Raw genomic sequence first — 55036 nt, 5'->3', positions numbered from 1 at the left:
CACCAAGACCCACAGATTGATCTCGGCCACTCAGAACGGAAGTACCACCATGTTTCAGATGATGAACGAACAGTTGGCGCGTGAGCAGATGGTCACGCGCCTGGGAGAGGCGCAGCAGCTGCGCGTGGCCACTCGTGTGGTCCGCGCCCGGCGCTTGAGCCGCAAGGCCGAGCGCGCAGCGCAGCAGGCCCGTCTCGCCCTCGCTCGCGCTCTGTGATCAACCTGTGAGGTTCCGCCAGGACCTCACGAGACACCTCCCCGGAGGACCACCTGATCGCGGGTGAAAAGGGAAGGGGCCGGAACTGACCGCCAAACAGGCAAGGTCGGGTCCGGCCCCTTCTGCGTTCCCGGGCCTACGCTGGGGAAATGACCGTCACGTGCGACTTCTGCGGCCGGCGGGCCGAGGGTGAGGACGCGCCCGTGACCTGGACGACCGCGGTCGAGCGCGGTCGGGTCCGTCGCTACTGCGACGAGTGCTCGCGGGAGTACCTCCGCTCGATGGAGGCCAAGCTCGACAGTGAGTGGTGGTAGGGGAGCGGTGCTTCACGGGAACTGCGTGATCGTGTCCCACGCGCAGCCGCAGTCCAGATGGCGTCCCCAGCGCACCCGCTCCGGCGCGGCGACCGGGCCGATGTCGACCGTCGCCGACCACGTGCTCGGCTCGTCGCCCTCGAGGTAGCGCAGCAGGTCCCGGACGGCCCAGGCGAGGGCGATCTGGTCGAGCAGCGGATCCACCGGCGGTGGCTGGTCAGCGGCCGCCCGCGCCGCCTGGGACAGCAGCAGGGGTCGCCGGGCGTCGTGGAGTGCCTCGTGTGCGTCCACGCACCGCAGGCAGGCGGTCAGGCCGGGGTGGACGAACGGGCCGACCCGGCGACCGGTGGCCGCACCCGTGACGAGCAGGTGCGGGACCGAGCTGCGGATCAGCGGGTCCAGCAGGGAGCGGTCGAGGGGCCCGGTCGTGACGATCAGGTGCGCTGCGGTGCTGAGGTCACCCGGATCGCCGGCGTGGTGACCGACCGGGCGGGTGACATGGTGCAGGCCCGCCCGGTCCAGGAGCGGTGTCAGATGCGCTGCCGTCGCCGGGTCCGCGCGGACGGCGATCATGGCAGCGTCGCGGCCCGCCTGGCGTCGTACGGCATCGGGACCGAACTGGGCCCGCAGGGTGACCAGCGCGGGGTCGGGGCGGACCTCGGCGTCCGGGACCTCGACCAGGAGCCTGGCTCGTTCGAGGCGGTGCAGGAGGGCGGTGGCGGCGTCTGGCAGCTCCTCGCCCGCCGGAACGCCACCGGGGCGGGCGAGTGCGGCCAGCACACGGCGTACGTCGGGCTCGTCGTCCACGCGTACGGCTGGCTCGTCCAGGCCGACCTGCAGGACACCGGGGGACCGCGCCATCACGGGGGTTCCGGGGCGCAGGGTCAGGTGGTGGATCCGTGGCGTGAGCGTGCCGGGCTCGGGCATGGCAGCAGGGTGCCACCGAACCGGATCGGCCGGCGGCGCTCCTCCACAGGCGGCCGGTGGGGGTGGGGCTGAGGCGCAAAACGAGCCGCGGGCGGCTCCACCGAGGTGGAGTCGCCCGCGACGTTCGGTCTGTTGGACTGAGAGAAACTCAGGCCTTGCCGAGGATGCGGTTGAGGTTCGTGCCGCACTCGGGGCAGACGGCCTTGGCCATCCGGGTGCCCTTGTCGTTGACCTTGACCTCGCCACTCGCCTCGCGCTTGGCCTTGCACTTCACGCAGTAGAACTCGCCGCTCCAGGTCTCCGCCATGACGGCCTCCTTGCTCAATGTCGTTCGTTCGGTCGTCGCGACGGGGACCTTGGGGGAAGCCCGTCGGAGTTCGGAGACGCGCTCCAAACCTCCTTGACCCTACGGCACGCCGCCTCGCAGGCGCAGTAACGTGCCCCGCATGTCTGAATCGGCTCTGAATTCATCTGACGCCCCCGATCTGGTCCATCTGCGCCTCGAGCGGCCCTCGGAGGGCGTTGCGATGCTCGTCCTGGACCAGCCGGACCTGCGCAACGCGATGAGCGACGAGATGACGGCGTCGTGGGTCGCGGCGGTCGACCACCTCGCCCACGACCCCTCGGTGCGGGTCGTCGTGGTGACCGGCGAGGGTCGCGCGTTCAGCTCGGGAGGCAACCTGGCGTGGCTGGCGTCGGAGCCCGATGCGGGCGTCGACGAGCTGCGCAGCCGGATGCTGCCGTTCTACCGGGCGTGGCTGTCGATCCGGAAGCTCGAGGTGCCGACCATCGCGGCCATCAACGGTCCGGCGATCGGCGCGGGCTTGTGCATGGCACTGGCCTGCGACATCCGGTACGCCGCACGCGGTGCCCGGATGGGCGTGCCGTTCACGAAGCTGGGCATCCACCCGGGCATGGCCGGCACGTACCTGCTGCCGGACGCCGTCGGTCCTGCCGCCGCGCGTGACCTGTTCCTGACCGGCCGCCTCGTCGACGCCGACGAGGCCCTCGGCCTGGGCATGGTGTCGCGGGTGATGGAGCCGGACAGCTTCCGGGAGGACGTGCTGGCCGTGGCGGCCGAAGTCGCCGGCACGGCGCCGATCGCTGCGCGCTTCACCAAGCGCGCGCTGCAGCTGGGCCACGCGAGCATCGAGACCGCGCTCGAGTGGGAGGCGCTGGCGCAGCCCGTCACGCTGGCCACGGCCGACCTGCTGGAGGGGATCGCCGCCGCACAGGAGAAGCGGGCGCCGGTGTTCGAGGGGCGCTGACAGCCCGCCGGAGACGCGCTCGGCCAAAAGTAGTGGCGAGGCCCCCGAATCCGCAGCGGCTCCTCGCTTGCCTTCCCCTTGCGAGCGAGGAACTGCGGGCCCGGGGGCCTCGTCTGGTGAGGACGCTAGGCACCCGGCCGATCGCGGTCAATCCGTGCGGCGCGTTGCCTGTGGACAAGGTTGTGGAGAAACCTGTGGAAGAACACCGCTCGCCGTGGAGGAGCACCCGACAACGGTGAGTCGCCTGTGGAGGGAGCGGTGCGCTGGGTGGAGCGGCGGACGTCGTACCGCGGGGTGACCAGCGACAATGGACCCCACAGGTTCATCCACTGCCTGTGGAGAAAAGAATCCTCGAGGAGAAGTTGCCGTGAGCGAGCAGTACGACGGTACGCCGGTCGCGGCACTGCGCCGGATCGCCTTCCTGCTCGAGCGCGGGCGCGCCGACAGCTACAAGGTCAAGGCCTATCGCGGGGCCGCGGCCGCGATCCTGCCGCTCGGTGCGGACGAGGTCGCGCAGCGCGCAGACGCCGGGACCCTCACCCGGATCGCCGGCGTCGGCTCGAGCACCGCGCGTGTCATCGCCCAGGCCATCGAGGGGCAGGTGCCCGACAAGCTCGCCGAGGCCGAACAGCAGTACGGCGGCCCGCTCACCCGTGACGGAGCCGGGACCGCACTGCGCGCGCAGCTGCGCGGGGACCTGCACTCGCACTCGGACTGGTCCGACGGTGGCTCGCCGATCGAGGAGATGGCGATGACGGCCATCGAGATCGGTCACGACTACCTGGTGCTGACCGATCACTCGCCGCGGCTGAAGGTGGCACGGGGGCTCTCCGCCGAGCGGCTGACCCGCCAGCTCGACGTGATCGCCGCGGTCAACGACCACCTGTCGGCCGCAGGGTTCCGGCTGCTGCGCGGGATCGAGGTCGACATCCTCGACGACGGCCGCCTCGACCAGACCGACCGGATGCTGGCTCGGCTCGACGTACGGGTGGCGAGCGTGCACTCGAAGCTCCAGATGGACGCCGAGCAGATGACGCGACGGATGGTGGCCGCCGTCCGCAACCCGTTCACGAACGTCCTCGGGCACTGCACCGGGCGCCTGGTGACCGGCAACCGGGGGACCCGCGGGCAGTCGCGGTTCGACGCGCGGTCCGTCTTCGAGGCCTGCGCCGAGGAGGGTGTGGCCGTCGAGATCAACTCACGCCCCGAGCGCCGCGACCCGCCGACGAAGCTGCTCGAGCTCGCGCGCGACATCGGGTGCGTGTTCTCGATCGACAGCGACGCCCACGCCCCGGGGCAGCTCGACTACCCGCTGCTGGGCTGTGAGCGGGCCGAGGCCGCCGGGATCGACGCCGACCGGATCGTCAACACGTGGCCTGTCGAGCGACTTCTCGAGTGGGCGGAGCCGTAGGGTCGGGCCATGGGTGCGCGGAGCAAGCCCCGGGTGGAGGTACGACGGTCGGAGCGCCGGCGTCGGACGGTCTCTGCCTATCGGGACGGCGACAAGATCGTCGTGCTCGTGCCCAACAACCTCTCGGGTGCCGAGGAACGCGCCTGGGTGACCCGGATGGTCGCGCGGATCGAGCGCAAGGAGCTCAAGTCCGCGGTCCCGCGGGGGTGGTCCGACGAGGACCTGATGGAGCGCGCGCGGCTGCTCAGTGACGACTTCCTCGGCGGCCTGGCGGTGCCGGAGTCGGTCCGCTGGGTGGGCAACCAGCGTTCACGATGGGGTTCGTGCACGCCGCGCGATCGCACGATCCGGTTGTCCGAGCGGCTCCAGCGGATGCCGGAGTGGGTGATCGACTACGTCATCGTGCACGAGCTGGCACACCTGATCGAGCCGCAGCACGACGAGAAGTTCTGGGGCTGGGTGTCGAACTACCCGGCGGCGGACAAGGCCAAGGGCTACCTCGCGGGCTGGTCGGACGCGGCCCGGATCTCGCGGCCGCCGTCGGAGGAGATCTTCCCCGGCGAGGACGTGGACTAGCAGAGCAGGTCGCGGGCCCGGGAGATCAGCTCGATCATGCTCGGCTCGAGCGGTGGCAGGCCGTCGACCGGCCACCAGCGCACGGCCAGCGACTCCTCGCTCACGACCTCCTGCGCGCCCGGTCCGGCCAGCGCGGCGTAGCGCACGTCCAGGTGGCTGACCCCGCCCCGTGGGTCGCAGAACGGCACCACGTGCACGTCGAGCTGCAGCGGTTCGGCGTGGAAGTCGAGGTCGGCGATGCCGGACTCCTCACGCGCCTCCCGCAACGCCACCGAGGCCAGCGTCGCGTCGCCCGGCTCGGCATGGCCGCCGAACGCGAACCACCGGCCCGCCTTGCGGTGCAGGTTCAACAGCACCCGGTCGCCGTCAGCGGCCAGCACGATCGTGCCCGCCGTCAGGTGGTCCGGGTACGACGACCGCCACATGCCGTCCGGCGTCGACTCGAGATGCCGCACCAGTCGGCCCCGCAGCTCCTCCTGGGCCGCGCCCGGAGCACTCCACTCCCGCAGGGTTGCGAGAGCGTCGGCGTGCAGCGTCACTCGGCCGGGGAGTCCGGCGTGTCCGTGGGCTCCGCTGCCGGGCCGTCGCCCTCGAGGAGCTTTCGCAGCTCGGCGTCGAAGTCGTCCTCGGAGAGCTCCTCGGGCGCAGTCGCCTCGGCGCGGAACGACAACGGGTCGTCCAGGTCGGCCGCGGTCGGCAGCAGGTCCGGGTGCATCCAGACGCCGTCGCGGGCCTCTTCGCCGGCGCGGGTACGCAGCCCGCCCCAGAGGGTCGACGCGTCGCGGAGCCGCCGGGGCCGCAGCTCCAGCCCGACGAGTGCCGCGAACGTCTGCTCCGCGGGACCACCGGCAGCCCGGCGGCGTCGTACGGCTTCACGAAGCTTGGTGGCCGCGGGCATCCGCTCGTGGGTGGCCTGGCCGACGACCTCGTCGACCCAGCCCTCGACGAGGGCGAGCGCGATCTCCAGGCGGGAGAGGGCCGCGGTCTGGGCGTCGGTCTGCGGCGGGTCGAAGAGACCACCTTCGAGCAGTCCCTGCACCGACTCGAGGTTCGTGGGGTCGATCCCGCTCAGCTGCTCCTGGACGCGGTCCTGGATCTGCTGGGCGTTGATCTCGAGGCCGCGGGCGTAGTCGGTGACCGCACCGAGCAGGTGCTCGCGCAGCCACGGCACGTGGGCGAAGAGGCGCTGGTGGGCGGCCTCGCGCAGGGCGAGGTAGAGGATCACGTCGTCCTCGGACACGTCGAGGCCCTCGGCGAAGGCGCGCACGTTGCTGGTCACCAGCGCGGCCTTGCCCGGGGCGCCGAGCGGCAGGCCGATGTCGGAGGCGGTCAGCACCTCGCCGGCGAGGGCACCGAGGCCCTGGCCGATCTGCATCGCGAGCATGCCGCCGACGGCCTGGCCGATGATGCCGACGAGCGGGCCGGCCGCCGCCTTCATCTCCTCGGGCAGGCCGCTGGAAAGGCTGGTCACCGACTTCGCGGCGACGGGCTCCACGAGGACCTTCCAGACCGGCTGGGTCTCGACGAGCCATTCGGCACGGCTCCACGCGGCCGTCGTACTCACCCCGGAGGGGAACTGGGTGGCCGTGTCGAGCCAGTGGTCGGCGAGCCGGACCGCGTCGGACACCCGGTCGCTGTCGCGCTGGCCGGGGGAGGGGTCCGGGTCCGCCGAGACGGCCTTGCGGGCGATGTCGTTGGCGGCGTTCCAGTTGAGCGGCCCGTCGTGCGGCTGCATCAGGGACTGGATCTGCGCGAGGAAGTCCATGCCGCCGGGACCGCCGCCGGGGAACCCGGCGGGCATCCCGCCGGGGAACGCACCGCCCAGCGCGCCGAAGATCTGCTCGAAGGGTGTGCCCTTGAACGGATTCGGCTGGTCCCCGTCGTCCTTGCCCGGCTGGTCCCCATCGTTGCTCATGGCTCGAATTTACGCCGGTTCGCCAACCGATGGTGTGGGGGAGACCCCTGATTGGACCCCGGACCTTTCGCCCGGCCGTCGCAATAGAGTGCAGCCATGACTCACCCAGCGGTGCGCCTCGTCGCGATCTCGGACCAGCCACTGTCGGTGGTCGAGGTCCTGGACAGCCTGGACGACCCCACCGCCGGTGGCCTGGTGCTCTTCGTCGGCCGGGTGCGCGACCACGACCACGGGCAGGGCGTGACCGGTCTGTCGTACTCCGCCCACCCCACCGCGCTCGACCGGTTGCAGGCGGTCTGCGACCGCGTCGCCGAGGAGTACGACGTCACGGGGGTCGCCGCGGTCCACCGGGTCGGCGACCTGGCGATCGGCGACCTGGCCGTGGTGGTCGCGACGACGTCGGGGCACCGGGGCTCCTCCTTCGAGGCCAGCCGGGCACTGATCGACACCCTCAAGGCCGAGGTCCCGATCTGGAAGCACCAGCTCTTCGCTGACGGCACCGACGAATGGGTCGGATCTCCGTAGGGCCGCGTGTCCTGTCCGATCGCCGTGGACGCCCGACCTACGCTCGTCGGATGGAGATCCTGTTCTGGCTGGTGCCTGCCGCCGTGGTGACCCTCGCCGCGATGGTGGGGGTCGGCTGGTGGGGCCGCGAGAGCAAGGGCGTGGTGAGTGACGCCGGTCGCGAGGCCGCCGCTCGCAAGCTGGGTGAGGCGTTGTCGCGCGAGCAGTCCTCGCGCCCCGGCTACGCCGTACCTCCCCGCACCCCGGACCGGGCCTCGGGCGTGGCCGTGCGGCCCTCGAAGGCGCGACCGGTGATCATCCCGGGCAAGGCCGACGAGGCCGTCGTCGAGCCCGTCATCGAGCCCGCCGTGGCTCCGGTCGTGGAGCCCGCCGCGGAGGCCGACGAGCAGCCGACCAGCGACCGCCGCGCGTCCTGATTGGCGCCGTCTGAGAAGGTAGGCGCCATGACCCAGCGCCTGATTGCCGTGTGCATCGCGGGACCGTTGGTGCTGATCCTGGGCGGCGTCGCCCTCGCGATTCCGCTGCCCTACGCCTCCTACAGTCCGGGACCCACGTTCGACGTGCTCGGCAAGGACGCCGACGAGGCCGAATTGGTGCAGGTCGACGGCCACAAGGCCTACTACGACGACGGCCAGATCCGGTTCACCACGGTGGTCGCGTCGTCGTACGGACAGAAGCTCACGCTGGGCGATGCGCTGTCGCGCTGGCTGGACCGCGACAAGGCCGTCGTGCCGTACGACGTCGTCCACCCGCCGGACCAGTCGGCCGAGGACGAAGAGGCCGAGGGCGCCATCCAGATGACGACGTCGCAGGACGTCGCGAAGGCGATCGCGCTCAAGGAGCTCGGTACCGACGTGCCGACGGCGGTCCAGGTCGCGGCCGTCAGCAAGGGCGGCCCGGCCGAGGGCAAGCTGCTGGTCCACGACATCTTCCAGGAGGTCGACGGCACGCCCGTCACCAAGGGGCAGGACGTCGTCGACGCCGTGCGCAAGCACGAGGACGGCAGCATCGTCGAGTTCAAGATCCTGCGCGACGGCCGTGAGCTGAACGTGCGGGTCAAGCCGAAGCAGGAGGAGGGCACGCCGCGAGTCGGGGTGTCGGTCGGGCTCGGCTACGACTTCCCGTTCAAGATCACGCTGCGGGTCGACCCGTCGGTCGGCGGTCCGAGCGCGGGCCTGATGTTCTCGTTGGCCATCTACGACACGTTGACCCCGGGATCGCTCACCGGTGGCGCCACCATCGCCGGCACCGGCGAGCTGAACCCCGACGGGACCGTCGGACCGATCGGTGGCATCGAGCAGAAGATCGCCGGGGCCCAAGAGGCCGGAGCCCAGCTGTTCTTCGTGCCGAAGGACAACTGCCCCGACGTCAAGGACCTCGATCCCGACCTGCGACTGGTCAAGGCGACGACGATGCACGAAGCCCGCCTGGCCCTCGAGAAGTGGGCTGGCGACCACGACGCCAAGCTCCCGACCTGCTGACCACGACAACGCCGAGAACGAAGCGACGAAGCGAGCCCATGGACTACGAGCTGGATGTCGACCTGGCCCTCGCGGCCGCCGTACTGGAGGTCGAGGGGCACAACGCCCGCGCGGGTTGGGACCAGCCGGCGCGGCTGTACGCACTGGTCGACACGGCCCACATCGTCGAGCACGAGCCGGCGCTGGCGTCCCAGCTCGGACTGGACTCACCGATGGAGCGCGGTTCGCTGACCCCGATCGAGCAGGACGAGCTGCCCGAGGGCCAGGAGCTCGAGGAAGTGCTGCCGGGCATCGTCTGGCCGGACGTGATCGTCGGGTGCGTGGCGGTCGTCGAGCGCCTGGTCCTGCCGCCTGCGGTGGATGGCCAGGTGCCCGAGGACCCCACCGCAGCACAGGAATTCGCGCGGGAGCACCCCGACGCGGAAGACGTACGCATCGTCGCCGGGGTGACCCGGTCGGGTGCCTCCTACTGCGCGCTCCGGTTGCGCAGTGAAGACAACGACAGTGCAGTGATGGGCGGTACCGACCTGGTGCCGGCCCTCCTCGAACTCCTGCGTGGCACGCTGGAAGAAGAACCCATGGGTGGCAACGATGAGTGACCTGTTCGACGAAGACCCCGAGCGCCCGGCTCCCGAGCGTCCCGGCCGCCGCGCCCGCGCGCTGGTGATCACGGGCGTCATCCTGGTCGTCGGCTTCTTCCTGCTGACCGCCTTCGCGTCGATCTACACCGATCGTCTCTGGTACCGCGAGGTCGGCTACGGCCAGGTGTTCAGCACCATGCTGTGGACCCGGGTCGGCCTGTTCCTCGTCTTCGGCGCGCTGATGGGCGCCGTCGTGGCGCTCAACATGCACCTGGCCTACCGCTTCCGCCCGCTGTTCCGGATGGCCGGTGGCGACGCGAGCGTCGAGCGCTACCGCGACGCCGTGACCCCGATCCGTGGCTGGCTGCTCGCCGGGGTGGCGTTGGTCGTCGGGATCTTCGCCGGTACGTCGGCGCTGGGCCAGTGGCGGACCTTCCTGCTGTGGCGCAACGCGGAGTCGTTCGGGCAGAAGGACACCTATTTCAAGAAGGACATCGGCTTCTACGTCTTCGAGCTGCCGTGGTGGAACTTCGTCATCGACTTCGCGATGGCGATCGCCGTCGTCGCGTTGATCGCGACCGCTGTCGTGCACTACCTGTACGGCGGCATCCGGCTGAACCAGCAGCACGACCGCCTCTCCGGTGCTGCCCAGGTGCAGTTCTCCGTGCTGCTCGGGGCCTTCGTGCTGGCCAAGTCGGTCGACTACTTCTTCGACCGCTACGACCTGGTGACCGACGACCACCGGCTCTTCACCGGCATGAACTACACCGCAGAGAACGCGGTGCTGCCCTCGCGCAACATCCTGGTCGCGGTGGCGCTGATCTGCGCCGTGCTGTTCTTCCTCAACATCTGGCGCCGCACGTGGCAGCTGCCGTCCGTCGGCCTCGCGCTGCTGGCGCTGTCGGCCGTGCTGCTCGGCATGATCTGGCCAGCCATCGTCCAGAACTTCCAGGTGAAGCCGTCGGAGGCCGACAAGGAGAACAGCTACATCCAGGCCAACATCGATGCCACGCGTGATGCGTACGGGCTCAGCGACATCACCACCGAGACGTCGTACCAGGGGATCCCGTCGGGAGACACCACGCAGGCCCAGGGCAGCCAGGTGCTCGGCCAGCTGACGACGACGCCCGTCGTCGACCCGCTCCAGGTCCGCGAGACCTTCCAGCAGCGGCAGCGGATCCGGGCCTACTACTCGGTCCCCGCCGTCCTCGACGTCGACCGCTACGTCATCGACGGCCAGGAGGTGCCGCTGGTCCTCGGCGTGCGCGAGCTGGACCAGTCCGGCATCCAGGCCTCCGACCAGAACTGGTCGAACCTGCACACCGAGTACACCCACGGTGAGGGCCTGATCGCTGCGTACGGCAACAAGATCAACATCGCGGACCAGGCCAATGGCCGGATCGTCTGGGCGGAGGGCATCCGGGGCGAGGACATCGTCGGCGGCAGCGACCTGACCGACGCCGAGAAGTTCGAGACCCGCGTCTACTTCGGCGAGCAGAGCCCGACGTACTCCATCGTCGGCAAGGCCGACAAGGACGCCAAGGACGTGGAGCTCGGCCTGCCGAGCACCGACGACGCGACGGACGACGAGCGCACCACGACGACGTACGACGGCAAGGGTGGGGTCAAGGTCGGCAGCGGCTTCAACCAGCTGATGTACGCCATCAAGTTCGGGGAGCCGAACTTCCTGCTCTCGGGCCGCGTCAACAGCAACTCGAAGGTCCTCTACAACCGCACGCCGCTCGAACGGGTCGAGAAGGTCGCGCCGTGGCTGACCGTCGACGGCGACCCCTACCCGGCCGTCATCGACGGACGGATCCAGTGGGTCATCGACGGCTACACGACGACCGACAAGTACCCGAACGCGCAGCGTGAGTCCTTCGACGCGATGATCGACGACTCGCTGCAGCAGGAGACCGGGCTGCAGACGCTGCCGACCGACGAGATCAACTACATGCGCTCGGCGGTCAAGGCGACCGTCGACGCGTACGACGGCACGGTCAAGCTCTACCAGTGGGACGAGACCGACCCGATCCTCAAGACGTGGATGAAGGTCTTCCCGGACTCGGTCACGCTGAAGAGCGAGATCTCCGACGAGCTGATGGCGCACCTGCGCTACCCCGAGGACCTGTTCAAGGTCCAGCGGTACCAGCTCGCGAAGTACCACGTCGAGAACGCCGGCGAGTTCTACTCCGGCAACAACCGGTGGGAGGTCCCCGAGGACCCGAACGCCGCACGTGCGGTGTTCCAGCCGCCGTACCGCCTGTTCTCGACGGGGGTCGACGACACCAAGGACTGGTCGCTGACCTCGGTCTTCAAGCCCCGTGGCGCGCAGAACACCCTGACGTCGTACCTCCAGGTGAACTCGGACGCGACGTCGGAGGGCTTCGGCAAGCTGCGGCTGCTGGAGATGGCGGACGAGAACACGCCCGGGCCCGGCCAGGTCGCGAACGAGATGCAGGGCAACGACGCGGTCGCGCAGAAGCTGCAGCAGTACCGCGTCGCGGGAGCGACGCCGCCGCGGTTCGGCAACCTGCTCACACTGCCGGTGAACGGCGGGCTGATCTACATCCAGCCGGTCTATGCGGCACGCAGTGCGACGTCGGCGTTCCCGATCCTCCAGTACGTCATCGTGAAGTACGGCGCGCGCGTGGGCATCGATCGCGACCTGCCCTCGGCGCTGGCCGACGCGCTCGGCGTGAAGCTCGGCGGCGCGGAGACGCCCGTCGATCCGACGCCGGGTGAGGAGCCGGGTGAGGAGACGCCGGAGGAGCCGGACCTGACCCTCGACCAGCAGATCGCCGCGCAGCTGACGAAGGCCGACGACGCGTTCAAGGCAGCCGAGGAGGCCCAGTCGAAGGGCGAGACGGTCGAGTGGGCCCGCCAGCTTGAGATCGCCCAGACCGCCGTCGAGGAGGCCGTCAAGCTGGCCGACCAGCGCGACGCCGAGTAGTCAGGGGCCGTCATGCTCCTGACCCTCGACCTCGTCGGGATCTTCGTCTTCGCGATCTCGGGCGGGCTGGTCGCGGTGCGCAACCAGCTCGACATCGTCGGTGTCGTGGGGCTGGCGATGGCGACCGGTCTCGGTGGCGGTGTGATCCGCGACGTCGTGATCGGAGCGGTGCCCCCGCCGGCCCTGGCCGACTGGCGGTACCTCCTGGTTCCCGTGGTCGGTGGGCTGGTGACCTTCGCGTGGCATCCGGCGGTGGAGCGGCTCGAGCGCGTCATCAACGTCTTCGACGCGTTCGGGCTCGGACTGTTCTGCGTGGCCGGTGCCCTCAAGGCCCAGGAGTTCGGCCTCGGACCGGCGCCGTCGGCTGCGCTCGGCATGGTCACGGGTGTCGGTGGCGGGGTCATCCGTGACCTGCTGGTCGGGCGCGTGCCCGTCATCTTCCGGTACGGCGAGCTCTACGCCATCCCTGCGCTGGCCGGCGCTGCCGTGGCAGCGACCGGTGCCGAGCTGGGCGTCGAGCCAGCCGTCATGATCGCGCCGGCAGCCGCTGTCACGATCGGCTGGCGGCTGCTCGCGGTGCGGCGGGGCTGGGCTGCTCCGGTGCCACGGACCGGACCGTAGGTCAGGACCCGTACACCTCGACGTCGTACAGGGAGATGCCGTAGCCCGTGCCGCGCTGGTCGCCCACGATCCGGATGTGACGGGCCGTGGTGGCGGCGAACTGCACCGTGTCGTGCCCGCCGTCGCCGTTGACCGTCGTCCACACGGTCCGCCAGGTGCTGCCGTTGTCGGACACCTGGATGCGATAACCCTTGGCGAAGGCGTACTCCCAGTTGAGCTCCAGGCGGCGGACGGTCTTGCGGGTTCCGAGGTCGACCTTGAGCCATTCGCCGTCGCGCCAGTAGTCGCTGGCCCAGCGCGTGTACGGGTTGCGGTCCGTTGCCCGCGACGGTGCGTAGCCGCTCTCCGTCGACGACGCCGTGACCAGGCGGTTGGCCGCGAGGTCGACGCCGTTGAGCTTGTCGTGAACCAGCTGGGCGACGGCGTCCATGCCCGAGCGCAGCGGGTGCCAGGCGATGCCCTCGAAGATGTTGAGGTAGTTGCCCTGGACCCACGCATCGTCGCCGGCACAGGCATCGTGGCCGAGTGATGGGCCGTAGGTGTCGACGAAGGTGACCCCGTTGTCGTTCGCCGCCTGCCGGACCGCCGCGTTCAGCTTGCGCTCCAGGCCGTCGACCCACGGGATGTCGCCGGTGGCCAGCGGGACGTCCTCACACGGCACGCCGTCAGCGGGCACCAGCCGCAAGTAGCCGACGACGAGGACCTTCGCGTGCGGTGAGCGTGCCTTGATGCCCTGGATCACCTTGGCGACGCGCTGCTGGGTGCGGGGCACGATGGCGGCCAGGGTGTCGACTCCGTTGACGGTGAAGGCGTCCTTGCACGGGCTGCCCGTCGGATCCGAGTCCCGGTGGCCCGGGCATTCGCCGATGATGGTGCCGAAGAAGCTCTCGTCGTTGCCGCCGATGCCCAGGGTGACCAGATTGGTGTCGGGGCGGAGCGCGTCGAACTGCGGAGCCGCGGTCGTCCCGATCGGCGTGGTGAACTCGCCCGCCATCGAGGTCGTGTCGGCTCCCGAACAGGACACGTCGGAGAACCGGTCGTCCTCGTAGTAGATGCCCAGCTTCACCGCGAGCGTGCTCGGGTAGTTGTTGTTCGAGCGGACGCACTCGAGCGAGGACATGCCCGGGATCAGTGGACCGGCGGTGAACGAGTCACCGAGGGCGACGTAGTGGCCGACTCCGGGACCGGGGACGTCGACCGCGCCGGCCTCGGTCGGTGCGAGGACGAGGATGCCGGCGGCCAGCGCCAGTGCAGAGGTCAGGGACAGGACGCGCAAGGGGATCTCCTTCGGTGTGACGCCGGTCTCACACCGACCCCCCGACTCTCGCGGTGTGGTTACGGGAAGAGAAACGCCCATTTCCGCACGGACTCACCTGATCTGGTTGTGGATCCCGGTGGGGACCGTTCGGTGGCCGCTCGGCGTGGGTCAGGAGACGTCTGTCAGGCCCGCTGGTCCCGGGCCGCGCCGAAGGGATTCTCGATGCGGTCGAGGATCTCCGTCTCCCGGTCGCGCACCTCCACCGCGCACTCGCGGAAGCGCTCGGTCAGCAGCGACGCATGGCCGTGGCGCCAGACCAGCGCCACCTCGGAACGCGGCGCGTCGACGATGGGTACGTAGCGGATGCCGGGGTGCGGGACGTACCGCACGGCCGCGGCGGCGGTCACGCACACGGCGGTGCCGGTGGAGACCAGCTGGGCTTCCTCGGTGACCGAGCTGGTCACCACGATCTGCGGAGTCGGGCCGTCGGCGCGGAAGCTGTCGAGGACCCAGAACGAGCGGTAGACCGGATCCGGGGTGTGCGAGAGGGTGATGGGCAGCTCGAGCAGCTCGGAGGCGGTCACGCTCTGGCGGTGCGCGAGGGGATGACCGGTGGAGACCGCGACCACGAGCGGTTCGGTGAACAGCGTCTCGGTGTCCATCCCGTCGACGCTCGCGGGAAGTCGCATCAGGGCCAGGTCGGAGGTGCCGTCGACGAGCCCGCACGAGGGGTCGACCATCGGCGACTCGTGCATCTCGACGGTCACGTCGGGGTAGAGCCGTTGGAACTCGGTCACGATGGGGGCCGTCAGCTCGAGCGCAGCGCCGGGGAAGAAGCCGAGGCGCAGGGTGCCGGTGACAGCACGGTTGGTCCGGGTGGCCGTGGCCACGGCCTGGTCCAGGGCATCGAGTGCTGCGCGCGCTCCGATGAGGAAGGCTTCGCCAGCCGCCGTCAGGTCGACCTTGCGCGTGCTCCGGATGAACAGCGGGACGCCGAGCTCGTCCTCCAGCTCCCGGATCTGCCGGCTGAGGGCCTGCTGGGCAAGGAACAGCCTCGCGGCCGCGCGGCTGAAGTGCAGCTCCTCGGCGACGGCGATGAAGTAGCGCAGCTTGCGCGTGTGCAGGTCAGTGATGTCTGGATCGTAGCGGTCCGCGTCGTCGGATCAGAGGAATGCCTTTCCCTCGCCGCGGTAGGTCGGGACGGTCGCGACGACGGCGTCGCCCCGGACCAGGTGGAGCACGTCGACGCGCTCGCACAGCTCGCCCGCCTTGGCGTGCCGGAACCACACACGGTCGCCCACCCGCAGGTTGCCGGCACCCGGCCCACGCAGCGGCGTCTGCGCTTCGCCGGCACCCTCGGTCACGGTCAGCTCGAGTCCAGCCGGCCAGCTCGGTGTCGGCAGCCGGTCGCGGCCTGCGGCTCCCGAGGCGACCCAGCCGCCGCCCAGCACCGTCGCCAGGTCGCTCGCCGGACGTCGTACGACGGACTGGACGTGGAAGGCGGCGGGGTGCGGCTGGAAGGAGCGGTAGCGGTCGAACAGGACCGGCGCGTAGAGCCCCGACCCCGCGGCGACCTCGGTGACGGCCGCTTCGGCGACGGTCTGCTCGATGCTGCCGGTGCCGCCTCCGTTGACGAACTCCAGCGGCGCAACCGCCTGGACGGCGGCCACGGCCTCCGCGCGGCGTACGGCGAGCTCGCTCACGGAGACGCGCTGCATCGCGCGGATCTGCAGCCGGCCCAGCGGCGAGCCCGGAGCGTTGTCGCCGACCCCCGCCGTCTGCCCCTCGTAGGCCATCAGCCCGACCAGGTGGAACCGCGGGCGCCGTACGACCTCGCGCGCGAGCGCTGCCGCCGCCTCGGGACTGTGCACGGGGGACCGGCGTGCCCCGAGGTGCACGCGACCGCCGAGCAGTCGGAGTGACGCGTCGAGGTCGATGCACACCCGGATCCGGTGGCTGCCGCGCCCAACGGCGCCGATCGCGCTCTCGACCAGGTCGAGCTGGTCGGTCGCGTCGATCATGATCGTGACCCGTGCGCTGAGTCGGGCGTCGCCGGCCAGGGTGCGCAATGACGTGGCATCGGCCGTCGGGTAGCCGACCACGACGTCGTCGCATTCCTCGGCGAGCCAGAGTGCCTCCGCGAGGGTGAGCGCGAGGATTCCCGCATAGCCATCGGTTCGCAGGACTGCGTCGCTGATCGCCCGGCAGCGAACGGACTTGGTGGCGAGCCTGATCGGCTTGCCGCCTGCACGGGCGACCATCGCCTGGGCGTTGGCCTGGAGGGCGGCGACGTCGATCACGGCGAACGGCGGCTCGAGGTGAGCGGTCGCCCGCTCCAGGGCGCTGTAGCCGACGCCGCCGGTGGGCCGGCTGTGGTCGAGGGCGAAGGTGTCGACGGTCGTGGTCATCGTGCCTCGAAGACGCGGCGCACGTGGTCGTTGGCGAAGCGGCCGTCAGGGTCGAGCTTCGCCCGGACGTTCTGGAAGCGCTCCCACTCCGGGTAGAGAGGTGCGAGCGCGGCCGCGTCGAGACCGTGCCGCTTGCCCCAGTGGGGACGGCCGTCGTACGCCGCAGCGATGCGTTCGGCCTCGGAGAAGAACCCCTGCCAGGCCATGCCGTCGTACATGTGCAGCGCGATGTAGGCGGTCTCGCGTCCGTAGGCCGGGCTGAGGTACGACGCCTCGTCACCTGCGACGAAGCGGACCTCGATCGGGAAGTTCACCGCGAGGTCCTGTCGCTCGACGAGGGAGCGGATGTCCTCCACCATCGACCGGCAGGCCTCGCGCGGCACGGCCCACTCGGTCTCGGTGAAGCGGATCGAGCGGGTGTTGGCGAAGACCCGGTGGCTCCGGTCGACCCGGCTCGACGACGGCAGCAGCTTCGTGACAGCGCGGTTGAGCTGCGGGATCCGCTGTGGCTGCCGTCGCCCCAGCCGGCAGACCAGGTCGAGCACGTTGTTCTCGACGAGGGTTCCCTTGACGTAGCTCGCGAGCCGGTTCTCCGGCTTCGCGGGCCCGTCGGTGCGGTTGTTGGCGCGGGTCAGTGCGGTGTCCGTGAACGGGAACCAGAAGAACTCGAAGTGGTCGTTGCCGTCGACCAGGTCGTCGAGGTCGGTCAACACCTCGGCCAGGGCGAGAGGGCGATCCTGGGAGTGGAGGTTGAAGGCGGGTACGACGCGCAGCGTGTAGGCCGTGATCACCCCCAGCGACCCGAGGCTGATCCGCGCGGCGGCGAGCAGCTCGGTCTCGGCTGCGGGGATCTCGAGCACGGTGCCGTCGGAGGTCACGAGCTCCAGCGACTCCACGAACGTGGCGAGGTTGCCGAGCGACCGCCCGGTGCCGTGGGTGCCGGTCGAGATCGCACCGGCGACGGTCTGCGCATCGATGTCGCCGAGGTTGGCCAGCGCCAGCCCCTCGAGGTCGAGCAACCGGTTGAGCTCGTGGAGCCGGGTGCCGGCCGCGACCCGGACCAGACCGGCCTCCTCGTCCACGTGCAGCAGGCCGCTGAGCCCGTCGATCGTCATCAGGGATCCGTCGGTGCAGACGATGTCGCCGAAGGAATGACCGGCGCCGACCACCCGCACCGTACGTCCGGCATCACCGGCACGCCGCACGGCGTCGGCGACTTCGTCGACGGTGGTCGGCTGCTCGAGTACGGCAGGGGTGCAGTGCTCGTCGCCCGCCCAGTTCGTCCATCTGTCCATGGGAACGACGCTAGGCGCCGTCGTACGGCGGCGTGAAACACCCGTTTGGCGTGCGATTCACCGGTCCGGCTTGTGGATCCGGGCTTCCGGATTTGGCTGGTCTTGGGGCCATGCCCTAACGTTGTGTTCACCGACGCGGGGTGGAGCAGCTCGGTAGCTCGCTGGGCTCATAACCCAGAGGTCGCAGGTTCAAATCCTGCCCCCGCTACAAAGAGAAACACCAGGTCAGAGGCGGTTTTCGGAGACATCCGGAAGCCGCCTCTGCTGCTTCTTCGCCCGTCTTGTGGGCAACTTGTGGGCAGGGTTCGCCGGGCGATGAGCGTGGACGGCCACGGACGTCGGCGGACAGAATGGGCGTGATGGGGGCTTTCGAGTTGCGGTTCACGCCGTCGTAGGGCGATGACAGACCCGAAGATGAGACGACGGCGCCGCCACGAATCTGCTGGCGTCACCTAGCGTGGAATCGGGTGATTCCTTGCCAACGACGTGCCAGGCACCACTTCACTGCGCTGCTCTGAGAGGGCGAGTCTGCGATCGTCGCCTGTGGGACTGCCCAGTTCCGTCGTGACTGCGTGGCAGAGCGAAGCCGTGCATGCCCGGTTGCAGGATTCAACGGTCAGCGCGCTGGCGATGAGCAGGCTCTCGACCACAGGGCGTGGAGCGAGCACGATCTTGCGCGCGAGAATCTCTGCCGGAGAGATCCAAACGACGTCGCCGTTTGGGTGCGGGTTGGCCAGGGTGGACTCGACGTCGTTGTGCGCGCGGATCGAGAGCGCTCGTGCGGGTCCGGTGAGACCGGGGGTATGGGCCTTCTCGCCGATGACGTAGGCGAGCTCCGAACCGGACTCGAGGGCATGGAGGGTCGCGCGGGTGCCGCGCTCGAGGCCGGGCCGGGTGGCGATGACGTCGAGGCTGGCCATGGTGGTGGAGGCGTGGGTCAACTCGCGGAAGGCGGCACGAACTTCGGCGGCCGTGCGCATCAGGTCGGGGTCAAGACGAGCATCCGGGGCAGTGAGGTCGCCCCAGCGGCTGGCGAGGTTGCTCCAGGCACGGCCAGTCTCGGCGATCGCCGGTGAGAGCCGGTCGGTGGGCTCGAGGTGGCCGGCGTGGTGTGCGGCGTCGACGAGCACCATGGCGGCGCCGGCGATGAGGCCCTGGGTGCGGGTGATGAGGACCATGTTGGTCGGCCATGCGTCGGAGGCGAGGGTGCGGTGGGCCTGGATGTCCCACCCGGCGAGGGCCCGGGAGATCCGGGTGTCGTCCTCGATCGGTCGGCTGGCTTCGCCCCGGAGCGCCTGGGTGAACCGTCCATCGAGGTACCTGCCCGCGGCCGCCTCGGAGACGGCCATGCGGCGGATCCACTCGGTGGTCGGCGGTACTGCATAGGGGGCGTGGCGCTGGCTGAGCTCGATGGGCCGGTTGCTGCCGAGCGCGGCCTGGTACCGGCTGTGGCCGTGCTGGTGCAGGGAGACGCCGACGGCGTGGGCGGTGACGTACAGGGCGTGCATGATCCGAGCCCGCGCGGCCTCGAGATCGCGGTAGCTCTCGGTGCGCTGGAGCGGGATGTCGGCGCCGTAGCGGTGCACCAGGTCGTCGGCGTGACCGAGGGTCCTGGTCATCTGAGTCATGCGTCGATCGGGTCGGCTCGCCGGTGGCCAGCTGGTGTTGCGCAGGCTCCTGCCGATCGCGTCTGCGACCGAGACCAGGCGGGTGATGGGTTCATCGCGGGTGTGCGCGCCTGCCCCGAATCCCTGCCCGGGCAGGCTGCTCCACAGCGACGCCGCGGCTGTGATCAGGTCGGGCCAGCCGTGGAGGAGCCGGCCGGCGTCGTCGCCGGCGACGTCCATCAGCAGGTGGCGCGCGGTGTGGTCGATGTCGTGCAGCAGCTCGCCGACGGTGCGGATGTCCCGAGAGGTGAGTGGGATCTGCGTGGTGTCGAAGAGCGCGTCGTCGACGTCGGCGAAGCCGCGCCGGCGGTCAGCATCCAAGGTCGCGTGCCTCCCGGATCAGGTCGCACAGGTCGACGACCAGCTGGGAGCTGTTGATCAGATCGGGGCGGTGGGCCGGGAGTGGCCGGGTGAGCTCCTCCGCGGCCGTGAGCAGCTGCAGTGCGCTCTGCCCTTCGAGGTCCTCCTGGTCGACGTCGGGCAGCTGGTAGTCCTCGGGGAGAAGCGAGCTGGCCTGCGCCTGTACCAGGTAGACGCCGAGACCGAGGGACTGCAGCGGTGAGTCGGGCTCTGCCCCTTCCCAGACGCGGGTGGCGGCCTGGTGGAGCAAATGGGCGATGGAGCCGAGGCGGTCCCAGGTGTCATCGGCGGTGAGGGTGTGCACGGGGTGGTTCCTTTCGGTCGGAGTGGTCCGGGATCGGGTCTGGTCCATGAACCCATGGCGGGGCCGGTCCCTGCTCTGGCGTGGATTGGGGCTGTGGATAACTCCGTTGGTGTCGGCGGCTGGGCACAAACTGGTCTCGTTCACCTAGGTCGCGCGGAGATCGTCGGACGATCACCCCGCGGCAAAGCCGAGAGATTCGCACTAGTGCTGACCGATGGAGGTGGTCGAGATGAAGGTCCCGATGACGGTGCTGAGGGTCGTGACCCTCGGGCCTGCGCTGCTGGTGAGCTTCGTCCTCGCCGTGGTGGTGTTCGCGCTGCTCCCGCCGGCGCTGGGCCTGGTGCTGTTCCTGGCCTCGGCGGCCGTGCTGGGCGCGTTGGCACTGGGCCAGCTCGAGGTGGTAGCGATCGGGTTGCTGACTCGGTCGCGGCCAGCGACAGAGGCCGAGTTCCGGGTGATGGCGCCGGTCCTGGCTGAGCTGGGTCGCTATGGCATCGACGTCGGTTCCCTGTACGTGCGTCGTGTGCAGCATCCGCAGACGCCGGTGGCGTTGGCGATCGGGCACCGGGCGGTGGTCATCACGCCGGGCCTGGTGGAGGGGACCTACCGTGGCGGCGTGACCGGCGCGGAGGCTGTGGCGGTGCTTGCGCATGCCGTGGGCCGGCGCCGGGTGATCCGGCCGCGGCTGGAGGCTGCGGTGCTGGCGGCCACGACGCCTTGGCGGATGGTGGTGGCCACGTTCCGCGGTGTGGGTCGGGCGTTTGCCTGGCTGCCGTTCATGCGGGTGGCCTGGACGCTGCGCGGCGTCGTGGGCGTGATCTGCGTGGTGCAGTCGGTCGCTGAGGGCCGGACCTGGCCGGGGCTGCTGGGCGGGGCGGTCATCGCGCTGACCTACCTGGTGCCGGCGGCTGGCCGCGTGATCGAGGTCCGCGGGGAGGTTGCTGCGGACCAGCTGGTGGCCGAGCTCGGGCTGGGCGGGGTGCTGGCGGGGCTGCTGCGTCGCTACGGGCATCCGATGACGCTCGAGCGGCTGCAACGCCTCGAGGCGGCAGCGGAGCCGCCTCAGCGGCCGCGGCTGCACCTGGTCCCCGGCTGAGCCGCGCGTGGGCAGTCCACGCGCCTAGTCGTCGTCCTGGAAGCCGGACGTGGAGTGGTGGACGCAGCCGCGGCCGTCCCCTACGTGCGGCTTGTGGTTCATGCACGGCAGCGGGCCGAGCCTGTGCGAGCAGGCGACCCATCGCAGGGTCGATTGGCTGGGGGCGGCCGGGGTGATCGGGGCAGTCATCGCTGACACCTCCTGGCCTATCGGCGCGTGCCGCGGCGGCGGCCGAGCTGGGGGCGCTGGTAGGCGGCGGTGTCGGTGTGGTCGTGCTGCCGGCCCGATCGTTGGACCTGCGCGATCTCGGCGTCGGGGGAGGGGCCGGTGTCGGCGGTCGCGCCCTGCGCGGCGGCTTCCTCGGTGGCCCGGATCTCCTCGGCGCGCTGGCGGGCCTCTTCCTCAAGTGCTGCTTCCTCGCGAGCGGCGTAGTCGCTCATGGTGACTCCCAGTGGATCCCACGGACCGGCACCGGCTGCGCCAGTCCTCCTGGTCTCCTAAGTCCGACCCAGGGGTGGGGGCGATCACCTGGTGGTCGGCAGTTGCGCGACTGTCCGGCTCCCGCCCTACCGAGCTGGGGACCCGGCGGCCGGGGCGGCGGCGCTGGTAGCCGGGTCCCGGCCGTGCTCGGACATCCGGCGGCGGGCGTTGTCGGAGATCTCGGCGGCGATGGCGGCCGACTGCCGGGCGCTGGTCGCAGCGTGGTCGACCACGTCCCCGAGGAAGCGAACGTCCTCATCCGCGCGGCCGAGCTCCTTGCCGGCAGTGCGGATGCTGCGGTCCAGGGTGACCGGTTCGAGCAGCGTCGGCGTAGTGACGTCCTGGCTGGCTCGGTGCGCGCGGTCGACGTGCTGGGCGGCGAGCTGCGCCACCGGCTTGGCGAGCGCGACCATCTCGCCGACGATTGCGATGCGTGGCTTGAGCTGCGCGACGTCGCCCGCGACGACGGGATCGGAGGTGTCCGCCAGGTCGAGGAAGCCGCGGGCCTCGATGAGCGACTCCGAAGCGCGGTTGAGGTGCCCGAGTAGCTCGCGGGTCAGCTCCGGTATGTCGTTGCAGCGGGTCTGGAGTCGACCCAGGTGCTCGCCAGCCGCCTCGAGGTAGAAGTCACCGCGGTCGGTGAGTCTCGCCTTGGCTGAGTCGAGCTCGGCGTCGTCGAGCACGCGGAGCGCGGAGGTGACCGTGGTCTGGAGCTCCTCGACCACCCGTCGGGCGCGGCTCACGGCCTGCTCGGCGACGAAGACGGCGTCGGCCGCGCGCAGCCTGGTGTCGGTGGCGGTCATGCCGATTCACCGCCTCCGACGTCGGGCGGGGGCGTGCGACTCGTTGGTGGCAGGACCACGTGCAGCCGGTCGAGCGAGGCCAGGGCCTGCTCGAGGTGGGCACGGACCTCCTGGACAGGGTCACGGTCGGGCGCACCGCTGGGTGCATCGATGGGCTTGCTCACGGACAGCTCCTTGGTGGACTGGGGACATGTCTCAGTCACCAAAGGAAGACCGCTCCGCCCGGGCGATCACCCGGTGGGAAGAAATCTGGATCCGGGCCGGGCTTACGACCGCTGTCGCAGGGTCAGGGCTTGTCCCACGTCATCGACTCCTGGCCGTCGGCGACGCCCTGGCTGATGATGTGGGCGGTGGCGTTGCGGGCGGCGTCGAGGTGCTTGTGGACGTCGACCGCGAGGCCGCGCGCCTCCTCCAGATGGAGTCGCGCGACGCCGATGGCCATGGACGGATCGGATTCGTCGGTCATCGAGTCCATGCTGAGCACCTGGTTGACCAGTGCTTGCTCAAGCGTGTTGGACAGTTGCGAGAACGCCTGGGGGAGCGCGGCCGCGATGTCGGCGAACTCGGCGAGCTGGTCAGACGTCTCGGCCGGGATCTGGTCCCGCTCCCACATCGTGATCCGGTTGAAGCCGTAGACGTGTTCGCGGGCCGCATTCGCGTGCCCCGTTGCCTCGCGCCTGTCAGTGTCGTCCACCAGCTGCTCCTTCGGTCCGATGGGGTCAATGCGTCGAGTCTCGCTGATCGCGCCGGCCCTCGCCTGGCGCGAGCGCTCGGCTGTGGATAAACCGGGAAGTGCTTCCCTCCAGGGTCGTCGGGCGGGATCACCTCGGCGACCTCGCCGAGGTGGCGCGACCGACGCCAATCGGCGAATGGCATCGCCGACCTCGAGGCGGTTCTGCGTCGCCAAGCTCGCCGTGGGCTCTACAGCGGCGGCGTGTCGTGACCGCCGTCGGAGGCGGGCGGGAGTTCGCGCCGCCGGCGGCCGGCACCGAGCCGGCCTGGCGCCGGGTCCGTGGCGTCCGAGGGCGCTCCGGTGGCCAGCGTCTCCCGGATGTAGCGGTCGAAGCCGGGCATGGTGAATCGGAGCTCGCCGTGCCCGACCGGCTCGATGATGCCCTTGTCGATCAGGCGTTCACGGGGAACACCCAGCGCTTGGGTGGGTCGCTCGAGCGCCGCGGCGATCTCCGCGCGCGTCACCGTCGTACTGCCAGCCTCCGCCATGACGGCCATGATCTTCTTCTCCAGATCGCTCGCGGCCGCCCAACGTGCGGAGTACATGGTGGTCAGCTGGTCGTCGGTGACCGGAAGCCCGGCGTTCACGTCGTCGATGTCGAGCACAACGCCTTCACGTGGTGGGCGCGCCGCCTCCCAGGTGGCGTGTGCGAGAACCTGCAGCAGGTAAGGGAAGCCCTGGGCCTCCGCCACGACCGCTTGCAGTGCCTGGGAGGTCCAGTGAACTCCCAGGTCGTCCGCGGGCTCGGCCACCGCCGTCTCCGCGGCCGCGGGTTGAAGTCGTGGGAGGGTGAGGAAGGTGCTGCGCTCCCCGAACGTGGCCGCCTTGACCAGGGCAGCGGGCGCCGAGGGCAGCCCGGCGCCGATCACGGCGAAGGGGTTGTCTTCCCGTTTCCCGGCCAGGTTCTGCATCGCGTTGAGCAGGACCGCGAGGTCGTCGCGCGCAGCGGCGTGCAGTTCGTCGACGAAGACGACCAGGCCCGCGCCGCCGCGGCCGCGCACCTGCCTACTCGTCTCGTGCAGGAGGTCCTCGAGGGCTGAGATCCGGGCGCCTCGCGGCGCGTCGCCTTCGGAGCGGTCCGCCGACGCCGAGGCGCTCACCTTCACGACGCTGGGCACGCCGATCTCCACGCCGATTCGCTCCAGGCGGAGACCCCACCGTCCCTTCTCGGCGCGGGGCAGGATGTCGGCAGTCTCGATCGCCTTCCCGATCCGGCTGACCAGGTCCGGCAAGAACGGGGCGTTGCGTCGACAGGAGACCCAGGCGGTGATGAATCCGTGCCCCTCAGCGTCGCGCTGTGCCTCGCGCAGGAGCGAGGTCTTCCCGACACCACGCGGGCCCTGAAAGACCAGGAGCGGACCACCCATCTCGCCGTAGGTTCCGATCCGGCTCAGGTAGCCGCGAATGCGGTTCTGCTGCTCCCCCCGGCCGGCCAGCACCCGGGGCAGCTCGCCCGGGGAGTAGGGGTTCGGCAGCATCAGGATCTCCCATACATCTTGTTACACGTCAGCCATGTGTAACGACCTGTATGCCCGCGGCGCGCTGCTCAACGGGTGATGCCGTTGCCGGCCGCGTCGGCCGCGCCGCCGGCGAGCGGTGCACGGGCCGTGAGACGACGGCGGGCCGCGCCGTCCGGACTCTCGGCCGCGGGACCGACCTCTTCGACGTCGCGACTGGGACGGCTATCTCGCACCGGCGTCCGGGCGGCCTCGCTGAGAGATTCGGCCAGGTCCTCGACGTCGGCCTCCAGAACATGCTCAAGGAGGTCGGCGATGCTCGTTGGGGAGCCGTCGCACTCGGCCGCCAGGGAGGCGGCCAGATGGTCGAGCGCGGCGTTGCCGCGCGCAGTGAAAGTGACGACACCGGGACCCGGGTTCTCAGTTGGGGCTGTGCTCATGGTCCACCTCGCTTCCTGGTCACCTAAGTCACGCACGAGGTTGGGAGCGATCAACAGCGGCCGAAGCTCCCTCGCGCACGTACAGCGCGAACACGCCAACTCCGTAGCGTGGTGCCTTGGGTGGTCAGGGGTGCGTGCGAGCAACCGTCGTCAGCGGGTTCGAACTGTGCCCTGCTCTGTGTGCGGACCTTGACGAAGATCGCCGAGGGCCTGCAGATAGTGTTCGGCGGCGATGGTTTCCGGAGTCGATCCCTCAGCATTGCGGGCTGCCCGAGAGAAGGCGGGTCTGACCCAGCACGAGCTGGCGCGACTCGTCGGCGCAGCTGGGGGAGAGCGCGTCTCACGCTGGGAACTCGGTACCTCCGTACCGCGGCCCGACTTCCTGGTGAAGCTCGCTCGCGCCCTCGACCTCCCGGCGCTCCGGCTGATCCACCTTGACGGCGAGGTCCCCGATCTGAGGGCGCTGCGCCTGCAGGCTGGCTTGACCGTGCCCGAGCTCGTCGCCCGGACGAATCTGTCGGCACCGACGTACTACTCCTGGGAGCAAGGTCGATGGACCCGGCTGCCCGGGCCCTCCACGCTCGAGGCACTCGGGCGCGTTCTCCATGAACCGGCCGATGTCGTCGCGGCGGCGTTCAATGAAGCGCAGCGCCTCCGCCGACGGCGGCAGGGCCGGACCAAGCCTCGGTAGCTGAGTACCTGCGCGGATGATTGCCGCTGGACACGAGGGGCAGAATCGGCACGGGAGAAACCCGGACGAATGTGGTCTCATGGATCCGCACGTTCGGCCGCGCTGACGCTCAGTTCCATCGGGGGACTTGGGCCGCGACCCCTCCTGCAGAGGACTCTGGCGATGACTTCTCGGATTCCGCCCCCTGTGGAGAAACCAGAACTCGATAAGACTGCACTAGTGTGTTCCTATGGAACTGGGTCATGGTGATCGCCCCGGCCCGTCTTGACACATAGGTGATCGAGAGACGAGAGGACTCGGACTGATGTCGCTGGACACCACCTCACAGACCGCAGCTGGAGGCCCGCCGCCGCCGAGCGGCCCGGCGCCGGCTGCCCCGAAGGAAACGGTCGGTCGCGAGCAGGCCACCGCCCGGGCGAAGAAGCGCCGTCGGCCCTTGGTGTTCGCGCTCTGCGCGGTACTGGTCGCCGCCGGGGCGCTTGGCGCCGCGTTTGCCTACACCTCGGTCAGCGACACCCAGGAGGTCCTCGTCGTGAACCGGGACATCGCGCGAGGAGAGACCATCGAGCCGGGGGACCTCACGGTCGTTCGCGTGAGCATCGACCCCGCGCTCACGCCGATCAGCGGCAGCCAGAAGTCGAGCATCGAGGGCAGCCGCGCGGCCGTCGACTTGTGGGCCGGCACGCTGCTCTCCGAGCAACAGGTCACCGAGAACCTTGTGCCGGGGGAGGGGGAGTCCCTCGTCGGCATCAGTCTCACGCCGGCTCAGATGCCCTCAGAGCCCCTGTACTCCGGCGACACCGTCCGAATCGTCACCACCCCCGGCGACCAGGGCGAGGTCACCGAGCAGACGCCTGTCACGATCGAGGCCACTGTGGTTGGTGTTAGCCGCGTGGAGGAGACGGGGGAGACCGTCGTCAACGTCTCGGTCCCGAAGGAGAAGTCGGCCGACCTCGCAGCGCGCGCCGCCACCGGCCGCGTCGCGCTCGTCCTCGACACCCGGGAGCGCTGAGCCTTGGCGCTGATCGTCTTGGCCTCCGCGAGTGGATCTCCAGGCGTCACCACCACGGCGCTCGCATTCACCCTGAACTGGCACCGGCCCGTACTCCTGGTCGAAGCCTCGCCGGACGGAGCCTCGGGCGTCTTCGCTGGCTACTTCCGCGGCGCCCAGGAGCCCACCGGCGGCCTGATCAACCTCGCCCTCGCGCAGCGCGACGGCACTCTGGTCGAGGCCCTCCCGCGCGAGACCCTCATCCTCGACCCGGACGCCCCGGCTGAGAAGTCGGCGTGGTTTCTGCCCGGCATCCGCTCCCACGAACAGGCCCCCAGCATGCTGCCGCTCTGGGAGCCCCTCGCCGAGCAGCTGCGGTCACTGCACCGCAACGGCCAAGACGTCATCGTCGACGCCGGCCGAATCGGCCTCGTCGGCTGGCCCCAACCGCTGATCGCCGCCTCCGACCTGACCCTGCTGGTCACCCGGAACTCGCTGCCAGCGCTGGCTGGCGCCAGGTCCTGGGCCAAAGCGCTGCGCGACCAGTTCGCCACCGTGGGTGGTCTCTCCCGGCTGGGTGCTCTCCTCGTCGATGAGGACGGACGCTGGCCCACGGTGCCAACGGTCGTGCCCCGAGTCCGGCCCTACACCGCCCGCCAGATCGCCAAGGCCCTCCAGATCCCCGTGATCGCCTCGGTCGACTGGGACCCCGAGGTCGCCGAGGTCTACTCCCACGGCACCCGCAAGCCCCGCAAGTTCGAGTCCTCCAGCTTGCTGCGCAGCTACCGGGCCGGCGCGGCATCCATTCACTCCATCCTCGCCAGCAACCAGGCTGCACTCGCCCCCACGATTGGAGGCCGCGCGTGAGCACGACCGGACACCAGCCCGACTCCGTGAATTCTGCGGAGCCGCTCAGCGCCGAAGAGTGGCTAGAGGCACGGCACGCCGATCGCGACCAGCGCTCCCCCTTCGCGCGCGGCCGCGCCACCAGCAACGGCGCCCCCGCCGCGCCGCCCGCCAACCCGATCGCAGAGGACGACGATCCGAGCTCCCTGCCGATCTTCGGCGGGGCTTGGGCTAGCGACGACGCCCGGCCGGGGCGGACCCGATCCGAGTTCTCCCTGCGCCCGCTCGTCCCCAGCGACACCGTCAACGAGTCGTACGTCGACCACACGAACCCCTACCAAACCCGCGACTCTGTCCTGGACTGGGACCTGATCGCGCAGTACCGCGCCGAGATCTCCACCCGCCTGACTGCCCGACTGGACAAGGAAGGCGGCCGGATCACCGAGGAGGACCGCCGGCAGAAGGGCATCGAGGTCATCGAGGAGCTGGTCAAGGCCGAGGCCGAGAGCCTCGTCTCCACAGGCCGCCGCCCGTGGACAACAGAGGAGGAGAAGGCTCTCAAGAGGGCCCTCGAGGCCGCCCTGTTCGGCCTGGGCCGGCTCCAGCCACTGGTCGATGAGTCCGACGTCGAGAACATCATCATCATCGCCTCGGGGCCCGACTGCTCGGTGTGGCTGGAGAAGACCGACGGCACCGTGGTCCCGGCACCTCCCGTCGCCGACTCCGAGGATGAGCTGCGCGAGTTCCTCACCGATCTCGGAGCCCGCCAGAACCGCCCCTTCACCGAGGCCAGGCCCAGCCTTCACCTGCGCCTGCCGGGCGGCGCCCGCCTGGCCGCCGCCTCGTGGGTCACCGCCAACACCTCGGTCGTCATCCGGCGCCACGGCCTGCGCACGGTCTCCCTGGACGAGATGGTCTACGACCGCAAGGCGTGCGGACCCGTGCTGGCCGATTTCCTTGCCGCCTGCGTCCGGGCCGGCAAGAGCATTGTCGTCTCCGGGGTCCAGGGCAGCGGCAAGACCACCTGGGTTCGAGCGCTGTGCTCGTGTATCCCGCCCTGGGAGATGATCGGCACCTTCGAGACCGAGTTCGAGCTGTACCTGCACGAGCTCCGCGACCGGCACCGCATCGTCCACGCCTGGGAGCACCGGCCCGGCTCCGGCGAGATTGGCGTCGACGGCCGCAGGGCCGGCGAGTTCACGCTCCAAGAGGCCCTTCACGACTCCTTCCGGTTCACCCTCGCCCGCCAGATCGTCGGCGAGGTCCGCGGCCCCGAGGTGTGGGACATGCTCAAGGCCATGGAGTCCGGCCCGGGCTCGATCTGCACCACCCACGCCCGCAGCGCCGACCACACCATCGAGAAGCTCGTCTCCTGCGCCATGGAGAAGGGCCCCCAGGTCACCCGCGAGCTCGCGATCAGCAAGCTCGCTGCCGCCGTCGACGTCGTGGTGTACCTGCGCGCCGACGTCACCGACAACGGTGACGGAACCTCCCGGAAGCGGCGCTGGGTCGAGGAGGTCCTGGTCGTCGATCCCAGCGCCGACGCCGTCAGGGGCTACGCGACCGCGCCAGTCTTCGCCCCCAACCGGCTCGGGCCGGCCACCGCGACCGGCAAGCTGGACAACCACCTCGCCCAAGAGCTGGCCCGCCACGGATTCGACCTCGAGGCCTACACCACTGAGGCCAAGGCCTACGAGGGGGTGGCCACGACATGACCCCGCTCGTGCCCGCGGTCTGCGGCGCTCTGGTCGTCGCCGGCCTGATCGGCATGGTCTACGCCCTGCGGCCGGCACCACCCAAGCCGCCCCGCCCCGCGCGCACCGTCACCCCGTTCGGGCGGCTGGGCAGCCGCATCAACCAGCTCAGCCCACGCACCCGCAAGCTCATCGTCGCCGGCGCCGTTACCGGCCTGCTGGTCGCGATGGTGAGCGGCTGGGTGATCGCGATCGTGCTCGTCCCGGCCGCCATCATCGGCATCCCGCTGCTGCTCTCGCCGCCGCCGGCGGCCGCGAGCATCGAGAAGCTCGAAGCGCTCGAGGAGTGGACGCGGTCGCTGGCGGGCAAGCTCACGGCTGGCCAGTCGCTGCGCTCGGCGCTCATCAAGTCGCTGCAGTCGGTGCCCGCGCCGATCGAGGACGAGGTCGGGCTGATGGTGTCGCGGCTGTGGAACGGCACCGGCACCACCGAGGACGTGCTGCGCGCGTTCGCCGAGGACCTCAACGACTCCACCGGCGACGTCGTCGCCAGCCAGCTCATCCTGGCCGCCAGCGGTCGCGGACAGGCTGGCCTGGCCAAGGCCCTCGATGCGCTCGCAGAGACCGTGGCCTCCGACGTGCGAGCCCGCCGCCAGATCGAAGCTGACCAAGCCAAGCCCCGCACCACCGCGCGCACCGTCACAGTGATCACCCTCGGCGTCCTCGGCCTGCTCGCCTTCACCGGCGACTACATCGAGCCCTACGGCAGCCCGCTGGGGCAGGTCATCCTCGCGATCCTCCTCAGCGCCTACGTGGCCACGCTGTTGATGATGAGGCGGATGGCGATCGCCAAGCCGCTCCCGCGGTTCCTCGACCTCCAGGCGCGCAACGCACAGCGTCAGAACGAAGGAGCAGCGGCATGACCGGCCTCCAGCTCGCGCTCGCTAGCGGCACGCTCCTCGGCCTGGCCTTCGCCCTCCTCGTCTGGAGACTGGCGCCCTCCGACCCGGACCTGGTCGACGCACTGGACCGTCTCTCACCCGACCACGTCGTCCCCCGCCATGGCGCCGGCGCCCCCCTGGGCGAGGCCGCCGAGGACCCTGAGGCAGGCTCGCTGGTGGACCGGATCGGCGTGTGGGCGCTGAAGAACCTGCCCGGCGGTGCTTGGGCACACACTCCGCGCAGGGACCTCGCCATCTTGCAGATCAGCGAGACCCGGTTCTACGGGGAGAAGGTGGTCTGGGCGCTGCTCGGCCTGGTCATGCCGCCGCTGATTGCGTCGTTCTTCGGCCTGATCGGTCTGCCGCTCCCGTTCGTCATCCCCACCTTCGGGTCACTGGCCCTGGCGGCGCTGTTCTGGTTCATGCCGAACTACAACGCCACAGACGATGCGAAGAGGGCCCGCATCGAGTTCAACCGCGCGCTCGGCGCCTACATCGACATGGTCGCCACCGGCGTCCGAGACGGTGCCAGCGGCCAGCAGGCCCTGCGCGCCGCGGCGGAGGTCGGCGACAAGTGGGTGTTCAAGCGGATCGAGAGCGAGCTGCGCCGCGCCCGCTACATGACCCGCGCGCCCTGGGACTCCCTCCACGACCTCGCCGACGAACTCGGGGTCACCGAGCTCGACGACCTCGCCGACATCATGCAGCAATCAGGGCAGGACGGATCCCAGATCTACACCAACCTCCGTGCCCGCGCCGCGGCACTTCGCTCGGCGATGCTCAGCGCAGAGGTCGGCAAGGCCAACGCCGCCTCCGAGCGCATGTACATCCCCGCCAGCCTGCTCGGCGTCGTCTTCATGGCGATCCTCATCGCCCCCTCGATGCTCCGATTGACGACCTAGCACCGACCTCAAACAACCGGGTCACCCGAACCCAACTACCAAGAAAGGAACCAACCCGATGCTCAAGCTCTTCATCACCCTCCAGGTGGCGGCACTGACCGTGCTCACCGGCCTGGAAGACCGCATCGTCAAGCACCGCGACGAGCGCGGCTCGGTCACCATCGAGCAGGTCATCTGGGCCGGTGCCGTGATCGTCATCGTCGGCATCGTCGTGGCCGCCATCAAGTTCTTCGTGACCAGCGAGTCCGCGAAGATCAAGTAGGACCCGATGATCGCCAGCTCTCGCCGCCGAAACGAACGCGGCTCAGTGACCATCCAGATGGTCTTCCTGATGCCGGCGCTCTTCCTGGTGATGTTCCTTGGCCTCCAGGGCGCCTTGTACTACCACGCGCGCGAAGTTGCGCTCGCGGCCGCACAGGAGGGCGCACGCGAGGCGGGCAGCGAGACCGGCACCCGCGACTCAGGGGTGGCGACAGCCAACACCTTCCTCCAGGACGCCGGCGGCGCCGACGTGATGACCTCGACCAGCGTTTCGGGATCCCGGACAGCCAACACCGCGACCGTCACGGTCACCGGCACGAGCCTCAGCGTGATCCCCGGTTGGCACGTCACGGTCACCCAGAGCGCCAGCGTCCCCGTCGAGAGGCTGACGGAATGATCCGGCGGCTTCACGATTCCCGACGACGGCGCCGCGACGAGCGAGGGTCGGCCGCCATCGAGGCCGCGATCGGCATCCCGGCGTTCGGGCTGTTCGTGGCGATGATCATCATGGGCGGCCGCGTCGAGATAGCCAAGCAATCGGTCGAAGCGGCGGCCTACGAGGCAGCACGCGCGGCCTCGATCGAGCGGACCCAGGGCGAGGCGATCTCCGCCGGGAAGACCGCGGCCACCAGCAGCCTGCACGCCCAGAACGTCCACTGCACGAGCACCGATATCACGGTCACCGCCGCCGCGTTCAACGCCCCACTGGGCACCACTGCCCAGGTCACCGCCACGGTGACCTGCCGCGTCGACCTGTCGGACCTGGCCCTGCCCGGCGTGCCCGGACACCGGGTCATCACCGCCACGGCCAGCAGTCCCGTCGACGCCTACCGGGAGCGCCGATGAACCGCCATCAGCCTCGCCATCAGTCCCGCCGGCGGCCGCGTGACGAGCGTGGCGCGATCAGCGTGTGGTTCGCCACTGCGTCACTGGTGATGATCATCCTTGTCGGCATGGCCGTCGACCTCGGCGGCAAGGTCCACACCCAGCAGCACGCCCGCAGTGTGGCCGCCCAGGCGGCCCGCACCGGCGCCCAGGAAGTCCAGGGCTCCGCAGCGGTGCGCGGGGAGGACCTCCGGGTCGACATCTTCGCCGCGAAGTCAGCTGCCCAGGACTACCTCCGCGCAGCCGGCATGGAGGGCACCGTCTCCGTCATCGGCGGCGACACCCTGGTGGTCCGCACTACCGACACCTACGACAGCAAGTTCCTCGGGATCATCGGTCTGAACTCGATGCCCGTGACCGGGGAGGCATCCGCGCGGCTCATTCGCGCCGAAGGAGGCATCGAGCGATGAACACCCCCACGCTTCGCCAGCGACTCACCGGGCTCCTCGCCACGGTGGCCGTGCTCGGCATCGTGATCGGCCTGCCCGTCGCGTTCCTCGCGATCGGCGCCAACCCGATCCCCGACCAGCCGCCCACCCTCGACGGGATCAAGGACGCGCTCCTGGCCCCCGACGACGGCACGCTCGTCCTGGGGCTGTTCAAGGTCGTCGGCTGGCTCGGCTGGGCCTTCATGGCGCTGAGCCTCGCCCTGGAGGCCGTCGCCCGGCTCCGCAGGGTCGAGGCACCCAAGCTCCCCGGCCTGCGCCTCCCGCAGGCCGGCGCCCGAGGCCTCATCGGGCTGGCGGCCCTCCTCTTCGTTGCCGCACCCCTCACCGTGCACGCCACCACAGCGGCAGCAGACGCCGCGCCCGCGCATGCCACCGTTGGGCACCACGCCGCCGGCCTCACCGACCACGCCGCCCCGACCAAGCACACAGCTACGGACGTCACGAGGCAGGACACCAAGCGGCAGAAGACGATCAGTCACACCGTCAAGCCGGGGGAGAGCCTGTGGGCCATCGCCGACCAGAACCTCGGCGACGGGTCGCGCTACAAGGAGATCGTCGAGCTCAACCACGACCTGCTCGGAGCCCGCCCGAGCTTCCTCGAGCCCGGCTGGGTCCTCGAGCTCCCCGCGCCGGCCGGAGCCGACACCCAGGCCCACCCGTACACCGTGAAGCCCACCGACACCCTCACCGACATCGCCCAAGAGCAGCTCGGCGACGCCGACCGCTACATGGAGATCTACGACGCATCCACCGCCCTCACCCAGCCTGGCGGCGTCCACCTCACCGACCCAGACGTCATCGACGTCGGCTGGACCCTCAACATCCCCGGTACCGAGGCAGAGCCCACCGGGCAGCGCGACACGCAACTGCCGCGCGAGGACAAGCCCGACAAGCCCGCGGACCCGAAGGACGAGCAGCAGCCGGCCGAGCCGCCGGCCGAGAACGAGACGCCGGTCATCCCGGAGACCGAAGCACCGGAGACCGCTGCGCCCGAGGTCCAGCAGCCGCAGGCCGAAGAACCCACGGCGCCCGCGGCCGACGTCAACCAGGCCGACGAAGCCGACGACTCCATCCTCGACGCCCCGTGGATCCTCGCCGGTCTCACCGGCGGCGGAGTCCTCCTCTCCGGCGCACTACTCATGGCCCTCAAGACGCGTCGACGTGGCGGCTTCCGCAACCGCCCGCCGGGCCGCGCGATCGCCGTCCCGCCACAGGAACTCGCCCCGGTCGAGATGACCCTCAACGCCACCGGCGCCGCGGCCGCCGCCACCGTGGAGTTCACCCACGAGGCCCTCCGTCGCCTCGCTGCAGCAATTGGAGCCGTCGGTGGGACGATGCCGCCCCTGGCCGCCGTGGAGCTCGGCCACGGCGAGCTGACCCTGCACCTCAGCGCACCAGCCGAACTCCCCGCACCCTGGGCCGGCAGCCCCGACCAGACCCACTGGCACGTCGGCACCGACGTCGAGGCCAAGGACCTCGGCCCTGACCCCGGGTACGTCGAGCCGCCGTACCCGCTCCTGGTGACCATCGGCGACAGCGACACCGGCGAGACCTGGCTCCTCAACTGCGAGGAGCTCTCCACCCTCACCATCAGCGGCGACCCCACCTACGGCCGCGACTTCGCCCGCCACCTCGCCGCCCAGCTGGCCGTCAACCCGTGGTCACGTCGAGTGCAGCTCGACTGCATCGGTGTCGCTGATGAAACCGTCGCCATGGACGAGCGGATCACCTACCACCCCACAGGAGCGGCCGGAGCGCCTGCGACCGCGGAGATCCTCGCGGCCGCCGTCAGCACCGTCGACCGGGCCACACGACACGACACCGACGTCACAACCGCCCGCACCGGCAGCGTCGACGACGACGTCTGGCCGGCACGGATGCTCCTGCTCGACGCCGCGGCCGGCGACCCGGCCGAGCTAGAGCAGCTCCTGCAGCTGGTCAACGACCACGTCGGTCAGTCCGCAACCTCCATCGTCGTCGCCGGCGAACGCCCCAACACCCCGGGCGCTGTCCTACACATGACGAACACCGGCCGCGTCGTTCTCGAGCACGCCGGCCTCAACCTCATCGCCGTCGGCCTCACCAGTGACGAGGCCCGCGGCTGCGCCTTGGTCTACGCACAGAGCGACACGCTCGAGGACGTTCCGGTTCCCGTCGACGAGACCGTCACCGAAGGCTGGGGGGCCTACACGGACCGCTCAGGCGCACTGCGTCGCGAGCACACCCTGCCCCGCAACGCCCCCGAGGACGCCGTCGACGAACCGCTCACGTCCCTCCTCGAGGGCAACGACGAGGACTACATCCGCGAGAGCGCGATCGTGCAGGAGGACCTCAATGCGCTGGCTCCGAAGGTGCCTGCGCACGTCCGCACAAAAGTTGAGGGCTCCGACCCGGCTCTCGACCAGGACATCGCCGATTGGTTGTCGCCCGACTGCGACCGCCCCCGCCTCAGCCTGCTGGGGCAGGTGGCCGTGCGTGCCCACGGCCAGGCGCTGGACAGGCGCAAGCCCTACTTCACCGAACTCCTGGCGTTCCTCGCGCTGCGCCGCCAGCACGGCGCCACCAGGGAGGCGATCAGTGCTGCGTTCGGCATCTCGGCCGGCAAGGCACGCGACTACACCAACACCGTCCGCGACTGGCTCGGCACCAACCCACGTACAGGCGAGCCCCACCTGCCCCACGCCGACCAGGCCCCGGCCACCAAGGTCAACGGGGTCAACGTCTACCAGGTCGACGACGGCCTCCTCATCGACCTCGACCTCCTCCTGCGACTTCGTGCCCGTGGGCAGGCCCGCGGCGGCGCCGAGGGACGCGCCGACCTGAGCACAGCCCTCGAGCTCGTTACCGGCCCCCCGTTCAGCAACAAGCGCGACGACGGATGGTCCTGGCTCGCCGACGGTGAGCGGTTCGACCTCATGACACCCGGCTGGATCTCCGACGTCGCACTGATCGTCGTCACCGAGGCCCTCGCCACCGGGGACCTGATCAAGGCCCGCTCGGCTGCCTACGTTGCCAACAAGGCCGACCCCGACGGCGAGAGCACACGGTTGTGCCTGGCCCAAGTCACCAAGGCCGAGGGCGACCAGCTCGAGGCCGAGCGGATCCTGCGCGAAGAGGTCTGCAACCGCTCCGACGACGGCGAGGCGCCCATGGAACTGTCGGAACGTACAAAGACCATCATCAGTACACACGGCTGGCTCGCGAGCTGATCTCGGGAAGGGAGCACCAGACCAATGACCACGTTTAACCAGGAGCTCACAGGCCGTTACGTCAGCGCCGGCGCAGACAGGCCATCCCTCGATGTCCAACGCGCCGGCCTCGGCAGTCTCGCCGAGCTCGTCGACGCCGCCGAAGAGCACCTCGAGCGCATCAGCCACGACGTCAGCCAGAGATCAGTCGTAACGCCGCCCACCAGCAGAGGAGACACCGCATGAGGAAGCCCAACTCCGTACTCGGGGGAGTGGCCCTCGCCCTGGCCCTGACACTGACGGCCTGCTCGGACGACGGGACCGACCCCGACGCCCAGGACACCCCCACCGCGACGCCGTCGACGACCGCTCCCACGTCCGCTACTCCGACGCCGCAGACGCCGGAGGACCTCGCTGTGGTTGCGCTGATGAGCTACTTCACGATCACCGAGAAGGCCGAGAAGAGCGGCAAGCTCAAGGACCTGGTGAAGCTCTCGGAGGTCGCCACGGGTGATGCGTACTTCAACGAGCGCACCAAGGTCATGGACTACAACGCCAACGGGGTGAGGCTCCGCGGGACAGTTCAGCACGAGCTCGGCGACGTGGTCACCGTGGAAAGCGGAACCTTCGTGATTTCGGACTGCGAAGACCGCGCGAAGTCCAAGGTCGTCGTCCTCGCCTCGGGCAACAAAGTGCCGTTCACGGACCCCGACGGCAACCCGATGCCCGACAGGGTGAAGGTCGACTACACCGTCGTGAAGCGAGCTAAGGGCGAGTGGGTGGTCGAGGAGGCCGACGTCCGTTGGAGGGAACAGTGCTGACCGGGACCGTTCGCCTGCTGGCTGCGGGGCTGATGTTCGCCCTGGCGGCCGTCGCCGCGCCCGCGATCGCCGAAGGAGAGAACTGCCACTACGAGCTCGTCTGTGACGACCAAGGAAACTGCGAACAGAAGCTCGTCTGTGAGGACACCGACCCTGGTGACCCAGGCGACCCCGGCGACCCCGGCGACCCTGGGACACCTGTGTGCATGTTCAACGGAAAGGATGTCCCGTGCACAACGCAGTACAACGGGCTGACCTGGTGGTACAGCGGCGGCTGCTACTTCCACCGAGCTGACCCATGGCCGCCGGAGGTCTTCGAGGACAAGAAGCCCGAGGGTGCGGTCTATCACTACTACTGCCTGCCAGGTGCCCCCGGTGGCTGGGAGTACACGTGGCTGCCCGCCGACCCACCCGGGTACGGTGGCCCAGGGGTCAACCCGCGGGACCTGGCCGAGCAGGCGATCGCCAACATGAACCTCGAGCCGATCACCATCGGCATCGTGCCGAAGCCGGGGCCGAACTCGCTCGGCATCGTCGGGATGCCCACGTGGATGTGGGTCGACAACCCCGCTGGGAACACCTTCGGCCCGATCTCTGAGTCCGTGAGTGCCGGCGGCATCACCGTGACCGCGACAGGTCAGGTCCAGCAGATCGAGTGGAGCATGGGCGACGGCACCGCGCCGGTGGTCTGCACGACCGCGGGCACCGCGTACGCCGATCACTACGGCAAGCAGGACTCGCCCACGTGCGGCCACCGCTACGAGAAGACGAGCTGGGACCAGCCCGACCACACCTTCACGGTGACGGCCAGTTCCTACTGGGTCGTCACCTGGTCCGGCGGAGGCCAGTCCGGAACCATCAGTCTCGATCCTCTCGAGCAGTCCGTCGACCTCCGGATAGGCGAGGCCCAGGTGCTCACGCAGTGAAGAGCGCACGCGCCGAGGCAACGCTGGGACGACTCCTCGGCCGTGAACAGTGGTACGAGCGGGTTGGCTCGATGCCGACCAGCAACAGGCACGGCCTGGCAGTGATGGCTGCCGTCTCTGGCGTCGCCTCCGACGGCGGAAGCGGAGCGACCGCCGCGCGAGCAACGTCCCGTAGCCTGACATCGTGCAGATGGGGTCCCTGTTCACTCCCGAGCCCGAGCAGTGGGGCCTCCGCGTTGATCCCTACCACTGGCGGGCACTTCGAGAGGCGTTCGACGAGACGTCGGTCCCATCCACGGACGAAGGTGTCGACAACCTGCTCGTCGACCGCATCAAGGACCTGACGGGTGTCGACCTCCGCCAGGAACTGCAGGAGGCCCTGTATCGCGAGGAGTTCGCGTACGGAGGAATGTCGAGCGGGCAGATTCATGTTCCGACCTGGAGGGATCGATTCGTCCCTCTACTGATCGCCAGAGCGGCGGGTAGCCGCAGTGACTGAGCCACGGGCTCAGCCGGTCAGCGTCGATCTGCCGGCAACGAGGAGGCGGATCACGAGACTGCACAGGTACGTGGAGAGCAATCTCCTGTCGGAAGGTCAGTTCATCTGTTCGCACTTCCAGCAGTGCCGCAAAACGCGGCGCCAGGGCGATGCTTTCCGGGAGGGCATCATGAGTCACGTCGGCCGGCGGTTCGATCTGACTCTTGGCGGGGAGCCGCTGCGCATTGTGGTGGTGGGCCAAGAGTCCGGGCTCGCCAAAGGTCCTTCGGCTGCCATCTTCGGCCGCAAGGTCGACATGGAAACGCGGTACCGGCAGACGTTGAACGGGTCGGGGTTGGAGCGCCGCTATTACGCGCAGGACGGATACCCGGGACGCAATCCCCATATGCGAGGCACGACGACGGCGCTGAGGCTGCTCCTGGGAACCGGTCTCGGTACTGACTCTGAGGGTGAGTTCGTGCGCCCCATCAAGGGGCAACCCTTCCACCTCTTCGACGGCTTTGCCCTGGTGAACCGGCTGCTCTGCTCTGCTGGGCCACCCGGCGGTAGCCAGGGGCGCCCAACGAGCATCATGGCTCGGAACTGCGGCATCCACTTCGCCGCCACACTGTCGATCCTCGAACCAACGATCGTGATCTTGCAGGGCGCCAAGGTCGCCAAGTGGGCGGCCGGTGTTCTTGCTCCGGCGCGACTACAGACGGAATACCTGTATGAGGCCGTCCACGATGGTCGCCGCGTCGTCGTCTGCAGCTTCTCCCACCCTTCCGCTCACGGCTCCGTCAGATGGGGAGATCGACCGGATGCTCCGTACGTCGCGAAGGTGGTCGCCCCAACGTTGCAGGCCGCGCTCCAGCTGAGTGGGAACTCCTGACAAGCAGCAACTGGGTCATAGGCCTACGGCGGCTCGGAGCCGGTCGCGCACCGCGGCGTACGCGGCAGCGCCGTCTCGATCGGGCGCAGGGACCCGGATGAGGGGCGGGTGCCCCATCAGTGGTGTCACGAGATCGCGGAGTGCGTCGTTGAAGGCACGCTGACGCTGGCGGCCGTCCGGGCCGAACCCGATGGCGGGCTTGCTGGCCCGATAGCGATCTGCCTTGTGGGCCCGCGTCTCGCACAAACGCTTGTACCCATCGAGGTCGAATCCGAGAGGCACGTCGTTCGGGTAGAGGCTGAGGGTCACCAGACGATGCGAGGTGAAGTGTTGCTCCTCATCTGTCTCGATGAAGACCCCGCTCTCGACGTGCAGAAAATCGCCTGGAAGGACCGTCGCTTTCTTCGCGGCCTGTTCCGGCTCGATGCCACCGAGGGTCTTGAAGATCTCGTCGAGCACAGGCAGCACTGGAGCGGCTTGTTCAGGCAGGCCCAGGTGCCCGCGCTGGTTGATCCACGGAACTCGGGCGCGCACAAGGACGATCCCATCCGCCGCGGCCGCCGCATGGAAGGCGTTCTCACAGTCACCTCTAGCCATGGTCAGCAGTCTCCTACGTTGAGCCAGATCAGCAGGCGATGATCAACAAGTACCGCCGCTGGCACCCGCCGCAGTACCGATCATCGGAGCCGCTGGCGCAGCGTCGAACGCCAGCGACAGACCGATCCAAGCGGCGATCACGGCCCGCGAATTACTACCGATCGAGTATTCGTTGAACAACGATCGATTGCCCGGCTGTCCGCGCTGAACACGGCGCAGGTGCGCCTTCGGGCGACCATCGTGCAATGTTCATTGTGCCGAGAGGGTCTGTCGCGGCGCTTGAGGCAGAGTCGCCTGGCAACACCGCGACGGTGGGCGGTGGCACGCTGGAGTCATGGACGAGACGGATCTGGCCGAGCTCGCAGTACTGCTGCGCGAGCGCAACCTCGTCGACGAACGCATCGGCCGACTGATCAATCGGCCGATGACCGCTGGTCACGCTGGGGAGTGGATCGCGTCGCGCATCTTCGACATCGCGCTCGAGCCGAGCGCGGTCGCCAAGGCCATCGACGGACGGTTCCGTTCGGGACCGCTGACGGGGAAGAGCGTGAACGTCAAGTGGTACCTCAAGCGTGAGGGCATCCTGGACATGACCGAGGCGGCGGAGCTCGACTACTACCTGGTCCTGACCGGCCCGAAGGCGACCGCGAAGGATGTGCGGACCACTAGGGCCTGGAGGATCGATGCCGTCTACCTGTTCGACTCCCAGCGGCTACTGGCCGAGCAGCACGCCCGTGCAGTAAAGGTCGGAGTCGCATCCGGTGTCCGCGTGGCGCAGTGGCTGGCGGCGGAGATCTACCCGGCCGCAACGAATCCTGCTCTACCCCTGACCGGGGATCAGCGTCGTCAGTTGGCTCTGTTCGGCGGGTGATACCCGCGGCGGCACGCCCGCCCTAGCGGTGGTCGTCTGGTGACATGAACGTGGAGATGTCGGAGCTGGGCACGCACGGCTTCTCCAGTCGGGCGGCGAGTTCCTCCTCGGTCAGCTCCCGAGAGGCCGGCGCTACGTAGTCCGGGTCGTCCCATCCACAGCGGATGCAGGCACCGGCGACCATTCGGTAAGAGCCACAGCTCTCGCACCGGCTCCTCGCGCCGGTCGCCGCCCGCAGGCATATGGCGGTGATCATCGATAGGAAGTGGCTGACCACCGCGACTCCGATGTGTGCGTCGTAGGCGATCGCGTTCTTGGCGTGGGTCAGCCAGTTGACGTAGTCCCACGTCTCACGTGTCAGCTTGGTGCTGTACGAGCGCAGCTGCTTGCTGGAAGGACCCTCGGCTTGATCAGCGATCAGCAGGTTGGTCCAGCCCACGACGTCAGCTGCCTTGGGGGCGTCGCCGCCCTCGGGTATGAGCGCATCGTCGGCCACTTCGTCGGCGTAGGTGACCATCGCCTCGCGCAGTCTCACCCCGACCGCCTGGAAGTCCTCGGCCTCGCGGGCGCCGTCGAGGGACTGACCCGACCGCCTGCTCCCAGAGGCGCCACGCTCGCGGGAGTAGTCCCGCGGCCTCCTCGGTGATCGGGACTTCCTCCCGGCTGGCTATGCGCACCATGAGCCCGACGTGAAAGGTGAGCGCGACGTCGCGGCTGGTGAAGTCTTCCTGCGAGTAGTAGTTGAGCGAGTTGCTGATCGCCCACCAGCGGCTGCCCCTGCAGTGCACGTCCCAGATGTCGTGCAGCACCGAGCCGACCCGCTCGACGGCGACCTTCTCCAAGTGCACCACTGTGTCGTCGGCCATCTGAGCCGCAAAGTAATCGAGGACCTGCTCTCGCTCGAGGTCGGGGGCCTTCACCGTCGGCCCCCCTGATCATCGGCAATCACCTCGCCAGTCTGACAGGGCACTCCGTCACCCGACCGGTCCGCTGGCGTCAACGACCGCTGGCCTGAATGGCTACCGGGCCGGTGTTGAAAAGTAGGTCCGGGCCGGTTGGAAAAGTTCGCTGCGTCTGACAACAGCAAATAGGACCCCGCAAGGGGTCCGCCAGAAACTTTCTCAACTTTCGGGGGGACGCCCTCTGACCTGCGCAAACGCGCGCTCCCCTCCGCGTCCCCCCTCGAAATCGGGCCTTGGGGGGGACGGATGCGGGGACACGTGCTCGCGACCTTTCTTGCCGTAGCTCAACCACGGACGAGAGGAGCGAGGGCGATGAGTGTGGGCGACCAGCTCGGTCTCGACGACAACAGCGAACTGCTTGACCAGGCCCGCAGCAAGTGGCCGGACTGGGTGGCGGCGGACTCCCGGCTCGACGTCGTCGCGGAGTTCGACCACCTCCGCGCATGGCTGCCCTCGGTGGACCGAGACGCATCGGACGAGGTCCTCCTGGCGCTGGCGATGCTGGCTGCCCCGGACGGCGGCGACGACATCGCGGCGGCCGCAGCGCTCGCCAAGTGCCTGCTCCCGGGAGCCTGCCGGCTCGCCGGCTGGTTGAGCACGCTGCCCCCGAGGGAGGTCTTCCGCGACAGCCAACCGGTCGTGGCCGGTACCTGGTCCGCGGTCGCGCGGATCGACGAACTCGTGGCATCTCAGCTGTGGATCGAAGTCCGCACCTTCCCCTGGCGCCGGCTGCGCAAGGTCGCCGCGAACATCTTGATGAACACCCGGGTCGGCGTACTGCGGGAGGTCGGCGACTTCTTCTACGTCTCCCGCGCCGACCGGACCTGGGCCAACACCACCCTCGTCGAGTCCTTCTCCTCCGGCGACCTGGTCGACGTTGCTGGCGGGGGAGCGTGGAGTGCCGGCGCGATGCCGACCGAGCGGGTTGCTGGCGCGTTGTTCCACCGCCCCGAGATCCTGGCCGACAAGTCCGGCCCCGACCACGAGGAGCCGTCGGCCGCCGAGGAGCTGCTGGAGCTGCTCGCGTGGGCGTGCGAGCGCAGCGTCATCAGCGACGCCGATCGTTACCTGCTGCTGTGCCTGGTCGAGGAGGCCGACCGGGTCGAGACCCGCAACCTGACCCGCGGCTACGGCGGCCTGATCGGCAACGAGCTCTCATGCAGGGTCGCGCCTCGCGTCGGGGTCTCCGAGGCCACCGTCCGTCGCCATGCCTCGCGCAGCATGCGTGCGCTCGCCGAGGCCGCCCCGAGGAAGTTCGGCCATGACAGTTGATCGCTCCCGGCGCCCCACGAGACATAGGCAACTGGAGGTGGTGAAGCCCATGGCAAACACCCAGGACGGGCCCCGGACGCCGCAGGAGATCGCCGAGCTGTTCACGATCGCGGGCCGCGAGACCTCGGCGATCCAGCAGCTCACCGGATGCGTCGAGCAGCTGCACGAGGTCCAGGCCGCCAAGCGGGAACTGGCCAGCCTCACCCCGGCCGAGGTCCGGGCCGCCCTGGAGTTCCGCCGCGCCGGTCTCGGGGAGGCCCAGTGAGCATCCAGGCCACTACCCGGCCGGTCGCCGTCGACGACCTCAAGCGCGCCTGGCACGCCGTGAACGCCGGCGACTTCCGCACCGGCGCCGGCACCGGAGCAGGCCCGCGCGGCCGCGGACCCACCGGTGAGACCGCATGGTCCCCGGCGACCGGCGAGCACACCATCGCGGTGCTCGGATGCGCCGGCTCGGTCGGCTCGAGCACCATCGCCCTGGCCGCCGGCCTCGCCGCCGCTGCGCCGGTCCGCGTCGTGGAGTGCTGCTCGGTGACCGCGTCCGGACTCGCCGCGGCGAGCACCGCCGAGCTCGGGCTGCACCCGGCCGACTGGCGCCAGGGCAAGCGCGACCACGTCCTGATCGAGCGCGCCAGCGAGGTGCTGGTCGGCGTCGACGAAGTGCCCCTGCCGACCGAGGCGGAGCACGAGACCCAGCTGACGATCCTCGACGTCGGCTGGGAGGCCGGCCAGTTGCTGGCCACCGACTGCTGGCTCGCCACGGCGGTCCGTGCCGCGGACCAGGTCGTCCTGGTCACCACGGCGACCATCCCCGGGATGCGTCGCCTCGGGGTCGCCATCGACCTGCTGTCCAACCACTGGCAGCCCGAGCAGATCGCCCTCGCGGTCCGCGGCCCCCGCCGCAAGAAGTGGCCCCGCGGCCTCGAGCACGCCGGCGGACCGGCCGTGCGCCGCGCCCTGGACGCGGACCGGTGCGTGGCGATCCCCGAGGACCGCGAGCTCGCGGTAAACGGCCTGGACTCCCGCCCCGTTCCCGCCCCCCTGATCTCGGCAGCACGCGAGCTGCTCGAGCCCGCCCACCTCCTCGTCGACGACACGACCGCCTGACCTCAGGCCAACCAGAAAGGAAGTCCACCCATGGACGTCATGACCGCAACCTCTGTGCTGGCCGCGCAGGTCTGCCCGAAGGCACCCCCGGGCGCCGTCGGACCTACCAACGAGATCACCGGCTACGTGCTGTGGGGCGTCATCGTGCTCTTCGGCCTCGGCATCGTTATCGCCATCGGCGCGATCATCGCCGGCCGCGTGTTCTCCCTGCCCCATGCCTCCAAGGTGGGGGTCATCTCGGTGGTGGTCGTGTTCGCCTGCGCGATCGCCTACCTGGTCCTGCCCGGCATGCTCAACGGCATCCTCGGCAAGGGCTGCATCTGATGCGGCGCGCAGCCACGAAGAAGGCCGAAGGCGCCACCGAGTGGGGCCGGGGCCGTCTGCTCGGGATCCTGGTGGCCGCCGGCGTCGTGGCTGCGCTCCTGCTCGGCGGCGTCGGGTACGCGGTCTACCTGGCGCTCGCCGGCATCGGCGACGACGCCAACGCCACGCCGGGAGTGGCCGCGGGCGAGACCGACCGCTCGACCGTGGCCCAGGGCACCGCCCACCGCGACGAGATCGCGGCCGCGCCGATGCTGACCGTCCCGGAGAGCGCCGCCTTCCCGGCCGACAAGGCCAGCGAGACCGCGCCCACTATCAAGATCCCGGCCGGGACCGGCGTGAACGGCCCCGGGTTCGTCATGACCGGGTTCCCCCACACCCCCGAGGGCGCGATCGGGCAGCTCGCCCAGATCGACACCGCGGTCCTGCAGTCGATGAGCCTGCAGACCGCCCAGGAGGTCTACAACACCTGGGCCCTGCCCGGCGGAGTCAGCGCCGAGGACTGGTGGATCACCGTCAGTGTTCGCGCCTTCCTCACCAGCACCGACATGGGCGAGGTCAAGGACCCCAGCGCCTCGGTGACCCTCGAGCCGGCGGCCGCCCTGGTCAGAGGGACCGACGGCCCCGACTGGACAGTCGTCTGCGTGCTGATGAAGGTCACCGCGACCTACAAGCAGGAGGCCCAGATCGCGTTCGCGCACTGCGAGCGCATGCAGTGGGTCGGCGGCCGCTGGATGGTCGCCCCCGGAGCACCGCCGGCACCCGTACCCGCGACCTGGCCCGGCACCGCCCTGGCCAACCAGGCCGGCTGGCGCACCTGGTCGACCGACAACACCACCGACCCCAGCTACTCGGGAGACGAGCACCAATGAGCAACCTGATGACCGACAGCAACTCGCGCGGCAACCTCCTGCGCATCGCCGCCCTGGTGGCCATCGCCAGCCTGGTCGCCACGGCCGTCTGGCTCGGCGCCCGCGGCCGCGCCGACGGCAGCGACAAGACCACCACGGGCGACCCGGCCTCGTCGTCGACGCAGTCCTCCGGCGTCGAGGAGACCGCCCCTGAGACCGCGCCCACCGACGGCGTCGTCATCCCCGGCGGCGCCGACCGGGCCAACGGCTACCCGACCGGATTCCCCCAGACCGACCTGGGCGCCGTGGCGCTGCAGATCGAGGTCGCCAAGGCACAGGTCGGGTTCGACTACGACCAGGCCGTCACCGTCGCCGGCCTCTACGCCGACCCCGCCGACAAGGCGGTCTTCGAGGAGCGCGCCCGCGACGCCGTCGCGCTGCGCCGCCAGCAGACCGGCGTCCCCGAGGACGGCGACGTACCCGCGCCCGCGTCGTACGCCGTGACACCGATCGCCTACACCCTCGAGGCGCTGGGCACCGAGTACTACGCGGTGAACCTGCTGAGCTACGTCACGCTCACCACCGCCGACGGCGAGGTCAAGGACGGCCTGTACGCCGGCACCCAACTCATGCGGTGGCTCGAGGTCGATGGTGTCTGGGACTGGCGGCTGGTCCAGGGCAGCTCCCAGGACATCGAGCACCTGGTCCAGCAGGGCCAGCCGCAAGCGGTTGCCCCCAACACCCCGGAGTTCAAGCAGGCCGGCTGGGTGCCGATCAACGGAGCTGCGCAGTGACCGCCCCGACGACCCGCCCGTCCCGCACGGGTCGCGGAAGCCTGATCCGCATCGGGATCGGCGCACTCGCGGTCCTGCTGATCACCACGCTCCTCGGCGCAGCCTCGACCTTGCAGCCGCCGGCCGCAGCGGCCGCCGACACCGCGATGTCGACGACGCTGAGCACCGCAGCGCCGGCCGTGTCCGCACCCGCCGAGACCGCCGGCCACCTCCCAGCGCGCAACCTCAAGCAGGGCTGCCCGGGTCCCGACGCCCTGTGCGACCTCGGCGGCGACGCGCTCGAATGCGCCGAAGACCCGATCGACTGCGGCAAGGACGCAACTGACGGGGTGACGGACGGCGTCACCGGTGCACTCGACGGCCTCGGCGGGCTCGCCGAGGACCTGCCCAGCCCCGGCAACCTGATCCCGGACGGGCTGCCCGGCTGCGGCCTGCTGGACGCGGTCTGCGACGGGCTGGGCAGTCTCCCCGGCGTTCCTGGGCTCCCGAACCTCGGCGACCTATTCGGAGGCGGGATCCCCGGCCTCGGCGACATCCCGAACCCGTTCGAGGCCATCGGCGACGTCATCGCCAAGGCCGCTGCCGACGCCTGGACCGCGGCCATGCTGGCGATCTGGAACAGCGGCCTGTTCGTGCTGCGTATCGTGCTCACGTTCAGCGAGCTGTTCTTGACCCCCGACCTGCGCGCCGACGGGCCCGGCAAGGACGTCTACACCTTCACGCTCTGGCTGGCGCTCGCCATGGTGGTCATCTTGGCGATGATCCAGCTCGGCGCCGCGGCCTTCAAGCGCGAGGGCAAGAGCCTTGCGCGCGCCTTCATCGGTGCCGGCCAGTTCGTCATCGTCTGCGCCTGCTGGTTCGGATACTGCGCGATGATCGTGGCGGCCTGCGGTGCCCTCACCCGGGCCCTGATGAAGTCGCTGCTCAAGGTGCAGACCTGGCCCGACTGGGACCCCCTGGGCGGCCTCGGCGCCGAAGACATCTCCGACGCGGCGGTGGCCACCGTGCTGGCCTTCCTCGGGATCTTCCTCTGGCTGGCCGCCATCGGGCACATCCTGGTCTACCTCGCCCGCGCAGCCTCGCTCCTGGTCCTGACCGCCACCGGCCCGCTGTCCGCAGCCGGGTTGGTCTCGGACTTCACCCGCTCCTGGTTCTGGAAGAGCCTGCGCTGGTTCCACGCCGCGGCGTTCACGCCCGTGCTGATGGTGATGGTGCTCGGCATCGGTGTACAGATGTCCAACGGTGTCGCCACCCACCTCGCCGACGGCGCGCAGAAGTCGGTCGGCACCGCACTCCCGGCGGTCATGCTGATCCTGGTCAGCGTCGTCGCACCGCTGGCGTTGTTCAAGCTGCTGGCCTTCGTCGACCCCGGCACCCCCTCGGGTGCGTCGTTCCGGCAAGGCATGGCGATCCAGGGCGGCCTGCAGGGACTACTCGGCGGCGGGGCGTCCGGTGGCGGCTCTTCGGCGGCTTCGGCCATGGACCCAAGCGGCCGGTCGGGCGGCGAGCAGAGCGCCGAGGCGTCCACGGGCGACCGGTTCAACAAGTCCACCCAGGGCGTCCTGGGCAGCTTCGGCCCCGTCGGCCAGGCGATGTCGACCGGCATGGGCTGGATCAACAGCGCCGGCGCCAAGGCCACCTCGCTGATGTCGGATGAGTCCAACCAGGCCGGTGTCGGGCAGAGCACCTACGGGCCCGACTTCAGCGGGCTGGGCGGCAGGCAGTCCGGTGGCCAGTCCGGGGATCAGTCCGGCGGCAGCCACCCCGGGTCGCAGAACAGCGGCGACGACGACCCGCCGAGTCCGCCGATGCCGCCTGCACCTCCCACTCCGCCGACCCTGCCCACGGGCGGTGGCCCCGGCGGCGGCTCCGGCGGCCAGGGCGGCTCCTCCGGTGGAGCAGGTGGCGCGGGTGCCGCACCCAAGACACCCGCTGCTGGCGGCGGGGGAGCGGCTGGCGGTGCCGGGGGCGCCGGAGCAGCTGGCGGAATCCCCCCGGTCGCGGTCTAACCCGATTCGCGCAACCCCGGTACGGACCCCGACGAGATGGAAGGAACCCATCGATGACCACCTACGCCGACTACCAGCGCGACCGGATCGGCTGGTTCTTCGGACTATCCGGAGGCCAACTGATGTTCTTGTCGCTGGTGAGCCTGCCGGCGTTCTGGGCGATCAGTCGCGGAGCTTGGTTCTCCGCCCTCTTGTTCGCCATGGTCTGGCTGTTCGCGCTGGCCATCACCATCATTCCGGTCCGGGGCCGCTCGGCCACCGGCTGGGTGTTCGCCTCGACGATGTACGCCGTCGGCGGTCTGCTCGGATGGACGTCGTTTCGGGCCAAGGCCTCCCAGGGTCGCGCCGAGGACCTCGACACCCCGGACCTGCCCGGTGTGCTGCAGGGCATCCAGATCCACGACGGGCCCCCGCACGGCTCGCAGCTGCAGCGGGTCGCGATCATCCAGGACCACGCGACCAAGACCTGGGCGGTCACCGCCGCGATCGTCCACCCGGGCATCGGCATGAAGGACCTCGAGGAGCGCACCCGTTACGGCGAGGGGCTCGCCGGGCTGATCGACGTCGCCGGCCGCACCGAGAAGGTCGAGGAGATCCTCTTCATGGTGCGCACCGTCCCCGAGGACGGCGCCGAGCGGGAGCTGTGGGTCAACAAGCATCGGCGCCCCAACGCCCCGGAGCTGTCCGAGCTCGTCAACAGCGACCTCGCCCACGGACTGACCCGGGCCTCGGTCCGCACCGAGATGTTCGTGACCATCGTCGTTCCCGAGACCCGGATCACCCGGTCGGCCAAGGAGTCCGGCGGTGGCCTTGAGGGCCGGTGCCGGGAGATCTATCTCCTCATGGCCGAGATCGAGGCCCAGCTGCGCGGTCCCATGGGGATGACCTCGGTGCGGTGGCTGACCAGCCCCGAACTCGCACTGGCGAGCCGGACCGGGTTCGCTCCGGGCGACCCGTGCCGGCATCGTCGAGGCGCTGGCGATGCGGGAGAAGGACGCGAGAGTCAACGCCGACGTCCCCTGGGCGATGGCCGGACCCTCTGGCGCCGATGCCACGGTGCGGCACTACAGCCACGACGCGTGGAACTCGATCAGCGCCACCATCAAGCTGCCCAGCCGTGGCGCGGTGATGGGGGCGCTGGCGCCGATCCTCACCCCGAGCGAGTCCGGCGAGCGGCGCTCGTTCCTGGTCGCCTACCCGGTGGTGTCGCAGTCGAAGGCGGACCGGCAGTCCGGCAACGCCGAGTGGGCAGCCGACCTGGCCGAGGGGATGAACGAGAAGCTCGGCCGAAAGACCCGTGCCAAGCAGCGCGACGAGGCCTACAAGGCCCGCGGTCTGGACGCCAAGCTGGCCCGCGGCAACGCGCTGACCCGGCCCTACGCCGTGTGCACGGTCACCGTGCCCAAGACTCTGCGGATCACCGAGTTCGGCCGCCGGCTGGACGCCTCGGTGCGCCGCGCGGGGTTCGCGCCGCTGCGGCTCGACCTCGCCCAGGACACCGGGTTCGCCGCCTCCACCATCCCACTGGGCACCAGCCTCACCCGGTCCGGAGACGCCTGATGTCCACCCCCGCACGGCGCAACCGCCGCAGCGCCAAGGCGGGTCGGGACATGGCGGCGCTGTTGTCGGACTTCGGCCACGACCTGCTGACCACCCCGGCCCCGGCCCGCGAGGCCAAGGAGCCCCGATCCTTCAAGTACGCCCCTCGGCGGGGCGCAGCACGACCCGGTCGCGGCTGGGCGCCAGCCAAGGCCCCGGCCCAGGCGTGGCGGATGACCAGCGATCAGTCACCGGTGCTCTGGCCCTTCGTGTCAGCCCCCGCACTGCCCCCGACCGGGGCTCAGATGGGCGTCGACCAGCTCTCCGGCGGCTCCTTCTACTGCGACCCGTTCGGATGGGTGCTGCGCGACGACGTCACGGCGACCAACCCGAACATCTTCCAGTTCGCCAAGCCCGGCACCGGCAAGTCAGGCACCACCAAAGCCTTCTGCAACCGGATGATGCCGTTCGGCTACCGCACCCTGGTCCTCGGCGACCCGAAGGACGAGTACGAGTCGCTGTGCCGAGCGCACGGCGTCGAGCCGTTCGTCATCGGCCCGGGTCTGCCGGCCCGGATCAACCCGTTGGCGATGGGCCCGCTCGGACACGGCTGGGAGAAGCTCTCGGCCGAGGAAGCGCAGCGGCGCACCACGATCATCTTCAAGCGCTGGCTCGTGCTGGTCCGCGGGCTCGTCGGCAGCATGAAGATCGACGAACAACGACGCGTGCCCTTCGGGCCCGACGAGAGCGACGTCGTCCGCAACGCTCTGCAGATCCTCACCGGCTACGCCGCCGGGAACTCCTCGCTGCGCGAGACAACGATCCCGCAACTGTGGGAGCTGCTGCGCGATCCGTCTGAGGACCTCGTCAAGGCTTGCGAGTTCGGAACGAGACGGCAGTTCCTTGACGAGACCAGGCTGCTGCGCAACGCGCTCGGCGAGCTGGTGACAGGCACCCTGGCCGGCCTCTTCGACGACTTCACGAACGTCGAGGTCGACTGGCGGGCACCGATCCAGTCGTTCAGCCTGTCGCGTCTCGATGGCCTGGGCGACGAGGCCGTGGGCATCGCGCTGCTGTGCATGAACTCGTGGGGCCGCGGGCTTCGCGAGATCGCCGAGCCGGGGGATCTGCGCATCGTCGTGCGTGACGAGGTCTGGAAGCAGATGCGGCTGGGCGTCGCCGCAGTCATGAGCTTCGACGCCGACCTGCGGCTCTCGCGAGGCATGGCCGGCAAGGGCGGCGACATCCAGTTCGCCAACCTCCACAAGCCCTCCGACCTGCTCTCGGTCGGTGACGCCGACTCTCAGGCCACCATGATCGCCAAGGACCTGCTCGAGCTGGCCGACATCAAGATCCTCGGCGGCCAGAAGCCGAGAGTGGCGCGCGAACTCGACTCCATGCTCGGCCTCGGGCCGATCGCCCAGGACATGGTCTCGGGGTGGGCGATGCAGGACAAGGGCCGGGCTCTGTGGTGCATCGGCGAGGCCACCTACAAGGTCCAGACCGTGCTCCACCCGCTGGAGAAGGAGCTCTATTACACCAACGAGGCCATCGAGGCCGCAGGTTAGAAGTTCCGATGAATTCTGACGATTCCAGCCGGAACATAAGCGCCCTCGGGACTGATCTGTAGTGAAGAAGCTGCTGCTCGCCGGGCTGCCCCTCCTGATCATCGTCGCCGGCATGCCGATCCTGGCCACCCTGATGGTGCTCATGAGCACCACCGCGGCCGCCGAGTGCCGCACCCAGACCAGCCAAGGAACAGCACCGACCGCGCTCGGCGACCTCGGCAACATCGACGGGCCGATCGGCGGCCCGGTCCAGGGTCAGATCGGCGTCGCCTCGGCGAACATCCCCACCCGTTCCGGCCCGGACGGCTTCCGAGCCTCGATGCCCAAGGTCCTCTCGACCAACCCGGACTTCGTGACCCTCAGCGAGCAGAGCGCTCGCAGCCTGGGCTTCATCGAGTCAGCCGCCCCCGGCTACTCGGCCTACCGCGCGCCGGCGGAGAGCGGCGCCGACGCGATCGAGTCGATGGGCAACGTCGTGCTCTGGAAGAGCGACACATGGGCCCTGAGAAGCTCCGGGCGGGTCAAGCTTGCCGACGACGACAAGACCTTCTACAACGGGCGCCCGGTCACCTGGGACCGGCATGCCACCTGGGCGCTGCTGGAACGCAAGAGCGACGGCGCCGTGGTGTCGATCATCGCGACCCACCACATGACAAACCCGCACAAGTACCCCCGCCAGCACGGCAACCCGCCGCTGACCCGGCCCCAGCAGTACGGCGCCGGCATGGACATCCTGCTGCAGCTGCGCAACTCACTCGCGACCCACGGCCCGGTGCTCATCGGCGGCGACATGAACACCCACGCCTCCTACACCGACCTCCCGTGGGCGGCCGCGGCGAAGATGAGGGCCGCCGGTTACGGCTGGCAGAACCACGCCGTCGACTTCATCTTCTTCCCCCAGCACCAAGGCGTGCGCCTCGAGCGCGGCTGGTCCGGGACCATGGTCTCCGACCACCACTGGATCGCCGCCCGGCTGGCCATGAACGGCGCCGGCCCCGAGGACGCGCCCACCTCCGACACCGAAACCGGCGACGGAGCCGTGCCCGCCGCGCACACCGCCACCGGCGGGCCACCGACCGGCGACGTGCTGTCCCAGCTGATGCGGCTGCAGTTCGCGTCCAACTACCCGGCGCTGACCGCTGAGCAGGCCCGCAACGCGATCACCATCGCCCAGGTCGCCCGCGACCTCGAGATCCCCCGGTACGGCCTGCAGATCGCGATCGCCACCGCAATCCAGGAGTCCAAGCTGGTCAACCTCACCGCCGGCGACCGCGACTCCGCCGGCCTGTTCCAGCAGCGCCCCTCCGCCGGCTGGGGGAGCCGCGCGGAGATCACCAACCCCGTCCTGGCCGCCCGCGCCTTCTTCGGCAAGGCCCAGCACACCGCGAACCCCGGCCTCCTCGACATCCCCGGCTGGTCGAAGATGCCGCTCACCCAAGCCGCACAGGCCGTCCAGATCTCGGGCTACCCCGACGCGTACGCCCAGTGGGAAGACGTCGCCGGCGACATCACCGACCTGCTCGGCCCAGATCTCCCAGTCCTGCCCGGGTCTGACTCCGGGGGCTCCACCACCAACGTCGCCGGCTGCCAGGACGACACCGTCAACCCGATCACCGTCGGCACCCTCAACCTGCTCGGTGCTGGCCACACCGACGGCAAGCCCGGCGGCGGCGGTGAGAAGGCCGGCTACGAAACATGGGACAAGCGACTCCCGGGCGCGATGCGCACGATCGAGAACGCCGGCGTCACCATCGCCGGCCTTCAGGAAGTGCACGGCCCCCAGGCCACGGCACTGGCCGAGCGGTACGCGGCGAAGTGGGGCATGTACCCGGCCACCGGCAAGGCGCAGAACAGGGTCATCTGGGACCGCAACGAGTGGGAGCAGACCGACGCCCGCCTCGTCCAGATCCCCTACTTCGGTGGCAAGGACGTCGGGATGCCCCTGGTCCAACTGACCGGTGCCGCCGACAGCCCGCACGCCGGTCAGGTGATCTGGGTCTGGAGCATCCACAACCCGGCCAACACCAACGGGGACGCCGCCGCGCACCGCAAGGAGGCGCTGCGTCGTCAGCTGGCCACAATGACCGGCCTCGCCGGCACCGGAACACCCGCGGTGATCCTGGGCGACTTCAACGACGGCAAGGACGGTCAGAACGCCTCCCACTGCGCCCTCACTCCCGAGCTCAGCAACGCCTTCGGCGGGTCGGCGGAGCCGTGCAAGGTGCCCAAGAAGGACGCGCCGATCGACCACGTCTACGGCACCAACCTCACCTGGGCCAACGCCAGCGTCGACAACAGCACCCAGACCAGCAAGATCGCCGACCACCCGCTGGTGGTCGCCACCACCTCCGGCAGCAGCGCCGGCTGCGCCGTCGCGACGGAGACCAACTACAACCTCGGCCCGGTCAAGCCGCAGCTGACCCAGCTGGTCAACGTCCTCGGCCCGATGTTCGACATCAAGACCGTCGGCGGCTACCGCGAGAGCGCCACCGACCCCAACGGACACCCCGCCGGGCTGGCCGCGGACTTCATGGTCCCGCTGAACTCCGCAGGCCGAGCCCAGGGCGACCGGCTCGCGACCTACGCCAAGGCCCACGCCAGTGAGCTCGGGATCGACTACCTCATCTGGTACCAGCGGATCTGGTCCGTCGTCCGCGCATCCGAGGGCTGGCGTTCCATGGAGGACAGAGGCAGCGAGACCGAGAACCATCTCGACCACGTCCACATCAACGTCAAGCCGGGCGCCTCCGTGCAGCCCGTGGGCCTCGACGGAGCGGCCTGCGACGAGGTCGTCTACCCGGTGCCGTCACAGTACGTCGGGACCGACAACCACAACTGGCACGAGACCGGCCCCTACTGGTCCAACTGGCACACCGGGACCGACTTCTCCGCCCCATGCGGGACCACCGTCTACGCCGCCCACGCCGGCACCATCGAGATCGACACCACCCAGGGCTGGGCCGGCCCGCAGCTAGTCAAGGTCACCACCGGCGCTGGGTCACTGACCACCTGGTACGCCCACATGCAGACCGTCACCGTCAGCCGCGGCCAGACCGTCGCCGCCGGCGAAGCGATCGGCCAGGTCGGCAAGGAGGGCAACGTGTCCGGCTGCCACCTGCACTTCGAGGTCCACCTTAAGAACGGCTCCATCTACGGCTCCGACAACGTCGACCCGTCGACGTGGCTCGCCGAGAACGCCTCCCGTCCGACACAGGCCGCGTGATCGCACCCGACCCTCCCCGGGACATAGGAGACCAGCCAGACACACAGAAGGAGGCGGACAGCCCGTGCAGCGTGAGCGACGACGAGACCCCTACCCCTGGACCTGGGAGATCCCGACAGCGGTGATGCTGGCCACCCTGTTCGTGATCATCATCGGCATTCAGCTCGGCCGTTCGGTCGCCAACCTCCTCGCTGGCGCCGGCTGGACCTGGCCCGACGCCAATGCCGGCACCTTCCCCTCCCCGATCGGAACCGCCTTCTGGACCAGCCTGCCCGGTGTCCTCACCGGCCACGCGGATGCAGGCCTGCCCAGCCCGACCCCCGACGGCCTCGCCGGCCGCGGCCTGGTGTGGACCGGCCTCGCCCTCACCGAGATCGCCCTGCTGACGGCCACCATCTGGGTCGGCGTCTACGCCTACCAGCGCTGGGGTCCCGGACGGATGCGCGGCATGGCCACCTCCGCCGAAGCCGAGAAGCTCCTGGGCGTCACCCGGCTCCGCAAGGTCGCCGGCATCGTCCGACCCGACCTCTACGGCAAGCACGCGGCCGCCGAGCCGGTGCACCGCACCGCCGGCGACGCCACCGACCGCCCCGGGCCCGCGCTCGGCCAGGGGCTCAGCCCCTGGCTGCTCGACCGCCGGCTGACGAAGGAGGAGCGATGAAGCTGAGGGTCGACCCCTGGGACGTCGGCTGGCGCATCGGCAGCGCCCACGAGCCCCGCGGCGGTGACCTGTGGGTGCCGTGGGACCGCACCGCCGGCGTCATCGGCCCCCAGGGCTCCGGCAAGACCCTCGACCTGCTCACGCCGGCACTTCTAAGTGCGCCCGGGGCCGCGCTGGTGACGCTGACGAAGGTGGAGGACCTCCTG

At 69.9% G+C, this 55036-nt stretch carries 60 protein-coding genes, 1 tRNA gene and 2 pseudogenes (1 of these 63 cut by a window edge); 43 read left to right on the top strand and 20 right to left on the bottom strand.

What is annotated here, in order from left to right; genetic code table 11:
* Positions 1–58: 58 nt before the first annotated feature.
* The gene (locus ACOACQ_RS03795; protein ID WP_162251469.1) at positions 59–217 is read left to right on the top strand and encodes a hypothetical protein; all 159 of its coding nucleotides are present in this window, start codon (positions 59–61) and stop codon (positions 215–217) included.
* 149 nt (positions 218–366) lie between these two features.
* Positions 367–531, top strand: a complete 165-nt coding sequence (locus tag ACOACQ_RS03790) for a hypothetical protein (RefSeq protein WP_378602484.1) — start codon at positions 367–369, stop codon at positions 529–531.
* Positions 532–543: 12 nt separating this feature from the next.
* On the opposite strand, the gene ACOACQ_RS03785 is transcribed toward ACOACQ_RS03790, so the two are convergent.
* Entirely contained in the window at positions 544–1458 is a 915-nt protein-coding gene (locus ACOACQ_RS03785; protein WP_420287631.1) for a hypothetical protein, read from the bottom strand.
* 148 nt (positions 1459–1606) lie between these two features.
* A complete protein-coding gene (locus ACOACQ_RS03780) occupies positions 1607–1765 on the bottom strand; it encodes a DUF5679 domain-containing protein (protein ID WP_168618186.1) in 159 nt (52 codons plus the stop codon).
* A gap of 139 nt (positions 1766–1904) precedes the next feature.
* Between ACOACQ_RS03780 and ACOACQ_RS03775 the strand changes: the two genes are divergently transcribed.
* From ACOACQ_RS03775 to ACOACQ_RS03765, 3 genes are all read left to right on the top strand, one after another.
* Complete coding sequence (locus ACOACQ_RS03775; RefSeq protein WP_420287630.1) at positions 1905–2726, top strand: enoyl-CoA hydratase/isomerase family protein; 822 nt, start codon at positions 1905–1907, stop codon at positions 2724–2726.
* Between the two features lie 367 nt (positions 2727–3093).
* Entirely contained in the window at positions 3094–4137 is a 1044-nt protein-coding gene (locus tag ACOACQ_RS03770; protein WP_378602491.1) for a PHP domain-containing protein, read from the top strand.
* 9 nt (positions 4138–4146) lie between these two features.
* Positions 4147–4713 (top strand): M48 family metallopeptidase, encoded by a 567-nt coding sequence (locus ACOACQ_RS03765; RefSeq protein WP_378602494.1) that lies wholly within the window; start codon positions 4147–4149, stop codon positions 4711–4713.
* Here the strand turns inward: ACOACQ_RS03765 and ACOACQ_RS03760 are convergent.
* Both ACOACQ_RS03760 and ACOACQ_RS03755 read right to left on the bottom strand, forming a co-directional pair.
* The gene (locus ACOACQ_RS03760; protein WP_420287629.1) at positions 4710–5252 is read right to left on the bottom strand and encodes an NUDIX hydrolase; all 543 of its coding nucleotides are present in this window, start codon (positions 5250–5252) and stop codon (positions 4710–4712) included. The two genes, ACOACQ_RS03765 and ACOACQ_RS03760, sit on opposite strands and share 4 nt — an antisense overlap.
* Positions 5249–6628 carry a zinc-dependent metalloprotease gene (locus tag ACOACQ_RS03755; RefSeq protein WP_420287628.1) on the bottom strand — a complete coding sequence of 460 codons (1380 nt, stop codon included), beginning with the start codon at positions 6626–6628 and terminating at the stop codon, positions 5249–5251. The genes ACOACQ_RS03760 and ACOACQ_RS03755 overlap by 4 nt, the downstream gene beginning before the upstream one ends.
* Positions 6629–6724: 96 nt before the next feature.
* Here ACOACQ_RS03755 and ACOACQ_RS03750 point away from each other — a divergent pair, with 96 nt between their 5' ends.
* Genes ACOACQ_RS03750 through ACOACQ_RS03725 form a run of 6 tightly spaced genes read left to right on the top strand, consistent with a single transcriptional unit; the run spans position 6725 to position 12789 of the window.
* Positions 6725–7153: a molybdenum cofactor biosynthesis protein MoaE gene (locus tag ACOACQ_RS03750; RefSeq protein WP_378602509.1), complete on the top strand. Its 429-nt coding sequence runs from the start codon at positions 6725–6727 to the stop codon at positions 7151–7153.
* 50 nt (positions 7154–7203) lie between these two features.
* Positions 7204–7569 (top strand): hypothetical protein, encoded by a 366-nt coding sequence (locus tag ACOACQ_RS03745; RefSeq protein WP_420287627.1) that lies wholly within the window; start codon positions 7204–7206, stop codon positions 7567–7569.
* 27 nt (positions 7570–7596) lie between these two features.
* A complete protein-coding gene (locus tag ACOACQ_RS03740) occupies positions 7597–8634 on the top strand; it encodes a PDZ domain-containing protein (RefSeq protein WP_378602515.1) in 1038 nt (345 codons plus the stop codon).
* A gap of 38 nt (positions 8635–8672) precedes the next feature.
* On the top strand, positions 8673–9233 hold the full coding sequence (locus tag ACOACQ_RS03735) for a PPA1309 family protein (protein ID WP_378602518.1): 561 nt from the start codon (positions 8673–8675) through the stop codon (positions 9231–9233).
* A complete protein-coding gene (locus ACOACQ_RS03730) occupies positions 9226–12168 on the top strand; it encodes a UPF0182 family protein (RefSeq protein WP_378602521.1) in 2943 nt (980 codons plus the stop codon). Before ACOACQ_RS03735 ends, ACOACQ_RS03730 begins: the two co-directional genes overlap by 8 nt.
* A 12-nt stretch (positions 12169–12180) precedes the next feature.
* Complete coding sequence (locus ACOACQ_RS03725) at positions 12181–12789, top strand: trimeric intracellular cation channel family protein (RefSeq protein ID WP_378602524.1); 609 nt, start codon at positions 12181–12183, stop codon at positions 12787–12789.
* A gap of 1 nt (position 12790) precedes the next feature.
* Here the strand turns inward: ACOACQ_RS03725 and ACOACQ_RS03720 are convergent, their stop codons facing one another.
* The 5 genes and pseudogenes from ACOACQ_RS03720 to ACOACQ_RS03700 form a co-directional block, all read right to left on the bottom strand.
* On the bottom strand, positions 12791–14065 hold the full coding sequence (locus ACOACQ_RS03720; protein WP_378602526.1) for a GDSL-type esterase/lipase family protein: 1275 nt from the start codon (positions 14063–14065) through the stop codon (positions 12791–12793).
* 164 nt (positions 14066–14229) lie between these two features.
* On the bottom strand, positions 14230–14937 hold the full coding sequence (locus ACOACQ_RS03715) for a LysR family substrate-binding domain-containing protein (RefSeq protein ID WP_378602529.1): 708 nt from the start codon (positions 14935–14937) through the stop codon (positions 14230–14232).
* 60 nt (positions 14938–14997) lie between these two features.
* Positions 14998–15156 (bottom strand): annotated as a pseudogene (locus tag ACOACQ_RS03710) (helix-turn-helix domain-containing protein); the annotation flags it as partial.
* Positions 15157–15210: 54 nt separating this feature from the next.
* Complete coding sequence (locus tag ACOACQ_RS03705) at positions 15211–16455, bottom strand: alanine racemase (RefSeq protein WP_378602532.1); 1245 nt, start codon at positions 16453–16455, stop codon at positions 15211–15213.
* A complete protein-coding gene (locus ACOACQ_RS03700) occupies positions 16452–17750 on the bottom strand; it encodes a D-arabinono-1,4-lactone oxidase (protein WP_378602535.1) in 1299 nt (432 codons plus the stop codon). The genes ACOACQ_RS03705 and ACOACQ_RS03700 overlap by 4 nt, the downstream gene beginning before the upstream one ends.
* Positions 17751–17884: 134 nt before the next feature.
* On the opposite strand from ACOACQ_RS03700, the gene ACOACQ_RS03695 reads away from it, so the two are divergent.
* Positions 17885–17958 (top strand) — tRNA-Met (locus ACOACQ_RS03695).
* A 244-nt stretch (positions 17959–18202) separates the two neighbouring features.
* Here ACOACQ_RS03695 and ACOACQ_RS03690 read toward each other — a convergent pair.
* Both ACOACQ_RS03690 and ACOACQ_RS03685 read right to left on the bottom strand, forming a co-directional pair.
* Positions 18203–19738 carry a hypothetical protein gene (locus ACOACQ_RS03690; protein ID WP_420287626.1) on the bottom strand — a complete coding sequence of 512 codons (1536 nt, stop codon included), beginning with the start codon at positions 19736–19738 and terminating at the stop codon, positions 18203–18205.
* Entirely contained in the window at positions 19728–20081 is a 354-nt protein-coding gene (locus ACOACQ_RS03685) for a hypothetical protein (RefSeq protein ID WP_420287625.1), read from the bottom strand. Before ACOACQ_RS03685 ends, ACOACQ_RS03690 begins: the two co-directional genes overlap by 11 nt.
* 229 nt (positions 20082–20310) lie before the next feature.
* Between ACOACQ_RS03685 and ACOACQ_RS03680 the strand changes: the two genes are divergently transcribed.
* A complete protein-coding gene (locus ACOACQ_RS03680; protein WP_420287624.1) occupies positions 20311–21177 on the top strand; it encodes a hypothetical protein in 867 nt (288 codons plus the stop codon).
* Between the two features lie 24 nt (positions 21178–21201).
* Here the strand turns inward: ACOACQ_RS03680 and ACOACQ_RS03675 are convergent, their stop codons facing one another.
* The 7 genes from ACOACQ_RS03675 to ACOACQ_RS03645 form a co-directional block, all read right to left on the bottom strand.
* Positions 21202–21366: a hypothetical protein gene (locus ACOACQ_RS03675; protein WP_420287623.1), complete on the bottom strand. Its 165-nt coding sequence runs from the start codon at positions 21364–21366 to the stop codon at positions 21202–21204.
* Positions 21367–21383: 17 nt separating this feature from the next.
* Positions 21384–21617, bottom strand: coding sequence for a hypothetical protein (locus tag ACOACQ_RS03670; RefSeq protein ID WP_378597047.1), 234 nt, complete (start codon positions 21615–21617; stop codon positions 21384–21386).
* A 126-nt stretch (positions 21618–21743) separates the two neighbouring features.
* The gene (locus ACOACQ_RS03665; RefSeq protein WP_378597046.1) at positions 21744–22460 is read right to left on the bottom strand and encodes a hypothetical protein; all 717 of its coding nucleotides are present in this window, start codon (positions 22458–22460) and stop codon (positions 21744–21746) included.
* Entirely contained in the window at positions 22457–22624 is a 168-nt protein-coding gene (locus tag ACOACQ_RS03660; protein ID WP_378597045.1) for a hypothetical protein, read from the bottom strand. Before ACOACQ_RS03660 ends, ACOACQ_RS03665 begins: the two co-directional genes overlap by 4 nt.
* 122 nt (positions 22625–22746) lie before the next feature.
* Positions 22747–23154 (bottom strand): hypothetical protein, encoded by a 408-nt coding sequence (locus ACOACQ_RS03655; protein WP_378597044.1) that lies wholly within the window; start codon positions 23152–23154, stop codon positions 22747–22749.
* Positions 23155–23381: 227 nt separating this feature from the next.
* Complete coding sequence (locus ACOACQ_RS03650) at positions 23382–24671, bottom strand: ATP-binding protein (RefSeq protein ID WP_378597042.1); 1290 nt, start codon at positions 24669–24671, stop codon at positions 23382–23384.
* Between the two features lie 68 nt (positions 24672–24739).
* The gene (locus ACOACQ_RS03645; RefSeq protein WP_378597041.1) at positions 24740–25090 is read right to left on the bottom strand and encodes a hypothetical protein; all 351 of its coding nucleotides are present in this window, start codon (positions 25088–25090) and stop codon (positions 24740–24742) included.
* A gap of 232 nt (positions 25091–25322) precedes the next feature.
* On the opposite strand from ACOACQ_RS03645, the gene ACOACQ_RS03640 reads away from it, so the two are divergent.
* The 15 genes from ACOACQ_RS03640 (at position 25323) to ACOACQ_RS03570 (ending at position 39055) form a co-directional block, all read left to right on the top strand.
* Positions 25323–25781 carry a helix-turn-helix transcriptional regulator gene (locus ACOACQ_RS03640; RefSeq protein WP_378597040.1) on the top strand — a complete coding sequence of 153 codons (459 nt, stop codon included), beginning with the start codon at positions 25323–25325 and terminating at the stop codon, positions 25779–25781.
* Positions 25782–26085: 304 nt separating this feature from the next.
* Positions 26086–26793: an SAF domain-containing protein gene (locus ACOACQ_RS03635; protein ID WP_378597039.1), complete on the top strand. Its 708-nt coding sequence runs from the start codon at positions 26086–26088 to the stop codon at positions 26791–26793.
* Between the two features lie 3 nt (positions 26794–26796).
* Positions 26797–27639, top strand: coding sequence for a hypothetical protein (locus tag ACOACQ_RS03630; protein ID WP_378597038.1), 843 nt, complete (start codon positions 26797–26799; stop codon positions 27637–27639).
* Positions 27636–29333 carry a CpaF family protein gene (locus ACOACQ_RS03625; RefSeq protein WP_420287622.1) on the top strand — a complete coding sequence of 566 codons (1698 nt, stop codon included), beginning with the start codon at positions 27636–27638 and terminating at the stop codon, positions 29331–29333. Before ACOACQ_RS03630 ends, ACOACQ_RS03625 begins: the two co-directional genes overlap by 4 nt.
* Positions 29330–30235 carry a type II secretion system F family protein gene (locus ACOACQ_RS03620; RefSeq protein WP_378597036.1) on the top strand — a complete coding sequence of 302 codons (906 nt, stop codon included), beginning with the start codon at positions 29330–29332 and terminating at the stop codon, positions 30233–30235. Before ACOACQ_RS03625 ends, ACOACQ_RS03620 begins: the two co-directional genes overlap by 4 nt.
* Positions 30232–31155 carry a type II secretion system F family protein gene (locus ACOACQ_RS03615; protein ID WP_378597035.1) on the top strand — a complete coding sequence of 308 codons (924 nt, stop codon included), beginning with the start codon at positions 30232–30234 and terminating at the stop codon, positions 31153–31155. Before ACOACQ_RS03620 ends, ACOACQ_RS03615 begins: the two co-directional genes overlap by 4 nt.
* A 58-nt stretch (positions 31156–31213) precedes the next feature.
* Positions 31214–31417 carry a hypothetical protein gene (locus ACOACQ_RS03610; RefSeq protein ID WP_300376226.1) on the top strand — a complete coding sequence of 68 codons (204 nt, stop codon included), beginning with the start codon at positions 31214–31216 and terminating at the stop codon, positions 31415–31417.
* A gap of 45 nt (positions 31418–31462) precedes the next feature.
* A complete protein-coding gene (locus ACOACQ_RS03605) occupies positions 31463–31813 on the top strand; it encodes a TadE family protein (protein WP_378597034.1) in 351 nt (116 codons plus the stop codon).
* Positions 31810–32262 carry a TadE/TadG family type IV pilus assembly protein gene (locus tag ACOACQ_RS03600; RefSeq protein WP_378597033.1) on the top strand — a complete coding sequence of 151 codons (453 nt, stop codon included), beginning with the start codon at positions 31810–31812 and terminating at the stop codon, positions 32260–32262. Before ACOACQ_RS03605 ends, ACOACQ_RS03600 begins: the two co-directional genes overlap by 4 nt.
* Positions 32259–32711 carry a TadE/TadG family type IV pilus assembly protein gene (locus ACOACQ_RS03595; RefSeq protein WP_420287621.1) on the top strand — a complete coding sequence of 151 codons (453 nt, stop codon included), beginning with the start codon at positions 32259–32261 and terminating at the stop codon, positions 32709–32711. Before ACOACQ_RS03600 ends, ACOACQ_RS03595 begins: the two co-directional genes overlap by 4 nt.
* On the top strand, positions 32708–35959 hold the full coding sequence (locus ACOACQ_RS03590; RefSeq protein WP_378597031.1) for a LysM peptidoglycan-binding domain-containing protein: 3252 nt from the start codon (positions 32708–32710) through the stop codon (positions 35957–35959). The genes ACOACQ_RS03595 and ACOACQ_RS03590 overlap by 4 nt, the downstream gene beginning before the upstream one ends.
* A 221-nt stretch (positions 35960–36180) precedes the next feature.
* Positions 36181–36759 carry a hypothetical protein gene (locus ACOACQ_RS03585; protein WP_378597030.1) on the top strand — a complete coding sequence of 193 codons (579 nt, stop codon included), beginning with the start codon at positions 36181–36183 and terminating at the stop codon, positions 36757–36759.
* Entirely contained in the window at positions 36753–37685 is a 933-nt protein-coding gene (locus ACOACQ_RS03580) for a hypothetical protein (RefSeq protein WP_378597028.1), read from the top strand. The genes ACOACQ_RS03585 and ACOACQ_RS03580 overlap by 7 nt, the downstream gene beginning before the upstream one ends.
* Positions 37686–37869: 184 nt before the next feature.
* Positions 37870–38184 carry a hypothetical protein gene (locus ACOACQ_RS03575; protein WP_378597027.1) on the top strand — a complete coding sequence of 105 codons (315 nt, stop codon included), beginning with the start codon at positions 37870–37872 and terminating at the stop codon, positions 38182–38184.
* Positions 38185–38254: 70 nt separating this feature from the next.
* The gene (locus tag ACOACQ_RS03570) at positions 38255–39055 is read left to right on the top strand and encodes a hypothetical protein (RefSeq protein ID WP_378597026.1); all 801 of its coding nucleotides are present in this window, start codon (positions 38255–38257) and stop codon (positions 39053–39055) included.
* Between the two features lie 15 nt (positions 39056–39070).
* Here the strand turns inward: ACOACQ_RS03570 and ACOACQ_RS03565 are convergent, their stop codons facing one another.
* On the bottom strand, positions 39071–39652 hold the full coding sequence (locus ACOACQ_RS03565; protein ID WP_420287620.1) for a DUF7255 family protein: 582 nt from the start codon (positions 39650–39652) through the stop codon (positions 39071–39073).
* Positions 39653–39986: 334 nt separating this feature from the next.
* Between ACOACQ_RS03565 and ACOACQ_RS03560 the strand changes: the two genes are divergently transcribed.
* Positions 39987–40523 (top strand): hypothetical protein, encoded by a 537-nt coding sequence (locus ACOACQ_RS03560; RefSeq protein WP_378597024.1) that lies wholly within the window; start codon positions 39987–39989, stop codon positions 40521–40523.
* Between the two features lie 22 nt (positions 40524–40545).
* Here the strand turns inward: ACOACQ_RS03560 and ACOACQ_RS03555 are convergent, their stop codons facing one another.
* Positions 40546–41040 (bottom strand): hypothetical protein, encoded by a 495-nt coding sequence (locus ACOACQ_RS03555; RefSeq protein WP_420287619.1) that lies wholly within the window; start codon positions 41038–41040, stop codon positions 40546–40548.
* 224 nt (positions 41041–41264) lie between these two features.
* On the opposite strand from ACOACQ_RS03555, the gene ACOACQ_RS03550 reads away from it, so the two are divergent.
* The 14 genes and pseudogenes from ACOACQ_RS03550 to ACOACQ_RS03485 form a co-directional block, all read left to right on the top strand.
* Positions 41265–41393, top strand: a complete 129-nt coding sequence (locus ACOACQ_RS03550) for a hypothetical protein (RefSeq protein WP_378597022.1) — start codon at positions 41265–41267, stop codon at positions 41391–41393.
* Positions 41394–41797: 404 nt separating this feature from the next.
* Positions 41798–42757: a hypothetical protein gene (locus ACOACQ_RS03545; RefSeq protein ID WP_378597021.1), complete on the top strand. Its 960-nt coding sequence runs from the start codon at positions 41798–41800 to the stop codon at positions 42755–42757.
* Positions 42758–42806: 49 nt separating this feature from the next.
* Positions 42807–43022: a hypothetical protein gene (locus tag ACOACQ_RS03540; RefSeq protein ID WP_378597020.1), complete on the top strand. Its 216-nt coding sequence runs from the start codon at positions 42807–42809 to the stop codon at positions 43020–43022.
* A complete protein-coding gene (locus ACOACQ_RS03535) occupies positions 43019–43864 on the top strand; it encodes a hypothetical protein (RefSeq protein ID WP_378597019.1) in 846 nt (281 codons plus the stop codon). The genes ACOACQ_RS03540 and ACOACQ_RS03535 overlap by 4 nt, the downstream gene beginning before the upstream one ends.
* A gap of 39 nt (positions 43865–43903) precedes the next feature.
* On the top strand, positions 43904–44188 hold the full coding sequence (locus ACOACQ_RS03530; protein ID WP_420287618.1) for a hypothetical protein: 285 nt from the start codon (positions 43904–43906) through the stop codon (positions 44186–44188).
* Positions 44188–45057 (top strand): hypothetical protein, encoded by an 870-nt coding sequence (locus ACOACQ_RS03525; RefSeq protein ID WP_420287617.1) that lies wholly within the window; start codon positions 44188–44190, stop codon positions 45055–45057. The genes ACOACQ_RS03530 and ACOACQ_RS03525 overlap by 1 nt, the downstream gene beginning before the upstream one ends.
* An 8-nt stretch (positions 45058–45065) precedes the next feature.
* Positions 45066–45830 (top strand): hypothetical protein, encoded by a 765-nt coding sequence (locus tag ACOACQ_RS03520; RefSeq protein WP_420287616.1) that lies wholly within the window; start codon positions 45066–45068, stop codon positions 45828–45830.
* Positions 45827–47839, top strand: a complete 2013-nt coding sequence (locus ACOACQ_RS03515) for a type IV secretion system protein (RefSeq protein ID WP_420287615.1) — start codon at positions 45827–45829, stop codon at positions 47837–47839. Before ACOACQ_RS03520 ends, ACOACQ_RS03515 begins: the two co-directional genes overlap by 4 nt.
* A 53-nt stretch (positions 47840–47892) precedes the next feature.
* Positions 47893–48735 (top strand): annotated as a pseudogene (locus ACOACQ_RS03510) (SCO6880 family protein); the annotation flags it as partial.
* 85 nt (positions 48736–48820) lie between these two features.
* Positions 48821–49399, top strand: coding sequence for an SCO6880 family protein (locus tag ACOACQ_RS03505; protein ID WP_420287865.1), 579 nt, complete (start codon positions 48821–48823; stop codon positions 49397–49399).
* Positions 49399–50946 (top strand): ATP-binding protein, encoded by a 1548-nt coding sequence (locus ACOACQ_RS03500; protein ID WP_378597012.1) that lies wholly within the window; start codon positions 49399–49401, stop codon positions 50944–50946. Before ACOACQ_RS03505 ends, ACOACQ_RS03500 begins: the two co-directional genes overlap by 1 nt.
* Before the next feature lie 61 nt (positions 50947–51007).
* Positions 51008–54169: a peptidoglycan DD-metalloendopeptidase family protein gene (locus ACOACQ_RS03495; protein WP_420287614.1), complete on the top strand. Its 3162-nt coding sequence runs from the start codon at positions 51008–51010 to the stop codon at positions 54167–54169.
* Positions 54170–54233: 64 nt separating this feature from the next.
* Entirely contained in the window at positions 54234–54830 is a 597-nt protein-coding gene (locus ACOACQ_RS03490) for a hypothetical protein (protein ID WP_378597007.1), read from the top strand.
* Positions 54827–55036, top strand: partial view of a type IV secretory system conjugative DNA transfer family protein gene (locus tag ACOACQ_RS03485; protein ID WP_378597006.1) — the start only. Its footprint extends 1257 nt past the window's final position; 210 of the gene's 1467 nt are visible here — the first part of the coding sequence; its start codon is at positions 54827–54829; its stop codon lies off the right edge, out of view. The genes ACOACQ_RS03490 and ACOACQ_RS03485 overlap by 4 nt, the downstream gene beginning before the upstream one ends.

It is taken from the genome of Nocardioides sp. CPCC 206347, from assembly GCF_048654605.1.
GTDB lineage: Bacteria > Actinomycetota > Actinomycetes > Propionibacteriales > Nocardioidaceae > Nocardioides.
This window is presented reverse-complemented; position numbering and strand designations above follow the sequence as displayed.

Coding starts and splice junctions, on each gene's coding strand:
- ACOACQ_RS03795 (WP_162251469.1), top strand. CDS start 59: ATGATGAACGAACAGTTGGCGCGTGAGCAGATGGTCACGCGCCTGGGA.
- ACOACQ_RS03790 (WP_378602484.1), top strand. CDS start 367: ATGACCGTCACGTGCGACTTCTGCGGCCGGCGGGCCGAGGGTGAGGAC.
- ACOACQ_RS03785 (WP_420287631.1), bottom strand. CDS start 1,458: ATGCCCGAGCCCGGCACGCTCACGCCACGGATCCACCACCTGACCCTG.
- ACOACQ_RS03780 (WP_168618186.1), bottom strand. CDS start 1,765: ATGGCGGAGACCTGGAGCGGCGAGTTCTACTGCGTGAAGTGCAAGGCC.
- ACOACQ_RS03775 (WP_420287630.1), top strand. CDS start 1,905: ATGTCTGAATCGGCTCTGAATTCATCTGACGCCCCCGATCTGGTCCAT.
- ACOACQ_RS03765 (WP_378602494.1), top strand. CDS start 4,147: ATGGGTGCGCGGAGCAAGCCCCGGGTGGAGGTACGACGGTCGGAGCGC.
- ACOACQ_RS03755 (WP_420287628.1), bottom strand. CDS start 6,628: ATGAGCAACGATGGGGACCAGCCGGGCAAGGACGACGGGGACCAGCCG.
- ACOACQ_RS03750 (WP_378602509.1), top strand. CDS start 6,725: ATGACTCACCCAGCGGTGCGCCTCGTCGCGATCTCGGACCAGCCACTG.
- ACOACQ_RS03745 (WP_420287627.1), top strand. CDS start 7,204: ATGGAGATCCTGTTCTGGCTGGTGCCTGCCGCCGTGGTGACCCTCGCC.
- ACOACQ_RS03740 (WP_378602515.1), top strand. CDS start 7,597: ATGACCCAGCGCCTGATTGCCGTGTGCATCGCGGGACCGTTGGTGCTG.
- ACOACQ_RS03735 (WP_378602518.1), top strand. CDS start 8,673: ATGGACTACGAGCTGGATGTCGACCTGGCCCTCGCGGCCGCCGTACTG.
- ACOACQ_RS03730 (WP_378602521.1), top strand. CDS start 9,226: ATGAGTGACCTGTTCGACGAAGACCCCGAGCGCCCGGCTCCCGAGCGT.
- ACOACQ_RS03725 (WP_378602524.1), top strand. CDS start 12,181: ATGCTCCTGACCCTCGACCTCGTCGGGATCTTCGTCTTCGCGATCTCG.
- ACOACQ_RS03705 (WP_378602532.1), bottom strand. CDS start 16,455: ATGACCACGACCGTCGACACCTTCGCCCTCGACCACAGCCGGCCCACC.
- ACOACQ_RS03700 (WP_378602535.1), bottom strand. CDS start 17,750: ATGGACAGATGGACGAACTGGGCGGGCGACGAGCACTGCACCCCTGCC.
- ACOACQ_RS03680 (WP_420287624.1), top strand. CDS start 20,311: ATGAAGGTCCCGATGACGGTGCTGAGGGTCGTGACCCTCGGGCCTGCG.
- ACOACQ_RS03675 (WP_420287623.1), bottom strand. CDS start 21,366: ATGACTGCCCCGATCACCCCGGCCGCCCCCAGCCAATCGACCCTGCGA.
- ACOACQ_RS03670 (WP_378597047.1), bottom strand. CDS start 21,617: ATGAGCGACTACGCCGCTCGCGAGGAAGCAGCACTTGAGGAAGAGGCC.
- ACOACQ_RS03665 (WP_378597046.1), bottom strand. CDS start 22,460: ATGACCGCCACCGACACCAGGCTGCGCGCGGCCGACGCCGTCTTCGTC.
- ACOACQ_RS03650 (WP_378597042.1), bottom strand. CDS start 24,671: ATGCTGCCGAACCCCTACTCCCCGGGCGAGCTGCCCCGGGTGCTGGCC.
- ACOACQ_RS03645 (WP_378597041.1), bottom strand. CDS start 25,090: ATGAGCACAGCCCCAACTGAGAACCCGGGTCCCGGTGTCGTCACTTTC.
- ACOACQ_RS03640 (WP_378597040.1), top strand. CDS start 25,323: ATGGTTTCCGGAGTCGATCCCTCAGCATTGCGGGCTGCCCGAGAGAAG.
- ACOACQ_RS03635 (WP_378597039.1), top strand. CDS start 26,086: ATGTCGCTGGACACCACCTCACAGACCGCAGCTGGAGGCCCGCCGCCG.
- ACOACQ_RS03620 (WP_378597036.1), top strand. CDS start 29,330: ATGACCCCGCTCGTGCCCGCGGTCTGCGGCGCTCTGGTCGTCGCCGGC.
- ACOACQ_RS03615 (WP_378597035.1), top strand. CDS start 30,232: ATGACCGGCCTCCAGCTCGCGCTCGCTAGCGGCACGCTCCTCGGCCTG.
- ACOACQ_RS03610 (WP_300376226.1), top strand. CDS start 31,214: ATGCTCAAGCTCTTCATCACCCTCCAGGTGGCGGCACTGACCGTGCTC.
- ACOACQ_RS03600 (WP_378597033.1), top strand. CDS start 31,810: ATGATCCGGCGGCTTCACGATTCCCGACGACGGCGCCGCGACGAGCGA.
- ACOACQ_RS03595 (WP_420287621.1), top strand. CDS start 32,259: ATGAACCGCCATCAGCCTCGCCATCAGTCCCGCCGGCGGCCGCGTGAC.
- ACOACQ_RS03590 (WP_378597031.1), top strand. CDS start 32,708: ATGAACACCCCCACGCTTCGCCAGCGACTCACCGGGCTCCTCGCCACG.
- ACOACQ_RS03585 (WP_378597030.1), top strand. CDS start 36,181: ATGAGGAAGCCCAACTCCGTACTCGGGGGAGTGGCCCTCGCCCTGGCC.
- ACOACQ_RS03565 (WP_420287620.1), bottom strand. CDS start 39,652: ATGGCTAGAGGTGACTGTGAGAACGCCTTCCATGCGGCGGCCGCGGCG.
- ACOACQ_RS03560 (WP_378597024.1), top strand. CDS start 39,987: ATGGACGAGACGGATCTGGCCGAGCTCGCAGTACTGCTGCGCGAGCGC.
- ACOACQ_RS03555 (WP_420287619.1), bottom strand. CDS start 41,040: ATGGTCACCTACGCCGACGAAGTGGCCGACGATGCGCTCATACCCGAG.
- ACOACQ_RS03545 (WP_378597021.1), top strand. CDS start 41,798: ATGAGTGTGGGCGACCAGCTCGGTCTCGACGACAACAGCGAACTGCTT.
- ACOACQ_RS03540 (WP_378597020.1), top strand. CDS start 42,807: ATGGCAAACACCCAGGACGGGCCCCGGACGCCGCAGGAGATCGCCGAG.
- ACOACQ_RS03530 (WP_420287618.1), top strand. CDS start 43,904: ATGACCGCAACCTCTGTGCTGGCCGCGCAGGTCTGCCCGAAGGCACCC.
- ACOACQ_RS03525 (WP_420287617.1), top strand. CDS start 44,188: ATGCGGCGCGCAGCCACGAAGAAGGCCGAAGGCGCCACCGAGTGGGGC.
- ACOACQ_RS03520 (WP_420287616.1), top strand. CDS start 45,066: ATGACCGACAGCAACTCGCGCGGCAACCTCCTGCGCATCGCCGCCCTG.
- ACOACQ_RS03505 (WP_420287865.1), top strand. CDS start 48,821: ATGCGGGAGAAGGACGCGAGAGTCAACGCCGACGTCCCCTGGGCGATG.
- ACOACQ_RS03500 (WP_378597012.1), top strand. CDS start 49,399: ATGTCCACCCCCGCACGGCGCAACCGCCGCAGCGCCAAGGCGGGTCGG.